The organism is Stenotrophomonas sp. Sm6012 (assembly GCF_030985895.1).
GTDB classification, from domain to species: Bacteria; Pseudomonadota; Gammaproteobacteria; order Xanthomonadales; family Xanthomonadaceae; genus Stenotrophomonas; species Stenotrophomonas forensis.
In genome coordinates this window covers 1-44,894 of record NZ_JAPTFX010000017.1, presented here as the reverse complement: position 1 = coordinate 44,894, position 44,894 = coordinate 1, and the positions used below count along the sequence as shown (strand labels likewise).

At 67.1% G+C, this 44,894-nt stretch carries 34 protein-coding genes; 13 read left to right on the top strand and 21 right to left on the bottom strand.

The features are described from left to right. Positions 1–79 precede the first annotated feature (79 nt). The 4 genes from O0J73_RS05335 to O0J73_RS05320 all read right to left on the bottom strand — a co-directional run bounded on the left by O0J73_RS05335 (position 80) and on the right by O0J73_RS05320 (position 4,600). Entirely contained in the window at positions 80–820 is a 741-nt protein-coding gene (locus O0J73_RS05335) for an MgtC/SapB family protein (protein WP_049457082.1), read from the bottom strand. Positions 821–850: 30 nt separating this feature from the next. Beyond that, the gene (gene mgtA, locus O0J73_RS05330; protein ID WP_308308174.1) at positions 851–3,610 is read right to left on the bottom strand and encodes a magnesium-translocating P-type ATPase; all 2,760 of its coding nucleotides are present in this window, start codon (positions 3,608–3,610) and stop codon (positions 851–853) included. A gap of 63 nt (positions 3,611–3,673) precedes the next feature. Next, the gene (locus O0J73_RS05325) at positions 3,674–3,973 is read right to left on the bottom strand and encodes a hypothetical protein (RefSeq protein ID WP_006447714.1); all 300 of its coding nucleotides are present in this window, start codon (positions 3,971–3,973) and stop codon (positions 3,674–3,676) included. A gap of 321 nt (positions 3,974–4,294) precedes the next feature. After that, positions 4,295–4,600: a hypothetical protein gene (locus O0J73_RS05320; RefSeq protein WP_197563224.1), complete on the bottom strand. Its 306-nt coding sequence runs from the start codon at positions 4,598–4,600 to the stop codon at positions 4,295–4,297. 248 nt (positions 4,601–4,848) lie between these two features. Here O0J73_RS05320 and O0J73_RS05315 point away from each other — a divergent pair, with 248 nt between their 5' ends. Genes O0J73_RS05315 through O0J73_RS05300 form a run of 4 tightly spaced genes read left to right on the top strand, consistent with a single transcriptional unit; the run spans position 4,849 to position 11,181 of the window. Then, on the top strand, positions 4,849–6,027 hold the full coding sequence (locus tag O0J73_RS05315) for an efflux RND transporter periplasmic adaptor subunit (RefSeq protein ID WP_308308173.1): 1,179 nt from the start codon (positions 4,849–4,851) through the stop codon (positions 6,025–6,027). Beyond that, entirely contained in the window at positions 6,024–9,137 is a 3,114-nt protein-coding gene (locus O0J73_RS05310) for a multidrug efflux RND transporter permease subunit (protein ID WP_308308172.1), read from the top strand. Before O0J73_RS05315 ends, O0J73_RS05310 begins: the two co-directional genes overlap by 4 nt. Continuing rightward, positions 9,134–9,823, top strand: a complete 690-nt coding sequence (locus O0J73_RS05305) for a heavy metal response regulator transcription factor (RefSeq protein WP_014037326.1) — start codon at positions 9,134–9,136, stop codon at positions 9,821–9,823. Before O0J73_RS05310 ends, O0J73_RS05305 begins: the two co-directional genes overlap by 4 nt. Continuing rightward, entirely contained in the window at positions 9,820–11,181 is a 1,362-nt protein-coding gene (locus O0J73_RS05300; RefSeq protein WP_006447642.1) for a heavy metal sensor histidine kinase, read from the top strand. The genes O0J73_RS05305 and O0J73_RS05300 overlap by 4 nt, the downstream gene beginning before the upstream one ends. 9 nt (positions 11,182–11,190) lie before the next feature. Here the strand turns inward: O0J73_RS05300 and pip are convergent, their stop codons facing one another. Beyond that, complete coding sequence (gene pip, locus O0J73_RS05295) at positions 11,191–12,150, bottom strand: prolyl aminopeptidase (protein ID WP_308308171.1); 960 nt, start codon at positions 12,148–12,150, stop codon at positions 11,191–11,193. A gap of 133 nt (positions 12,151–12,283) precedes the next feature. Here pip and O0J73_RS05290 point away from each other — a divergent pair, with 133 nt between their 5' ends. Beyond that, positions 12,284–15,694, top strand: coding sequence for an ATP-binding protein (locus O0J73_RS05290; RefSeq protein ID WP_308308170.1), 3,411 nt, complete (start codon positions 12,284–12,286; stop codon positions 15,692–15,694). Positions 15,695–15,799: 105 nt separating this feature from the next. On the opposite strand, the gene O0J73_RS05285 is transcribed toward O0J73_RS05290, so the two are convergent. Continuing rightward, positions 15,800–17,935 (bottom strand): TonB-dependent siderophore receptor, encoded by a 2,136-nt coding sequence (locus tag O0J73_RS05285; RefSeq protein ID WP_308308175.1) that lies wholly within the window; start codon positions 17,933–17,935, stop codon positions 15,800–15,802. A 303-nt stretch (positions 17,936–18,238) separates the two neighbouring features. Between O0J73_RS05285 and O0J73_RS05280 the strand changes: the two genes are divergently transcribed. Beyond that, positions 18,239–18,823 carry a TetR/AcrR family transcriptional regulator gene (locus O0J73_RS05280; RefSeq protein ID WP_308308169.1) on the top strand — a complete coding sequence of 195 codons (585 nt, stop codon included), beginning with the start codon at positions 18,239–18,241 and terminating at the stop codon, positions 18,821–18,823. A gap of 53 nt (positions 18,824–18,876) precedes the next feature. Next, on the top strand, positions 18,877–19,989 hold the full coding sequence (locus tag O0J73_RS05275; protein WP_308308168.1) for a crosslink repair DNA glycosylase YcaQ family protein: 1,113 nt from the start codon (positions 18,877–18,879) through the stop codon (positions 19,987–19,989). Between the two features lie 68 nt (positions 19,990–20,057). Here the strand turns inward: O0J73_RS05275 and O0J73_RS05270 are convergent, their stop codons facing one another. From O0J73_RS05270 to O0J73_RS05250, 5 genes are all read right to left on the bottom strand, one after another. Beyond that, positions 20,058–20,336 carry a DUF3325 domain-containing protein gene (locus tag O0J73_RS05270; protein ID WP_053449847.1) on the bottom strand — a complete coding sequence of 93 codons (279 nt, stop codon included), beginning with the start codon at positions 20,334–20,336 and terminating at the stop codon, positions 20,058–20,060. Then, entirely contained in the window at positions 20,333–21,943 is a 1,611-nt protein-coding gene (locus tag O0J73_RS05265; RefSeq protein WP_308308167.1) for a PepSY-associated TM helix domain-containing protein, read from the bottom strand. Before O0J73_RS05265 ends, O0J73_RS05270 begins: the two co-directional genes overlap by 4 nt. Next, positions 21,940–22,239, bottom strand: a complete 300-nt coding sequence (locus O0J73_RS05260; protein ID WP_308308166.1) for a DUF3649 domain-containing protein — start codon at positions 22,237–22,239, stop codon at positions 21,940–21,942. The genes O0J73_RS05265 and O0J73_RS05260 overlap by 4 nt, the downstream gene beginning before the upstream one ends. A 52-nt stretch (positions 22,240–22,291) precedes the next feature. Continuing rightward, complete coding sequence (locus O0J73_RS05255; RefSeq protein ID WP_308308165.1) at positions 22,292–24,469, bottom strand: TonB-dependent siderophore receptor; 2,178 nt, start codon at positions 24,467–24,469, stop codon at positions 22,292–22,294. 195 nt (positions 24,470–24,664) lie between these two features. Continuing rightward, positions 24,665–25,501, bottom strand: a complete 837-nt coding sequence (locus tag O0J73_RS05250) for a siderophore-interacting protein (protein ID WP_308308164.1) — start codon at positions 25,499–25,501, stop codon at positions 24,665–24,667. 169 nt (positions 25,502–25,670) lie between these two features. On the opposite strand from O0J73_RS05250, the gene O0J73_RS05245 reads away from it, so the two are divergent. After that, positions 25,671–26,285, top strand: a complete 615-nt coding sequence (locus tag O0J73_RS05245) for a hypothetical protein (RefSeq protein ID WP_006447341.1) — start codon at positions 25,671–25,673, stop codon at positions 26,283–26,285. A gap of 20 nt (positions 26,286–26,305) precedes the next feature. Here the strand turns inward: O0J73_RS05245 and O0J73_RS05240 are convergent, their stop codons facing one another. From O0J73_RS05240 to O0J73_RS05230, 3 genes are all read right to left on the bottom strand, one after another. Further along, entirely contained in the window at positions 26,306–27,226 is a 921-nt protein-coding gene (locus tag O0J73_RS05240; RefSeq protein WP_197563156.1) for an ABC transporter six-transmembrane domain-containing protein, read from the bottom strand. Between the two features lie 184 nt (positions 27,227–27,410). Further along, positions 27,411–28,487: an ATP-binding protein gene (locus O0J73_RS05235; RefSeq protein ID WP_308308163.1), complete on the bottom strand. Its 1,077-nt coding sequence runs from the start codon at positions 28,485–28,487 to the stop codon at positions 27,411–27,413. A 3-nt stretch (positions 28,488–28,490) separates the two neighbouring features. Then, complete coding sequence (locus O0J73_RS05230) at positions 28,491–29,207, bottom strand: response regulator (RefSeq protein ID WP_308308162.1); 717 nt, start codon at positions 29,205–29,207, stop codon at positions 28,491–28,493. 254 nt (positions 29,208–29,461) lie between these two features. Between O0J73_RS05230 and O0J73_RS05225 the strand changes: the two genes are divergently transcribed. Both O0J73_RS05225 and O0J73_RS05220 read left to right on the top strand, forming a co-directional pair. After that, complete coding sequence (locus O0J73_RS05225) at positions 29,462–30,643, top strand: efflux RND transporter periplasmic adaptor subunit (RefSeq protein ID WP_308308161.1); 1,182 nt, start codon at positions 29,462–29,464, stop codon at positions 30,641–30,643. 2 nt (positions 30,644–30,645) lie between these two features. Next, a complete protein-coding gene (locus O0J73_RS05220) occupies positions 30,646–32,589 on the top strand; it encodes a MacB family efflux pump subunit (RefSeq protein ID WP_308308160.1) in 1,944 nt (647 codons plus the stop codon). Positions 32,590–32,637: 48 nt separating this feature from the next. Here the strand turns inward: O0J73_RS05220 and O0J73_RS05215 are convergent, their stop codons facing one another. The 6 genes from O0J73_RS05215 to O0J73_RS05190 all read right to left on the bottom strand — a co-directional run bounded on the left by O0J73_RS05215 (position 32,638) and on the right by O0J73_RS05190 (position 39,575). Continuing rightward, complete coding sequence (locus O0J73_RS05215) at positions 32,638–33,039, bottom strand: hypothetical protein (RefSeq protein WP_308308159.1); 402 nt, start codon at positions 33,037–33,039, stop codon at positions 32,638–32,640. A gap of 405 nt (positions 33,040–33,444) precedes the next feature. Further along, positions 33,445–35,154: a diguanylate cyclase gene (locus O0J73_RS05210; RefSeq protein WP_345784121.1), complete on the bottom strand. Its 1,710-nt coding sequence runs from the start codon at positions 35,152–35,154 to the stop codon at positions 33,445–33,447. Positions 35,155–35,269: 115 nt separating this feature from the next. Next, complete coding sequence (locus O0J73_RS05205) at positions 35,270–35,896, bottom strand: DNA-3-methyladenine glycosylase (protein ID WP_049457113.1); 627 nt, start codon at positions 35,894–35,896, stop codon at positions 35,270–35,272. A gap of 71 nt (positions 35,897–35,967) precedes the next feature. Further along, the gene (locus O0J73_RS05200; protein ID WP_006447143.1) at positions 35,968–36,927 is read right to left on the bottom strand and encodes a cation diffusion facilitator family transporter; all 960 of its coding nucleotides are present in this window, start codon (positions 36,925–36,927) and stop codon (positions 35,968–35,970) included. Between the two features lie 73 nt (positions 36,928–37,000). Then, the gene (locus tag O0J73_RS05195) at positions 37,001–37,612 is read right to left on the bottom strand and encodes an AprI/Inh family metalloprotease inhibitor (RefSeq protein WP_308308157.1); all 612 of its coding nucleotides are present in this window, start codon (positions 37,610–37,612) and stop codon (positions 37,001–37,003) included. Between the two features lie 163 nt (positions 37,613–37,775). Continuing rightward, positions 37,776–39,575, bottom strand: a complete 1,800-nt coding sequence (locus tag O0J73_RS05190; RefSeq protein WP_197563142.1) for a DUF262 domain-containing protein — start codon at positions 39,573–39,575, stop codon at positions 37,776–37,778. Positions 39,576–39,732: 157 nt separating this feature from the next. On the opposite strand from O0J73_RS05190, the gene O0J73_RS05185 reads away from it, so the two are divergent. Further along, a complete protein-coding gene (locus O0J73_RS05185; protein ID WP_308308156.1) occupies positions 39,733–40,878 on the top strand; it encodes a hypothetical protein in 1,146 nt (381 codons plus the stop codon). A 13-nt stretch (positions 40,879–40,891) separates the two neighbouring features. Here O0J73_RS05185 and O0J73_RS05180 read toward each other — a convergent pair whose 3' ends face one another. Then, on the bottom strand, positions 40,892–41,536 hold the full coding sequence (locus O0J73_RS05180) for a TetR/AcrR family transcriptional regulator (RefSeq protein WP_053449836.1): 645 nt from the start codon (positions 41,534–41,536) through the stop codon (positions 40,892–40,894). A 123-nt stretch (positions 41,537–41,659) separates the two neighbouring features. Between O0J73_RS05180 and O0J73_RS05175 the strand changes: the two genes are divergently transcribed. Continuing rightward, positions 41,660–43,954 (top strand): TonB-dependent receptor, encoded by a 2,295-nt coding sequence (locus tag O0J73_RS05175; RefSeq protein ID WP_308308155.1) that lies wholly within the window; start codon positions 41,660–41,662, stop codon positions 43,952–43,954. A gap of 17 nt (positions 43,955–43,971) precedes the next feature. Further along, entirely contained in the window at positions 43,972–44,868 is an 897-nt protein-coding gene (locus O0J73_RS05170) for a tyrosine-protein phosphatase (RefSeq protein ID WP_308308154.1), read from the top strand. Positions 44,869–44,894 lie beyond the last annotated feature (26 nt).

Sequence of the window (44,894 nt, the reverse complement as noted above, 5' to 3'; positions counted from 1 at the left end):
GTGCCGACCAAGGTCGGCACCCACCAGGGCGGTGAACGGTGTTGCCAGCGTCCATGAGGTTGCCGGCCAGCGGCCGGCACTACTCCTCCAGGCTGGCGTTCCAGAACCCCTGCAGTACACCAGGCGTGGTCGCCAGCGTTGCCAGCACGGCATCCAGTTCACCGGCATCGACCGTAGTGGCATACAGCACTGCTTCGATCTCCACATCGCGCTCGCCAAACGGCCGCTGGTCCACCGCGCGTACCGGGTACTGCGCCTGCTCCAGCAGCAGCAACAGCTGGTCGAGCACGTCGGCCTGCTGCTCGCGCTGGCAGACCACGTTGATTGCATAGGTCGCCTCGCTGAAGGCTTCCGGCAGCGGCTGCCGCTGGATGCGGTTCACCACTGGCCGCAACAGCGTGTTGGCGGCCAGCACGAAGATCGCGGCCATCACTGCTTCCGGCAGCAGCTTGATGCCGGCGCACGCGCCCACCGCCGCCGAGCCCCACAGGGTGGCGGCGGTGTTCAGGCCGGATACCTGCGCGCCGTCCTTCATGATCGCGCCGGCACCGAGGAAGCCGACGCCGGAAATCACATAGGCCACCACATGCAGCGGCGACGGCGGCCCGCCGTACAGGTCATGGAAGCGCACGGCCAGGTCGACGAACACCGCCGCGCCTACCGCCACCAGCGTGTTGGTACGCAGCCCTGCGGTGCGCTGGCGCAGTTGCCGTTCCAGGCCGATGGCCGTTCCCAGTACGAAGGCCACCGTCAGGCTGATCAGCGAGCTCAGGGTGGCGCCGGCGTTGAACGCCGGCAGGTTCGGGTTGATGTCGAGCATCCAGTTCTCCCTGGACAAGGCGACCGGCGCTTACTGCCAGCCGTAGCGACGGATGTAGAACTTCTTCAGTGCGGTGGTCAGCACGGCATAGCCGAACAGGATCGCCACCAGGAACGGCCAGTAGCCGGCCGGCAGGGCCTGCAGCTTGAAGTAGCCGGCCAGCGGGCTCATCGGCAGGGCCACGCCGATGGCCATGATCAGGCCGGTCATCAGCAGCAGCGGCGGCGCGGCGATGCTCTGCAGGAACGGCACCTTCGGCGTGCGGATCATGTGCACGATCAGGGTCTGGGTCAGCAGGCCGACCACGAACCAGCCGGACTGGAACAGGCTCTGGTCGGCCACGGTGCGCGCGTCGAACACGTACCACATCAGGGCGAAGCAGGTCAGGTCGAAGATCGAGCTGATCGGCCCGAAGAACACCATGAAGCGGCCGATGTCCGCCGGGTTCCACTTCAGCGGCTTGCGTACCAGTTCCTCGTCCACGTTGTCGAACGGAATGGCGATCTGCGAGATGTCGTACAGCAGGTTCTGCACCAGCAGCTGCAGCGGCAGCATCGGCAGGAACGGCAGGAAGGCCGACGCCACCAGCACCGAAAACACGTTGCCGAAGTTGGAACTGGCGGTCATGCGGATGTACTTGAGCATGTTGTTGAAGGTGCGCCGGCCCTGGATGACGCCTTCCTCCAGCACCATCAGGTTCTTCTCCAGCAGGATGATGTCGGCGGCCTCCTTGGCGATGTCCACCGCGCTGTCCACGCTGATGCCGATGTCGGCCGCACGCAGCGCGGGCGCGTCGTTGATGCCGTCGCCGAGGAAGCCGACCACCTTGCCCTGTGCGCGCAGCTCGCGCACCAGGCGCTCCTTGTGCAGCGGCGTCAGCCGGGCGAACACGCGATGGTGGTGCAGGGCCCGCGACAGCGCGCCGTCATCCATGCGCTCGATCTGCGGGCCGGTCAGGATCGTGTCCGCGTCCAGCCCGACCTGGGCGCAGACGCGGGCGGTGACCAGTTCGTTGTCGCCGGTGAATACCTTCACCTCCACGCCATGCGCGGCCAGCGCCTGCAGTGCCTGCGCGGCGGACTCCTTCGGCGGGTCGAGGAAGGCCACGTAGCCGACCAGGGTCAGGTCGCACTCATCGGCCTGCGAGTACGCGGTCTGGCTGGCTGCGGTTTCCTTCATTGCCACCGCCACCACGCGCAGGCCCTGTTCGTTCAGTTCCTCGGTGGTCTGCCGCACGCGTGCCAGGCGGCGCTCGTCCAACGGCATGTCGTGGCCGTTCTCGCGCACGGTGCTGCATACCGCCAGCATCTCTTCCACTGCGCCCTTGCAGATCAGCTCGTGATGATCCTCGCGCTCGGACACCACCACCGACATGCGGCGCCGCTCGAAGTCGAACGGGATTTCGTCCACCTTGTGGTAGTCCTGCGACAGCCGCAGCGAGCTCTGCAGCTCCACGTGCTCCAGCACCGCGCGGTCGAGCAGGTTGATCAGCCCGGTCTGGAAATGGCTGTTGAGGTAGGCGAAGGCCAGCACGTCCTCCGAATCGTGACCGAACACGTCGGTATGGCGTTCCAGTGCGATCTTGTCCTGGGTGAGGGTGCCGGTCTTGTCGGTGCACAGCACCTCCATCGCGCCGAAGTTCTGGATCGCATCCAGGCGCTTGACGATCACCTTGCGCCGCGACAGCAGCACCGCACCCTTGGCCAGCGTGGAGGTAACGATCATCGGCAGCATTTCCGGGGTCAGCCCCACTGCCACCGACAGTGCGAACAGGAACGCCTCGGTCCAGTCGCCCTTGGTCCAGCCGTTGATCAACAACACGAACGGCACCATCACCAGCGCGAAGCGGATCAGCAGCCAGCTGACGCTGTTGACGCCGGCCTGGAATGCGGTGGGCGCACGGTCGGTGGCGGTGCTGCGCTGGGCCAGGGTGCCGAAGTAGGTGCGGTTGCCGGTGGCCAGTACGATGGCGGTGGCGGTGCCGGACACCACGTTGGTGCCCATGAACAGCAGGTTGTGCTGCTCCAGAAGGCCGGCCAGGCCATCGCCCGGGTACGCGAACTTCTCCACCGGCAGCGATTCACCGGTCATCGCCGCCTGCGCCACGAACAGATCCTTGGCGGTCAGCACGCGGCAGTCCGCCGGAATCATGTCGCCGGCTGACAGTACGATGTGGTCGCCGGGCACCAGCTCACGGATCGGCAGGTCCAGCAGGCGCGCCGGGCGGCGGCTGTGCAGGTGTGCACCGAAGTACTGGTCGGCCACGTCGGCGGCCTCGGTACCCGGATTGCGGCGCAGCACCCGCGCCGTGTTGCCGACCAGGGCCTTCAGGCGTTCGGCCGCACGGTTGGAGCGGCCCTCCTGCACGAAGCGGATCAGCGTGGACAGCAGCACCATCGCGCCGATCACGATGGTCGCCTTGAGGTCCTCGGTCAGCCAGGACACCGCCGCCAGCACGGTCAGCAGCAGGTTGAACGGATTGCGGTAGCACTGCCACAGGTGGCGCCACCACGGCAGCGGCTTTTCGTGATCAACCTCGTTGGGGCCGAGCGTGGCCAGTCGCTCCCCGGCTTCGTGCGGGCTGAGGCCATCGGCATGCGAATCCAGCGTGGCCAGCAGCTCGGCTTCCGGCTGCTGGGCCAGGGTGACCAGGCCAGTGGTAAGCGCGAACGGCGCCGCTTCGGCACTGCCCGGGCTGAAGCCGGCCTCGGGCATCGCACGGCGGCGGAACAGGTTGCCTGCGCGACGGCTGCGCAGGAAGGCGTTGAACCAGGCGTTGAGCAGGCTCATGGGACTCTCCTCGAATGTCAGAGCCGGCCGGGGCCGGAACACGAACGGAACGGATGGAACTGGTCAGGCGTGGCGCATCGCCAGCACTGCCGGCGACCACGGCTGCATGTGCAGGCGCTGGCTGCCGCCGATGCACAGCGGCTTCATCGCATCGCGCAGGGGGTAGGGCAGGTGGCGCAGCACGTTGATGCGCTCGCTGATCGGCAGCAGCGACAGCGCGTCGGCCACCACGCGTGGCGAGCCGAGCGACAACGAACGGGCGAACATGACCGGGCCGTGCTGCAGCAGCTGGCTGCGCAGGGCGGCAACATCGCGCTCACCGATCAGGCGGCGCAGGGTGATGTAGAGGATCTTGTAGGACATGGGGGCGATCTCCAGGCAGGCGGCACCTGGCGATCCCCCGTCACTCAGGCAGGCAGGGACCGGCGGGCAGGCGCCAGGAACAGGCAACAGGCAGGCATCCGGGGCGCGTCGCGCCCGGCAGGGTCGGGGTCCATCTGCGTCTCCATGAGGGGAGGGTGCCGGCCAGGCTTGCCCTGGCCAGTGGCGCTATTGTCCGCCCCTGAATGGGGCAGTCCTAGAGGCTCGTGGGTTAGCCCGGCTATACCTTGGTATAGCCGTGGGCGGGAGAGCGGGCGCGGCCAACACGGCCAGGCGCGCGCACAGGCGCGCCGGCGCCGGGAATCAATGCGCGGCCGCAGGCGCGGTCTGCTTGCAGACGTCGTATTCGCCGCGGCTCAGTTTCTGGTCGCGGTCGGTATCGCAGGTGTGCAGGCGCTCGGCCCAGTCCGGTGCGACCGCATCCACTTCGGCCAGGGTGACGATGCCGTCCTTGTCCTTGTCGAGGGATTCATAGGCGGGCAGCAGCTTCACTTCGGTGACGTCTTCGGCGGCAGTGGCCTTGCTGGCCTCCTGCGGTTTGGAGCAGGCGCCCAGCAGCAGGGTGCTGGCAATCACGAGGGCAGCGGGGAGGAAGCGGAAACCGGTCATGGCGTACTCCTGAGGGTGTGGGATCGCCAGCGTGGCGCTCATGGCCGGATCATCGGCACCGCTCCGTAAGGGAGGCGCGAAGAAGGCCGGTGGTCGCGCACGTGGGTGGGCCATCGTTCACGCGACGCGCGATGGCCGTGCAGCTGACGGAATTGTCAGGCGGGCGACAGGCAGGCGCCGGAGGCCACCGGTAAGGATGGCATCAGGCCCGCGCAGCCCCCGCGCCGGCACCGGTATGGACTCCCCGCATGCGAATTCCCTTCCTGTCCGCGCAAATGCGTCGCCGCCACCTTGCACTGGGTGCGCTGTTGCTGGTGGTGCTGTCGCTGGTGATGCTGTTCCATGGCGTGTCGCGGGGTGACGCGCAGCCGGCCAGCACCCCGCCACCGGTGCCGGTGGTCACCGGCCGCGTCGAGCAGCGCGACGTGGCGCACTGGCGCAGCGGCGTAGGCACGGTGCAGTCGCTGCAGAGCGCGGTGCTGCGGCCCCAGGTCGATGGCGTGCTTACCGAGGTGCTGTTCGAGGAAGGCCAGAAGGTGCGCAAGGGACAGCTGCTGGCACGCATCGATGATCGCGCGATCCGCGCCGATCTGGGTGGCGCGCAGGCCGCAGTGGTGCGGGACCGCGCCACGCTGGATGCCGCGCGCTCGGACCTGGCCCGCCTGCAGCACCTGTCCAGCGACCAGCTGGTCTCCCGGCAGATGCTTGAACAGCAGGCCGCGACGGTACAGCAGCTGCAGGCGACCGGGCACGGCAACCAGGCGGCGGTGGACGCCGCACAGGTGCAGCTGTCGTACACCCGCATCCTGGCGCCGATGGACGGCCGCATCGGCCTGCGCCAGGTCGATCCAGGCAATCTGGTGCGGGCCACCGACACGCAGGGACTGGTCACCGTGCAGCAGACCGACCCGATCTCGGTGGTGTTCGCGCTGCCACAGGATGCGTTGCCGCAGCTGCGGCAGGCATTGGCCTCTGGTGAAGTGGCGGTACAGGCGCTCGACCGCGACGGCGGCCAGCTGCTGGCCGAAGGCCGCCTGCAGGTGATCGACAACCAGGTGGAGGAAACCTCCGGTACCGTGCGCCTGCGTGCGCGTTTCGGCAATGCCGATGACCGGTTGTGGCCCGGCCAGCTGGTCAGCGTGCGTGTGCGCACCGGCCAAAGCACCGGCGCCCTGGTGGTGCCTGCGGCAGCCATCCAGCGCGGCGTGGACGGCAGCTTCGTCTATCGCGTGCTCGGCGACGGCAGCGTGGAAGTCCTGCCGGTCAGCGTCGGCGAGGCCGAGAACGGGCAGGTGGCGGTGCAGGGCGAACTGCGCGTGGGCGATGTGATCGTGCGCGATGGCCAGTCGCGCCTGCGCCCGGGTGTGATCGTCGCTGAAGCCGCCGCACCGGGCGTACCGGCTGCCAAGGGCGGGGCCGCCCCATGAGTGCGCGTGTCTCGCTGTCCAGCTGGTTTGTCAGGCACCCGGTGGCGACCACGCTGCTCACCCTGGCGGTGGTGCTGCTCGGCGTGGCTGCACTGCCACGGCTGCCGGTGGCGCCGCTGCCGGAGGCCGAATTCCCGACCATCCGGGTCAATGCCAGTCTGCCCGGGGCCAGTGCCGACACCATGGCGTCGGCGGTTGCCACGCCGCTGGAAACGCAGCTGACCGGCGTGCCAGGCATCATCGAGATGACCTCCACCAGTGCGCTGGGCAGCACCTCGATCACGCTGCAGTTCGATCTGGAGAAGGACATCGATACCGCCGCACAGGAAGTGCAGGCGGCGATCAATGCCGCCGCCGGGCGCCTGCCCAGCGATCTGCCGAACCTGCCGACCTGGCGCAAGGTCAATCCGGCCGACAGCCCGATCCTGGTGCTCAGCGTGGTGTCGGCGCAGATGTCGATGACCGAGCTGAGCGATCTGGCCGAAAGCCGGCTGGCGCGCTCGATCAGCCAGATCAGTGGCGTGTCCGAGGTCAACATCGTCGGCCAGCAGCGCCCGGCCATCCGCATCCAGGCCCAGCCGGAGCGGCTGGCGGCGATGGGCATGACCCTGTCCGACCTGCGCGGGGTGGCCCAGAACGCCAGCCTCAACCAGGCCAAGGGTGCGCTGATGGGCGAGCAGCGTACATCCACCTTTGAAGCCAACGACCAGTTGTTCGATGCGCAGGACTACCGGCAGCTGGTGGTGGCCTACCGCGCGGGCTCGCCGGTGACCCTGGGCGACGTCGCGCAGGTGGTCGACGGTGCCGAGAACGCCTACGTGCAGGCATGGCCGAACGGGCAGCCGGGCGTGGGCCTGATCATCAGCCGGCAGCCGGGCGCCAACATCGTGCGCACCACTGACGCAGTGCTGGCCGCACTGCCGGAGCTGCGTGCGAACCTGCCGGCCAGCGTCGATGTGGACGTGCTCAACGACCGCACGCGCACCATCCGCGCCTCGCTGCACGAAGTGGAAGTGACCCTGGTGCTGACCATCGTGCTGGTGGTGCTGGTGATGGGCCTGTTCCTGCGCCAGCTGTCGGCCACGCTCATCGTCGGCGCGGTGCTGGTGGTGGCGCTGGTGGCCACCTTCGCCGCCATGTATGTGGCCGGCTTCAGCCTCAACAACCTCACCCTGGTGGCACTGGTGGTGGCGGTCGGCTTCGTGGTGGACGATGCCATCGTGGTGGTGGAGAACATCCATCGTCATCGGGAGGCCGGATTGGGACCGATCGAGGCCGCCCTGAAAGGAGCCGAGGAGATTGGTTTCACCGTGGTCTCGATCAGCCTGTCATTGATCGCAGCGTTCATCCCGCTGCTGTTCATGGGCGGCGTGGTCGGGCGCCTGTTCGCCGAGTTCGCGCTGACCATCACCGTGGCTATCCTGATCTCCATCGTGGCCTCGCTGACACTGGCACCGATGATGGCCGCGCACCTGATGAAGCGCATGCCGGCGCACCGGGACAGCCAGGACACACTGGCCGGGCGCCTGCTGGCCGGCTACGACCGCAGCCTGCAATGGGCGCTGGGCCATCCGCGGCTGATACTGCTCGGCTTCGGCACCACCGTGGCGGTGGCCGTGGCGTCGTACGTGATGATTCCCAAGGGCTTCTTCCCGCTGCAGGACACCGCGTTCGTCATTGCCACCACCGAAGCGGCGCAGGACATCGGCTTCGAGGACATGGCGGCCAAGCACCAGCAGCTGGCCAAGATCGCCGCCGAAGACCCGGCGCTGCTGGCCTACAACCATGCGGTGGGCGCGACCGGTGGCAGCCAGACCCTGTCCAACGGACGCTTCTGGTTCATCCTCAAGGACCGTGGCGACCGCGACGTGGACGTGCACGCCTTCATCGACCGCCTGCGCGCGAAGATGGCCAGCGTGCCCGGCATCACCGTGTACATGCGCGCCGCGCAGGACATCAACCTCGGTGCCGGGCCGTCGCGCACCCAGTACCAGTACGCCCTGCGCGGGCAGGACAGCCGCGAACTGTCGCGCTGGGCCGAACAGCTGACCACGCGCCTGCGCGGCCTGCCCCAGCTGCGCGACGTGTCCAACGACCAGCAGGTCGGCGCCAGTGTCACCCGGCTGCAGATCGACCGCACCGCCGCAGCGCGCTTCGGCCTGACCGCCAACGATATCGACCAGGTCCTCTACGACGCCTTCGGCCAGCGCCAGATCAACGAATTCCAGACCGACACCAACCAGTACCGGGTGATCCTGGAAATCGCACCGGGCCTGCTCGGCCAGGTCGATGCGCTGTCCTACTTCCACCTGCGCTCGCCGCTGACCGGGCAGATGGTGCCGTTGTCGGCGGTGGCGCAGGTGCAGCCGCCGGGCAACGGCCCGCTGTCGATCAGCCACAATGGCATGCTGCCGGCGGTGAACCTGTCGTTCAACCTGGCGCCGGGGATCTCGCTGGGCGAGGCGGTCACCCTGGTCGGGCAGGCACAGGCGCAGATCGGCATGCCTGCCAGCATCAGCGGCCGATTCCAGGGCACCGCACAAGCGTTCCAGGAGTCGCTGGCCAGCCAGCTGATGCTGATCCTGGCCGCATTGCTGGCGGTCTACATCATCCTCGGCGTGCTTTACGAGAGCTTCGTGCACCCGCTCACCATCCTGTCCACCCTGCCTTCGGCCGGTATCGGTGCGGTGCTGATGCTGTGGCTGTGGGGCCTGGACTTCTCGATCATGGCGCTGATCGGCATCGTGCTGCTGATCGGCATCGTCAAGAAGAACGGCATCCTGATGGTCGACTTCGCCCTCGATGCGCAACGCAATCGTGGATTGGCACCCATGCAGGCGATCCACGAAGCCTGCCTGACCCGTTTCCGACCGATCATGATGACCACGCTGGCGGCACTGCTCGGAGCCATCCCGCTGATGATCGGCTTCGGTACCGGCTCGGAACTGCGCCAGCCGCTGGGCGTGGCGGTGGTGGGTGGCCTGCTGATCAGCCAGGTGCTGACCCTGTACAGTACCCCGGTGATCTACCTGGCCCTGGACCGGCTGTTCCTGCAGCGCCGACGTGAGCGCAGGGCAGCGGCAGGCGCCGCGCTGACGGAGCCCGGATGAAACTGCTGATCGTCGAGGATGAGAGCAAGACCGCCCACTACCTGCGCACCGGCCTGGGCGAGCAGGGGTGGGCGGTGGACCTGGCCGCCGACGGCGTGACCGGCCTGCACCTGGCCCGCGAATTCGACTACGACGTGATCGTGCTGGACGTGATGCTGCCAGGCATGGACGGCTTCAACGTGCTGCGCGAACTGCGTCGCAGCAAGCAGACCCCGGTGATCATGCTGACCGCGCGTGACCGCGTGGATGATCGCGTGCATGGGCTGGGGCAGGGCGCCGACGACTATCTGGTCAAGCCGTTCTCGTTCATCGAACTGCTGGCGCGGCTGCAGGCGCTGGTGCGGCGCGGACGCCAGCAGGAGCCGACCGAACTCCAGGTGGGCGACCTGCAGGTCAACCTGCTGGCCCGGCGTGCCTATCGTGACGGCGCGCGACTGGACCTGACCGGCAAGGAATTCGCGCTTCTGGCGTTGCTGGCGCAGCGACGCGGCCAGATCCTGTCCAAGACGGTGATCGCCGCCCAGGTCTGGGACATCAACTTCGACAGCAATACCAACGTGGTGGAAGTGGCGATCAAGCGGCTGCGCAGCAAGCTCGATGGCCCATACCCCAGCAAGCTGCTGCACACCGTGCGCGGCATGGGCTACGTGCTGGAAGTGCGTGACGACGAGGACGACGGTCGATGAGGATGTCGATTGCGCAGCGCCTGTCGGCGATGTTCGCGTTGGCCGCGCTGCTGGTGTTCACCCTGCTGGGCATCGGCGTGTACGGCGTGCTGGAGCGGCAGGTGGTGCGCTACCAGCATGCCGAGCTGCAGACCAAGCTGCATGCGGTCAGCGGCAGCGTGGCGATGTGCGATACCCGTGAACGCTGGAGCAAGGTGCGCGACAAGGTCGGCAACCTGATCTCCGGCGACCGCGACACGCTGGTCTGGGCCTGGAGTGACGATCCGACCTTCCGCATCGGGGCGGAGCGTCCTTCGGTGCGGCCACCGGCCAAGGGCGATGCGGGGATGGGGACGCTGCAGCGGGCAGGCGGGCATCCATTGCGCACCCTGTACGAGCACGTGCCCGGCAAGGGGGTGCGGCCGGCGGTGGACCTGTGGATCGGCATCGATTCGGAGCCGTACACCCACGCTTTGCAGCGCTTTGCGTGGGCGCTGTGGATCGCCGGCGCGCTGGGCGTGCTGCTGGTGGCCGGGCTTGGCTACTGGATCGCGCGCCTGGGGCTGGCACCGCTGCGCGCGCTTTCGAACGAGGCGCGCTCGCTCAGTCCACAGCGGCTGTCGCAACGCCTTGCGGCTGATGGCCTGCCGGCGGAACTGGGCCATCTGACCGGCGCCTTCAATGGTGCGCTGGACCGGCTGGAAGCAGCCTACACCCGCCTGGACGGCTTCAATGCCGACGTTGCCCACGAGCTGCGCACGCCGCTGGCCAACCTGATGGGCCAGACCCAGGTGGCGCTGTCACGGCCACGCGACAACGCCGAGCTGCAGGAGGTGATGCAGTCCAACCTGGAAGAACTGGAACGGCTGCGTGCCATCGTCAACGACATGTTGTTCCTGTCGCGTGCCGGGCAGGGTGACATCGCCATGGAGACCCGTCAGGTTGCGCTGGCCGAGGAAGTGGCGGCCGCAGGCGACTTCCTCGAGCTGTTGTTCGAGGATGCCGGGTTGACCCTGCACATCGAGGGCGACGCCACCGCCCGCATCGACCCGTCGCTGTTCCGGCGCGCATTGACCAACCTGCTGCACAACGCCGTGCAGCATGCGCGGCCCGGAAGCGAGGTGCGCGTGCAGCTGCAGGCCGAAGGCGAGGGCGCGCGCATCGCGGTAATGAACGAGGGCGCCGGCATCGCTGCCGAGCACCTGCCGTTGCTGTTCGAGCGCTTCTACCGCGTGGACCAGGCCCGTGAGTACCGGGGCGAACGCCACCACGGCCTCGGCCTGTCGATCGTCAAGGCCATCGCCATGCTGCATGGCGGCGACGTGTTCGTGGCCAGCCGCAATGGGCTGACCACGGTGGGGTTCACGGTGATGTGCTGAGGCTGTGGCTCAGCTGCGCTGGCCGTACTGGTCGGCAAACGCATCGGTGGCCCGCACCAGCGCGTCGACCGTGGCCGGCTCGTTCGCACTGTGGCCCGAGGTCACCATTTCCAGGCGTGCTTCCGGCCATGCCTTGGCCAGGTCCCAGGCGCTGCGCGGTGGGCAGATGATGTCGTAGCGGCCCTGTACGATCACGCCGGGCAGATGGCGGATGCGGTCGATATCGCGAAGCAGCTGGTTGGCTTCAAGGAAGATGCCGTTACGGAAGTAGTGCGCCTCGATACGCGCCTTCGCCAGCGTGTCCAGCGGGTCATCGGTGGATACGGCATCCACATCGTGCTGCAGGGTAGCGGCGTTGTCCTCCCAACCCAGCCAGGCCTGTGCCGCTTCGATGCGGGTGGCCTCATCGGCGCTGTCCAGGCGCGTCCAGTAGGCCGCGATCATGTCGGCGCGCTCGCCCTCTGGAATATAGGCCTCGTAGCGGTCCCAGCGTTCGGGGAAGATCCATCGCGCACCGCCGCTGGCCTCTGCGAACCAGCGGTTTTCGATCTCGCGGCCGAGGAACACGCCGCGCACGATCAGGCCGGTCGCACGCGCGGGATGCGCCTGCGCATAGGCCAGCGACAGCGTCGAGCCCCACGAGCCGCCGTAGACCAGCCAGCGTTCGATGCCCAGATGCTCACGCACCTTCTCGATGTCGGCCACCAGCGCCTGCGTGGTGTTGTCGCGCAGCTCGCCGAACGGCGTGGAGCGCCCGCTGCCACGCTGGTCGATCAGCACGATGCGGTAGCGCGCCGGGTCGAAGAAGCGGCGATGGGTAGGCGAAATGCCGGCGCCCGGTCCGCCATGCAGGTACACCACCGGTATTCCGTCTGGCGTGCCGCACTCCTCGATGTGCAGGGTGTGCAGATCGCTCACCGCAAGGGTGAACTCGCGGTAGGGCTCGATGGCCGGGTACAGGGTACGCATGACGGGTGTCTCACAAACAGGGCCTGCAAGCATACCTCCCGCCGTGGCAGCTGGCGTTGGCCCCAGCCTGCCTTGCAGGCGCCGGGTGGGCCGATAGGATAAATTGTAGGCCACTCACCTGGGGATCACGGTCATGGCGGGCTCAGACGTAGTGCATGGCCCCGCCAGGCAGGCGGCGGCTGCGCGCCTGGACGACCTGCGCCAGCTGCGCCGCCGATTGCTGTACGGGGGCGGCGCGCTGATCTGCGCACTGGTAGTGCTGACCGCCCTGGTCAGTGCCATCGCCGATGTCGAGGAGTTCCACGCGCGGGAGAGGCATTCCTTCAACGAGGCGCGTGCCGCCGCCGAATACTACCTGCTGCAGCGTGATCGCGCCTATGCCACCTCCATCAACGGTAATGATGTGCTGTGGCGTGACCAGCGGGCCGGACTGGCCGCTTCCGGTGCCGCACTGGCCGCCCGCTTCCACGCGCAGGGCGAGGAAGTGCTGGTTCGCGCCGAAGGACGTACTGCGGTGCCCTGGCTGGTGCTGGGGCTGAAGGACAAGCCGCTGCCGGAACAGGAACTGGCCGCGTACCTGGGCATGGTGGACATCTATTCGGCCTACACCGCCGATTCGATCACTTCACAGAATGCTCCCGGGCCATTGCTGGTCTATGCCTACGAGCCGCAGGGACGGCTGCTGGCGGTGTCCAACATCGGCGGTGAATCCCAGTTGCTGCGCGCACTGGGTGTAACGACCCGCCAGCAGGCCTTTGCGCGGCTGCTGGGTGAGGAAGCGCGGTTCCGCCAGGCAACCGTGCGTCCCGGGCCCATCCGTGAAGCCGCGCGCGAGGGGCGCCTGATGTCGCGCTATGGCATCAATCCGTTCACCGGTCAGCCGTCGCTGATCGGCATGGTCACCCTGGCCGAAGGCACCACTCCGTACTTCCGGCGCGTGGTGTTTGAATCTGTGGGCAACATCAAGGCTCAGCTGGAAACGCGCGAGCAGGGTCGCTACCTGGTCAGCACGGCAGAGCGGCAGGTGGTGCTCAGTGCCGGTGGCCTGTCCAACCGGGAGCAGGATCTGTTGATGAGGCTCGCGCCAAGCGACACGGCGCGCGCAGGGGGACAGCCGCCGCGCCGGTACAGCCAGGGGTCGTTCGTACTGGCCAGCGGGCTGCCAGGCGTCGAGTGGACCCTGAGCCATGTGTACGGCTGGTCCGATATCTGGCGCAGCCAGGGCGCCTACCTGCTGGCCCGTGCGCTCAGTGCGCTGCTGATCATCAGTCTGCTGTGGTGGCTGCTGCGGCGCATCGACCGGCGTGTGTTCACCCCGGCGCTGGCCGATGCTTCGCGGGTGTACGAGAGTGAGGCGCTGAGCCGGGTCATCATCGGGACGGCACCGGTCGGGCTGGTCCTGCTGGCCAGGGACAGCGGTGAGCCGCTGTTGCAGAACGACGCTGCGCGTCAATTGGTTGAGACCGTACGCACGGCCGGCGAAGTCGCGTCGCCGCCACTGTACCTGCGCCTTGCCGAAGTGGGCCGCAATGCCAGCATTGATGAAGTGCTGGAACTGCAGTGGGCTCCCGCCGAATCGGGCACCGCCACCCAGCTTCAGATCAGCATGGCGCAGGCCATCTATTACGAGCAGCCGGTGTGGGTCTGCGCCCTGCGCGATGTCACCGCCCAGGTAGAGCTGGAAGACAACCTGCGCCGCGCTCGTGAGGATTCCGAGGCGGCACGCCAGTCCGCCGAAGCGGCCAACCGGGCGAAGTCCGCCTTCGTGGCCACCATGAGCCACGAGATCCGCACGCCGCTCAATGGCGTGCTGGGCCATCTGGAACTGCTGGCCCGTTCGCCGCTGCAGCCAGGCCAGCGCAAGCGGTTGGACCGCATCCGGTTCTCGGCCGACGCGCTGATGCGCATCATCAGTGACGTGCTGGACTTCTCCAAGATCGAGGCGGGCCAGTTGGATGTGGAGCGTGTGCCGTTCGCGCTGCGCCCGCTGATCGAAGGCGTGGCGCTGCTGTTCGCGCCCGACGCGCTGCGCAAGGGCGTTCGCCTGTACTTCACCGTGGACGCGGCGGCCGACCAGCTGTGCGTGGGCGATGCACACCGCATCCGCCAGATCCTCACCAACCTAGTGGGCAACGCGGTCAAGTTCACCGAGTCCGGGCGCATCCTGTTGCGGGCGGAGATGCCGAGTGGGGCAGAGCATGGTGCGCAACTGCGCGTGCAGGTCATCGACTCCGGCATCGGCATGAGCCCGGAACAGACCGCGCAACTGTTCCAGCCGTTCCAGCAGGCCGACGCGAGTGTTTCGCGCCGCTACGGCGGCAGTGGGCTTGGTCTGGCGCTGTGCCAGCAGATCGCCCAGGCCATGGGCGGGCAGGTGTCGGTGGAAAGCACCGAAGGGGTTGGCAGCAGCTTCACCCTGCGGCTGCCAATGCAGGTGCAGGCATTGCAGCCACCGCCCACGCAGCCGCTGCTTGGCCGGCGGGTGACGGTGCTGTCGAGCACGCCCGAATGGCGCGCCGAGATGGAGCGCCTGCTGGTCGCCTGGGGGGCGAGCGCCACGGTGCTAGATCGGCCACAGAATGACGACGAGGGCGGCGACGCGTTGCTGATCGTGGGCGACCACCGCGCATGGAGCATTGACGAGGAACAGCAGTTGATGCGGGGCTACGCGCGCACCGTGCATGCCCATGCGCAGGGCCCGCTCAGCGTGGAAACCCGCGGCGACCGCATCGAAGTCAGCAGCTACGCCAGCGAGGCCGTGCTTGAGGCGCTGGCACCCGGCGAAAGCGCGGGTGGCCACGTGGCGGTTGTGAAGCCTGTGCTGGCGACGGCCGCCCGCGGGCGCGTACTGCTGGTGGAGGACAACGCGGTGAACCGCGAGCTGATCCAGCAGCAGCTGGAGGAAATCGGTTTCGCCGTGGACGCTGTCGGCAATGGTGCGGAGGCGTTGGAACTGTGGAAGGACGGTCACTACCGTGCGGTGCTGACCGACATCAATATGCCGGTGATGGATGGCTATGCTCTGGCTCGTGACCTGCGTCGGCGCGGCCAGTCGCTGCCGATCCTGGCGATCACCGCCACGGCGCTGGCCAGTGAACGTGAGCGCTGCCTTGCTGCTGGCATCGATGACCTGTTGTTGAAGCCTTTCAACCTGGCCCGGCTTGAGGCGGCCCTGGCCCGCACCAACGGCCCAGCGGGCCACGCACGCGGCCAGCAGCGGAAGGCGGCGCCCGCTGCGGTGCCGGTGCCTCGCGACATTCCCGCAGGCATCCGCCGGATTTTTGTTGATACTGGCGACCAGGATCTTCAGGCCATCCTCGATGCACGCGCCAACGGGGACACTGCAGCGATTCTGGAGCGTGTGCACGGATTCAAGGGGGCATTGCAGATGATGGGCGAGCAGGCGCTGGCCGAGCAGTGCGGCGAGATCGAGAGTGTGTTGCGCCAAGGTGCGAGCGCCAGCGATGGGGCGTTGGATGCACTACAGCTGGCTCTCAGCGCCCGCCTGGAGGACTATCGCCGCGATCTGGACGCATCCTTGTAAGATGCAGCGGTGAGGGCATGGCGTATTGATGCCGGTGGCCAGTCACGAATCGGAGCCGAGCATGGCTCGGCTCCACGGTAGATCCACGCCATGCGTGGATGCCTTTCAGAAATCCATCGTCGCCGATAGCAACACGGTCCGCGGCGCGCCCAGCGCCAGGCTCGACAACAACGGCATGCCCCAGTACGCCTTGTTGGTCACGTTGTTCACGCTGGCCCGCAACGCCAGCGGGCGGCCGGCCAGCGTGGTGCTGTAGCGCGCACCCACGTCGAACAAGGTACGTCCGGGAACCGACAGGCGGTTGTCGGCACTGATGTACTGCTTCGACATCGCCGTGGCGTTGCCGGTCAGGGTCAAGCCCTCCAACGCCGGCACATCCCATTCCACCCCCAGCTTGGCCTGGCGCTGTGCCACCGCCGTAGCGATGCGGCCTTCATTCACGCCGCCTGCGGTGCGGGTCAACTTGGGTTGCACGTAGGCCACGCCACCCATCAGGCGCACGCCATCCAGCGGTGCGCCAAAGAAGCCCCATTCCACGCCCCGGTTCCGCTGCTCGCCGCCGAACGAGAAGATGTTCGTGACCGGGTCGGTGTAGCTGCTTGGCCGCTTGATCTCATACACGGCGAAGGTGTGCGCGAAGCGGCCCAGGTCCAGCTTCAGGCCCAGCTCTTTCTGCTTGGTGCGGAACGGCGCGAACACATCGCCGGCATTGGCGGCGGTCATCGGCGCGGTGGCACCCTGGCTCAGGCCCTCGATGTAGTTGGTGTAGACCGAGACCGTGTCGGTGGCCTTCAGCAGCAGGGCGAACGCCGGGGTGGTGGCACTCTCGTCGTAGCGCGAGGTGCGCGCACCGGTGGTCACGCTGAAGGTTTCGCTCAGCACCTGCTGGCGGCGCACGCCCACGGTCAGCTGCACGCGGTCACCGGCGAAGGACAGCGTATCGGCGAAGCCGATGCTGTCCAGCTTCAGCTCGGTGTGCGAGATGTGCGGTGCCACGAACGGCGCCGCCGGGCCCCACACCGGGTGGTACAGGTTGGTGGTCCAGTCCCAGCCGGGCACGCTGCGGCGGCCATAGTCGTTCTGTGTGTGCTGGTAGTGGGTCACGTTGGCAGCCCACTGGTGGCCGACGCTGCCGGTGTGGAAGCGGCCACGCAGGCCGGCATCACCGGACTGCTTCTTGATGTCGAACGCGAGCTGGCCGATCACCGTGGTGAAGTCGCCGGCCGGGTTCAGCACCTGCGCGCTGATCGAACCGTTGTAGCGGTAGTCGGTCTTGCTGGTGCCATAGGCCAGGTAGGCCATCAGGTTGTCATTGATGTCCAGCTCGCCGCGCAGCATTGCGCCCTTGTCCCGGCTGTCGACGTAGGCCCAGTCCGGGTTGATCAGGGTATCGCCACGCGGCGGCCGCGGAATGGCCACGCCCGGCGCCAGGCCGACGCCACGGGCCGGGCCATCGACGCGGTCATCGGCGCTGTACAGATCGGCGGAAATGCGGGCGCGCTCGCCGTGCCAGTCCAGTGCCAGCGCCCCCAGCTGCACCTTCTTGCTCTGCTTGCCCATAGCGCCGTCGCCATCACGGTAGGCACCATTGAAGCGGATGCCGAACTGCTTGTCGGCACCCAGCCGGCGGCCGATATCCACGTGCGTGCCGAACTGCGCATCGGAAGCGAAGTTGGCGCTGACCCGCAGCAGCGGCTGCTCGCCCGCGCGCTTGGGCACCAGGTTGACGCTGCCGCCAACCGAGCCGCCCGGCGGCATGCCGTTGAGCAGTGCGGACGGGCCCTTCAGCACCTCGATGCGCTCGAACATCTCCGGCGAGGTGCGGTAGTACGGCGCCATGCCGCTGAGCCCGTTGAACGTGGTGTCGCTGGTGCTGGAGGCAAAGCCGCGTATCGAATAGTTCTCGCTCCACGAACCGGTCACGCCGTTGCTGAACACCGTGGGGTCGGTCGCAGCGATGACGTCGGTCAGGTCCTTGGCCTGGCGGTCGCGGATGAAGGCCTCGGTATAGCTGACGGTGCTGAACGGCGTGTCCATGAAGTCCTTGTCGCCGAGCAGGCCGACGCGGTTGCCGGAGGCGACCTGTCCGCCGGCATAGTCGCCGGTCACCCGGCGCTGTTCCTGCACCTGCACCGAGGGCAGGGTGGACGGCGCCGAGTCGGCCAGCGCAGCGAACGAGGCCAGCAGGCCCAGCGCCAGGGCCGACACGCGGTAGCGCCGGGCACCGCCCGGCGGATGCATCGGCACGCGGGGACCACCCACGGCCGGACGAAGGATCGAAGAGCGAACGAACTGCACGGTCATGCCAGATTCCTGTGAATCGCAGGTGCGAACGCGCCTGGCGCGCTGCCATCGGCAAGCACGGGGAGAGGGCGCGGCGCAGGGTTGTCGGCTGGGTGGGAACCTGGCGGGAAGTGAGCCACGGGCTCGATTTCGGTGCGCATCGTGGTTGCGAACCAGACGCATTCCGAATTAGTTGAGTAAATTAAACTAAATTACAGGGTGCGGACAAGAGGGTCCATTTGCTGGCACGCTCACTACGGTATGAACATGCACACCGAGATCCCGGCGCCGGCGCGTGGCCGCCCGCCCACCATCACCCCCGATCGCCTGGCCGACGTCGGCATCAAACTGGGCCTGCCGAACCTGACCATGGCCAACGTGGCCGCCGAACTGGCGGTCACCCAGGCCGCGCTCTACAAGCGTGTGGCCAATCTGGAGGCGCTGAAGCGGCTGGTAGCCGATACCGTGTTCCAGCGCTGGCAGATTCCGCGCGCCTCGGCCGACGCACCGGGTGGGCTGGAGGCCTATCTGATGGGTTTCGTGGCATCGCTGTGCGAAGTGGTGAAGGCCCACCCCGGGCTGCCGCCGTACCTGCTGCGCCGCGCGGTGGCGACCGCGCCGATGCTGGACAAGATCGCCTCGCACCAGGCGCATGTGGCCGAAGTGTTCGGCCTGCCGCTGGACAAGGCGCGCTGGCTGCTGGCCACGATTGCGTTCTACTGCATTGCAGGTGCCGACACGATCTACGCGATTGCCGATGACGAAGAGGGGCAGGTGATCACCGAGTTCAGGCAGGGGATGCGTGCGCTGGTGATCGGTTCGCTGGAGGTGCTGCAGCTTCGCTAGATCCACGCCATGCGTGGACGTCATTACACGGTTCGCCGCGGCCCCACCCACGCATGGCGTGGATCTACAATGCGACCATGCCTGCCACGCCCAGCCTCGATGATCTGCGCCGCTACGCGGTGGCGCGCACGTTGTTCAAACCCACCACGCTGCTGAGTGCGATCCGCCGCCTCGGCTTCGTGCAGGCCGACCCGATCCGTGCGCCGGCACGCGCGCAGGACCTGACCCTGCGCCATCGGGTGAAGGACTATCGCGCAGGGGATCTGGAGCGGCGCTATGCGCGCCTGCCGGTGGAGGAGGATTGCCTGGTGAACTATGGCTTCCTGCCGCGCGAGCACCTGGCGCTGATGCATCCACGGGTGTCCAAGCGCGCGTGGGACGCCGAAACCCAGCGCCGCGCGGCGGACGTGCTGGCCTTCGTGCGCGAGCGTGGCAGCGTGCACCCGCGTGAGGTCGATCAGGCCTTCGCGCACGGCCGGGTGACCAACTACTGGGGCGGCACCAGCAATGCCAGCACCCATCTGCTGGATGGCATGCACTACCGCGGCCTGCTGCGCGTGCAGCGGCGTGACAGCGGCACGCGCATCTATGCGGTGGCAGACCACACCGAAGCCGATGCCAGCGAACAGGCGAAGATCGAACGCGCCGCCGCCCTGATCGACCTGGTGGTGCGCAAGTACGCGCCGTTGCCCTCGGCCAGCCTGACCTACCTTGTGCGCCTGTTGGGATACGGCGCACCGCATCTGGCCGAGCAGACCCGCAAGGCATTGGCGCTGGCCAGGCAACACCTGGCCAGTTGCACGCTGGAAGGCACCACCTGGTACTGGCCGGCGGATGAGAACCCGCGCTCGCGCCGCCATGCGCCGGACGAACAGGTGCGCCTGCTGGCGCCGTTCGACCCGGTGGTCTGGGACCGCCGCCGCTTCGAGCTGCTGTGGCAGTGGGTCTACAAGTTCGAGGCGTATACGCCTGCGCCGAAGCGACAGTACGGCTATTACGCACTGCCGGTGCTGTGGCACGACCAGGTGGTGGGCTGGGCCAATCTCAGCGTGCGCGACGGCGAGTTGGCATCCAGCGTGGGCTATGCCGGCAGGTCGCTGGCCCGCGACAAGGTGTTTCGAGGTGCGCTGGACGACGAGCTGCAGCGCATGGCTGCATTCCTGTAGCGTCCGGGCATTCGTGCCCACCAAGGTGGGCACCTACCGAAGCAATTCCAAACTAGTCTGGTGGGCATCTACCGATACCGTCGTGCATGCGCCACCATCGCCAACACCACTACGCCGGCGGCCACGCTGGTGTGGCCGGATAGTGCGGCCAGACCAGATCCCACCCCCAGCCCGCGCATCGCGAATACGGTGCTGAACACCAGCAGCGCCCACCCCATGGCCCGCAGCTGCTGGGTCGCTTGCGCGCTCAGCACGCGGCGCACCACGTCCCGCTGATGGCGTTCCATTGACAGTGCAAGGCAGGCGAACGCCGCCACTGACAACACGAATAGAATGAGGTGGATCATGCGCCGGCCTCCGGTACCGCATTGCGTGACGCTGCAGACGGCCGTGCGCGCTTCGCCTTTGGCGCATGCCGCCAGGTGCGCCAAGCCAGCAATGAGTGCAGGGCGGCCAATGCCAGCAGGGTCAGGTCGGTCCCGGCAAACGCCCAATCGCCCATCGCCAGCGCGTGCCACAGTGGGTGCGAGGTGGTCATCGCAGTCAGTACTGGCAACAGCGCCAGCAGCAGTGCCGCCAGCAGGAACTGTTCGATCCACGCGCGCTTCGGTGTACGCAGCGTGGCGTGCACGAACATGGCCGCCCAGGCCAGGAAGAACAGATGCACCTCCCAGGCCGCGCGACTGTCCATGGTGACGGGCAGCAGGCGGTTGGCCCACAGGTAGGCGGCCATCGCCACCGACAGGCCGGCGACGGTGGCGATGTTGAGCCGCTCGACCAGGCGGAAACCGAAGTAGGGCCGTTGCGGATCGGGCAGCTGCGCGCGTCGCTTGACCGTCCACAGGACCAGCCCGGTGCCGACCATGGCGGTGCCGGCCAGGCTGACGATGAAGTACAGCCAGCGCAGGGCGGCATCGGCGAAGCGGCCCAGGTGCAGGCCATACAGCACGCCCTGGGTATCGGCGGCGACGCCTGAGTGTTCCTTGATCTGCAGCAGCTGCCCATCGCTGCCGTCGAACAGCAGGTAGTTCGGGGTGGTGGAAACACGGCTGGACTGCGCGCGCACCACGGCCACGCGTGCGTTCTCGTCGCCGGGATTCTGCACCTGCACGCTGCCTGCAGCGCCAGTGCCCCAGCGCTGCTCGGCCTGTTGCACCAGCGCACCGACGTGGGTGAGCGGAGCAGGGGGGCCTGCTGCCTTCTGCGGCGGCAGGAACAGGCGCATCTCGCTGATCACTTCGGCCTGCTGGCGTTTGTCCGGCAGTTTGGCCAGGCCCCACGGCATGTACAGCACCGCCAGCATCACCAGCCCGCTCCAGGTGATCATGAAATGGAAGGGCAGCCCGAGCACCGAGACCGCGGCGTGACCGTCCAGCCACGAGCGCTGGCCCTTGCCCCAGCGAAAGGTGAAGAAGTCGGCGAAGATCTTCTTGTGGGTGATCACGCCGCTGACGATGGCCACCAGCATGAACATCGCACACAGGCCAACGATCCAGCGGCCCCACATGGCCGGCATGTAGTGCAGGTTGAAGTGGAAGGCGTAGAAGAAGTCGCCGCCACCCGTATCGCGGGCCTGCAGCGGTGCACCGGTGCTGGCATCGAACAGGCCCGAGTCGAAACCGTGGCGGCCGCGTCCGCCCGGGCTGGCCCACATCGCCGACACCCATGGCATGCGCTGGCTGGGCAGGCTGAGGTTGATCTGGCTGGCTGCAGGCGTGTCGGCCATGATCGCGGTGACGGTACGCTGCGCGACCGCAGCCGCGTCCGGCAACGTAGACGGTGTGGCGATCTCCGGGCGGGTGTAGCGCGAGAGCTCGTCGCGGAAGTAGCTGGCGGTGCCGGTGAGGAACATCGCGTACAGGATCCAGCCGGCCAGCAGCCCCACCCAGATATGCAGGTCGGACATGGTCTGGCGGATACCGCGTGGCTTCGGGGAGCGATCGACCTGGCTCATGCCCCGCCTCCGTCGCCAACCGTTTGTGCGATCAACCACAGCGGCAACGCGGTCATGACCAGGCCCAGCCACGCACGCCATGCCGAGCGCACTGCGAATACCCAGGCCACGGCGCCGGCATACAGCAGGAAGCTGGCAAGCATGCCGCTGAACACGGCCTGGCGGCCATCGATGGGCAGCGCCAGTGCGGCGATGCTGCACAGCGCAGCCAAGGCATAGCCACCGAACAGCGCGGCGAGGATACGTGAGACCAGCGGCAGCCAGGCCAGCACGGAAGCGGTACGGGAAACGCTCACATCAGTTCTCCGGGGCGCCCTGCGCGATGGCGGGGCGCTCGTGTATCAGGCATCAGAAATCGACGGTGGCCGACAGCAGGGCGGTGCGCGGCGTGCCCAGCCCGGAGCCAAGGCTGCCGGCCCAGTACGCCTTGTTGGTGAGGTTCTGCACGGTGGCACGCAGCACCAGCGGGCGACCAGCGGCCTGCAGCGCGTAGCGGGCACCGAGGTCGAACACGGTGCGGCCCGCCACCCACTGGCTGTTGTCTGCGTTGATGTAGCCCTTGGACAGGCTGACTGCATTGCCGGTGAGGGTGAGGCCGGCCACGGCGGGCACATCCCATTCCACGCCCAGCTTGCCCTGCCACTGCGGGGTGGCGGTGGCCAGGCGGCCCTGGTTGATGCCGCCCTGGGTGCGGGTCAGCTTCGGCTGCAGCCAGCCGATGCCGCCGAGCACGCGCAGCTGTTCGGTGGCCTGGCCGAACACGGTCCATTCCACGCCACGGTTGCGTTGCTGGCCGCCGAACGAGAACACGTTGGTGGACGGGTCGGTGTAGGCGCCGGGCTTCTCGATCTCGTATACGCTCAGCACACTGGCCAGGCGACCGAAGTCAACCTTGGCGCCGACCTCGCGCTGGCGCGTCTTGTACGGCGGAAACACGTCGCCAGCGTTGGCGGCGGCGGCCGGGGCGGTGCTGCCTTGGCTCAGGCCTTCGATGTAATTGGCATACAGCGACAGGCGATCGCTGGCCTTGAACAGCAGCGCACCGGCTGGAGTGTTGGCACTGGCGTCATAGCGTGCGGTGCGCTTGCCGGTGCTGCCATCGAAGGTATCGCTGAGTACGGTCTGGTGACGGACGCCCAGGGTCAGCTGTACGCGATCATCGATGAAGGACAGCGTATCGGCGATACCCACGCTGGTGGTGCGCACTTCCGCGGTCTTCGGCAGCGACGCGTCACTGAAGCTTCGATCAATGGCCGGGCCCCACTGCGGGTTGTAGATGTTGGTCACCCAATCCCTGGCCAGCAGGTTGCGTTTGAAGCCGAATTTCTGGTCGTGCTGGTACCACGCCGCACTGATCGCCACCGCGTGATCGACAGCACCGGTGTGGAACTGTGCCGAGAGGCCGGCTTCGGCGGTGTCCTTGCTGTAGATGAAGCGCTGGTGCGCGAAGTTGTTGCGGAAGTCGCCGGCTGTGTTGGTGATCAGCGTGGTGGCGCTGGCGATGGAGTCGAAATCGGTGTGGCCGTGGCCGTAACTGGCGTGCGCCTGCAGGTGGTCGTTGATGTCGAACGACCAGCGCAGCGCGGCGGCCTGGTCCTTGACGGTACTGAAGGTCCAGTCCGGTGCGAACAGGGTGCTGGCCTTCGGCGGGCGGGGCACGGCCAGGCCGGGCGACAGCGACACGCCACGGTTGAGGCCATCCACATGGTCGCGGCTGCTGAACAGGTCCAGCGACACCTGCGAGCGCTCACCACGCCAGTCCAGGCCGAGCGAGGCCAGCTGCGTCTTGTGCTGCTGGTGGTCGGTGGCGGTGTCGCCGTCGCGGTGCACGGCATTGAGGCGCACGCCGAACTGCTTGCCCGCGCCGAAGCGGCGGCCGACATCCAGATGACCGCCCCACTTCGCGTCGCTGCCGTAGCTGGCAGTGAAGCGGGCCAACGGCGTGTCGCCAGCGCGCTTGGGCACCAGGTTCACCGCACCGCCCACCGAGCCGCCCGGCGGCATGCCGTTGAGCAGCGCGGAGGGGCCCTTCAGCACCTCGATGCTCTCGGCCAGTTCCGGGGTGACGCGGTAGTAGGGAATCAGCCCGTAGAGGCCACCGAATCCGATATCCGACGAGGCGACACCGAAACCGCGGATGTTGAAGTAGTCGGTGATGCCACCACTGGAGCCACTGCTGTAGACGCTGGGGTCGGTCAGCGCGATGACCCGTACCAGGTCCGGCGCCTGGATGTTGTCGATGAATTCGGCGGTGTAGCGGGTGGTGTTGAACGGCGTGTCCATGAAGTCGAGCTCGCCGAGCAGGCCGACGCGGCTGCCGCGCGTGAGCTGTCCACCCGCATAGGCATCGGTGGGTGCGGTCTTGTCGGCGCGCACGTTCACGGTGGGCAACTGGCGGGCGCCATCGGGTGCATCGTTGGCGTGGGCGGCGATGGCGATCAACAGGGGGGGCAGCAACGCTGCACGTGCGGCCACGGACAGCGCGGAGCGGCGTGGGAGAGGCAGGGTTCGCAGGGGGAGGGACATGGCGGTTCTCGTGTGGTGGGTCGTGCGATCGGCCAGCACGGCGCCGTCGGTGACCTGCAGGGGCAGGACGACGCGGGCTGTGGAATGGCTGGCAGAGGGCACGGCGCTGCCGCTGGGGCAGTGCTGCACGCGAGGTGCGTGGGCGATCTGTGGCTGGGTGGAACGAAGCGCGTGGCGCGGATGCTGTCGTGTGGATCAGATATCGTCGGCGAGGTCGTCGAGGTCCTGCAGGCCACCGCCGCGCGCCAGCACGCGCTCGTAGTTGCGGCGGCGACGCCGGTCGGTTTCGGTGGTGGTCTCGCCACGCTTCCAGTAGCCGGCAACGGCAACATCGGTGCGTGGCAGGCCGACCGTTTCGATGAAGTGGCGGCGCAGGGCGCGCATTTCCTCGCGCTCGCCGGCTGCCCAGACCGTGCTGCCAGGCTGCGGCTGCTGTTGGCGCGCGTGCTGCAGCAAGGGTGCGTCACCGGTGGCAAGGCGATGCACGCAGACACCGTCGGGGTGCGGCAGCTCGTCTACCGGGAAAGCATCCTCCGAGCTGACCCAGGCCTGCGCACGCTGACCGACAGGCCACTGCTGCAGCAGGGCAAACAGGGCTGGGATGGCGCTCTGGTCTGCGAACAGCAGCGCGCAGGCGCCTTCGCGCTGCGGCATCTGGAGATGGGGGCGCGGCCCGGTCAGATCGAAGGCATCACCGGGGCGCAGCGCACGTACCCACGCCAGCATCGGCCCCGGCGCCTCGTGCAGCACTACGTCCAGGGTGAACTGGCGAGTGGCGGCATCGACGCTGCGCACGGTATAGATCCGTGATACATCGCCGAACCCGGCGCCCAGCTGGATGCGCACCGCGGTGTTGGCACGCTGCCAAGGTGCAAGTTCTGCGTGTTCCGGTAGCTGGACCAGGAGGCGCAGCAGGCTGGCGCACGGCTGCACAACCGCGACCACCTGGACCTGCAGCGCCTGCAGGCCGCGATCATGGTCGGCGCTGCGCAGCGGCCCGGCCGGGGTGATTGAAGTGGGGGACGCGGACATCGACAACGATCCTGGGCACTGCAGATGCGAATTAGTTACATCATAGTAAACTAAATTGATCGCACCGCAACCCGGGCCTGTCCGAACGACACGCGACGCGTTGACCACTGCGTGGCGGCGGACCACCATGACAGCCCTTGCCCGCGCATCACGCAGGAACCGTTACCGCATGGCTGCACCAAAAAAGACCGCTGCCCGTGGACGACCGCCCAGCATCACCCGCGAGCGCATCGCCGACGCCGGCATTGCCATGACGCTGCCGGGACTGAGCTTCGTCGGCGTGGCGGCGGCACTCGGTGTCAGCCATATCGCGCTGTACAAGCATGTGGCGAATCTGGCGGCACTGCGCGAGCTGGTGGCCGAGGCGATCTTCGAGCGTTGGCAGGCACCGGCGCTGGATGCCGCTGGGCAGCGCAGCATCGTGGAGGATCTGCGTGCGTTTCAGCGCTCATTGCGGGCGCTGGTGGATGATAATCCGGGCCTGGCCGCGTTCCTGGTCAGCCACGGCGCGAAGACGCCGGAGATGCTGGCGCGTATCCAGCGCCACCATGCCGAATTCAGTCGCGTGCATGGCCTGCCGCTGGAACAGGCGGCATGGCTGCTGTCGACCGTGGCCTATCACGCCGTGGCGCTGGCCGACACCGTGTATTCCCGGCATGCGCTGGTGGATGCCACGCGTCGGACCTTGGATCGGAAGGCACAGCAGGCCGAGTTCGACCGCAGCATGGAAGCATTGATCATCGGAGCATTGGCAATGTGCGGGCGCACGGTGGCCTCTGGCTAACGCTCATTCCTGATGGGCAGCTACCGGTCAGGCTCCGCATCCTCCATGCCCGGGCTGACCCGGCGGCCGATGTCCTTCAGCCGCGCAAGCTGGTCTACCATCGACGGCGCATCATCCAGGCTGCCGACAAACGTCCACAGGTAGGTCATCACCGCATACACATGGCCCGGGGTCACCCCGTCGGTGGTGGCGAGGCGGCCGATGGTCAGCGCGAACAGCACCGCGGCCGCTGCACCGACCACCACGAAGGCGCCGGCTTCGCGGTCTGACAACAGGATGCGCAGCCGCGACAGCGTGGTGTAGTGACGGCGCAGCACCGAGGGGCTGACCCGGTCGACCAGGCGGATCTCATGTTCCAGCCGGTTGTTCAGGCGCCCATGCAGCTGCTCGTTGCGGCGCGCGAACGACGGCAGCAGTAACAGCGCGCCCAGCAGGGCGACCAGACTGGCGGCGCCGACCAGGGGTTCGATCGCCAGCAGCATCGCGGCCGCGCCGAACATCGACACCAGCGCAGTTGCGATGATCGGCACGTGCTTCTCGAAGAAGTCGACGAATTCGCGCGCCAGCACCACGCGTGCGGCGGAGGTGGAGGTCGCCTGGCCGAGACGCCGCTGCGCCTGCACCACATTCACTGCCAGGTCGGCATAGATGCGGGTGAAGGTGCGCGTATCCACCGCACGGCGGGCGGCACCGACCAGCCAGAACAACAGCACCACGCCGGCATAGGAGAGGGCGTGGCCGATGTCGCCGCGGATGATCGCGTCCACCGCGAAGCCGGCAAACAGGGGGTAGGCCAGCAGCAGCGCGTTCTCCAGCGCGACCAGCGAGAACGTACCGGTGAGCTGCCAGGGATAGGTGCGCAGGATCGCTTTCAGGGTGGCGGCCGCATTCTGCTGGCCGATGCTGCCGGCGGCAGCCGCCGGATCGTGGGGGTGTTTCATCGGGATGCCTGGAGGGGACGGAGACAGGACAGGGCAGGGGATGGATGCCTGCCATCTCCCCGGTCATGCCCAGTATCGGCAGCCGTTTGGAGCGGGCATGGAGAGACGATGGAGGTTGCGTGGAGAAAATCGCGGTGTTCAGCGGAGGGCGTGGTGCCCGCCAAGGTGGGCCGCTACCCGAGCTTCAGCGCCGCGCGTGCACCGGCCAGCGCAGTTCGAATGAACTACCGCCACGCTCGGTGGCGCGGCAGCGCGCCGTTCCGTGATGGGCCACGGCAATCGCGCGCACCACCGCCAGGCCCAGCCCGGAGCCACCGCTCTGCCGTGAACGTGAGACGTCGGTGCGCTGGAACGCTTCGAAGATGCTGTCGCGCAGTTCATCCGGAACACCAGGACCGCTGTCTTCCACGGCTACAGTGCAATGGCCTTCGGCCAGCGTGACGCGCACCCGCAGCGGGCAGGGAATGGCATGGCGGCGTGCGTTCTCCAGCAACGCCAGCACCGCCTGGCGGATGCGCGCCGGATCACAATCGGCCAGTGCCGGACGCGCCTCCAGTGTCACCGAGAAGCTGCTTTCGGTGAGTGCCTCGGACATGGCTTCGACCACCGCCGCCACCTGCACGCTGACATCGCTGCGTTGCAGCCGCAGGTCCAGGTGGCCGCTCTCGGCGAGGCTGACCACGCGCAGGTCCTCGATGATGCGGGTCAGGCCCTCGAGCTGGGTGAGCATGCTGTTGAACTGTTCCGGCCCCGGCTCGAACACGCCTTCGGCGATTCCCTGCAGGCGGCCGCGCAGGATGGTCATCGGCGTACGCAGTTCGTGGGCGATTGCCGCGTTCCAGAACACCCGGTTCTCGGACATGCGGCTGAGGCGCTCGGCCATCGAGTTGAAATCGCTGACCAGCGTGGCCGCTTCAGCCATGGTGGTATCACCGCCGCGTGCACGCGCGTCCAGATCGCCGCCGGCCACCCTTCGCAGGCTCTCGGCCACCGAGTTCAACGGGGTGATGATGCGCCGGGTCAGGCGCGAGGCGACCAGCGTAGCGAAGATGACGACCACGCTGGCGGTCAGGCCGATCCACAGCCATTCCAGGCCGGACGGCATGATGGTTTCCGGCTGGTCATACCAGCGCGGATAGAACACCTCCATCAGGTAATAGAACAGGTAGAAGCCGCTGATCGACAGCACCGTCGAGCACAGCGAGGCGACGGTGATGGACAGCGTGATCTGGCGTCCGATGCTCTTGCCTTTGGGGTTCATCATTCAGTCCAGGAAGCGGTAGCCGACGCCGCGGATGGTGGCGGGAATGCCGATCACGCCCACCTCCTCCAGCTTGCGCCGCAGTTTGCTGACATGGCTGTCGACGGTGCGTTCCTGGGTATCGCCCTCGGGCAGGCAGGCGTGCAGCAGGTCCACCCGCGCATGCACCTGCCGCGGTGCGCGGGCCATGTGCACCAGCAGGCGGAACTCGGTGAGGGTGAAGGCCATTGCATGCGCCTGGTCGCCGCTGCGCACGGTCACGTCGTGGCTGCGCAGGTCGATCTCGAACGGCCCCTGCCGGATCAGCCCATTGGGTTCTTCGGTCACCGTCCTGGCACTGCGGCGCAGCACGGCCTGGATGCGTGCCACGATCTCGGCCGGATTGAACGGCTTGGCCACGTAGTCGTCGGCGCCCACGCGCAGTCCGGTCAGCTTGTCCACGTCCTGGTCGAGTGCAGTGAGCATGATCACCGGGGTGTTGCCCCGCCGGCGCAGTTCGCTCAGCACCTGCCAGCCATCCAGGCGGGGCATCTGCACGTCCAGCAGCACCAGGTCCGGGCGCAGCTGGCGGTGGGCGGCGAGGGCGGCCTCGCCGTCGGCGGCACGGGCGCTGCGCAGGCCGGAGCGGTCCAGGTAGGCGCCCAGGATGTCGGCGATCTCGCCTTCATCCTCGGCAATCAGCACCAGCGGCGGCTGGCGGGTACGGGGAGCGTGTTTCATTGCGTGATGCGCAGCGTGCGGTGGCGGCCAGTCGGCGAGGCCGACGAGGTTAGCGGCCGTTGATGGAGACTCGGTCGAGATTGTGTCGAGATTTCATGGACACGCCCCGCCACGTTCAGTTGCGGGCCGCCTGCCTGAACGGTGGCGCCATCTCCACGCAATCTCCATGCTGGCTGCAGAAGACGTCCACACGTGGCCAGCAGACTGGGGGCTCAGCGGTCGCACCGGGCGACTGCGTGCAGCCGGGCGTTTCGATGAGCAACCGCAGGACCTGGATCAGTGTTGCCGCCGTGGCCGCGTTGGCTGCCGGCGCCGCCGCGTGGGTACTCGCCGAGGGCGACGAGACCGCGCTGATCACCGCGCCGGCCCGGGTGGCTGATCTGGAAAAGACCGTGCAGGCGGTGGGCCGGGTCAATCCCAAGGAGCTGGTGGCGGTAGGTGCGCAGGTGTCCGGGCAGGTCAAGCGCCTGCATGTGGTGCTGGGCCAGCGCGTGCAGGCCGGCGACCTGATCGCCGAGGTGGATTCGCAGCCACAGCGCATCGCGCTGCGCAGCGCCGAGGCCGCCACCAGCACGCTGCGTGCCCAGCACACCGCCAGCCAGGCCCGCTACGTGCAGGCCAGCCGAGTGTTCGAGCGGCAGTCGCAGCTGGTGGCGTCGCGGCTGGTCTCGCAGGAAGGTTTTGAAACCGCACGGGTGGCCCGCGATGCCGCCCGTGCCGACGTGGCCGCGCTGCAGGCGCAGATCGACCAGGCGCTGACCCAGGTGGAAACCGCGCGGATCAACCTGGGCTACACCCGCATCGTTTCGCCCACTGACGGCTACATCGTGGCGATTGTCACCAAGGCCGGGCAGACGCTGAACTCGATGCAGACCACGCCGACCATCGTGATGCTGGCGCAGATGGACACGATGACGGTGCGTGCCGAGATCGCCGAGGCCGATGTGGAACTGGTGGCGCCGGGGCAGCCGCTGTGGTTCTCGACACTGGGGCCGAGCGGACGCCGCTATGAATCCCACCTGCAGCAGCTGGAACCGGCGCCGTCCTCGATTGCCGAGGCGGCCACCGGCAGTGCGGGCGGCGCTGCACAGACGCCGAAGGCGGTGTACTACGCCGGCCTGTTCGATGTGGCCAACCCGGGCCTGGCGTTGAAGCCGTCGATGACGGTGAAGGTGACCCTGCAGCTGGCGCGGGTGGCCAACGCGTTGCAGGTGCCGCTGACGGCGCTGACCGAGTCGGACGATACACAGGGCCACCGCGCCACCGTGCAGGTGGTCGATGCCAAGGGGCGCGTGCACGAACGTGCGGTAACCACCGGCCTTCGTACCGCCACTGCCGTGCAGATCCTGACCGGCCTGCGCGAGGGCGAGAACGTGGTGGTCGGCCAGGCGCCCAGCGGCGCTGATGCCGAGCCGACCAGCCTGCTGGGAATGTGAGCATGGCCGACGCACTGCTGGAACTGCGCGCGGTGTCGCGCGCCTATCGCTCCGCCGCCGGTGAAGTGGTGGTGCTGAAGGACGTCTCGCTGCGCATCGATGCCGGCGAGTTCATTGCCATCATCGGCCCGTCGGGATCGGGAAAATCCACGCTGATGAACATCCTCGGCTGCCTCGACCGGCCGACCGAGGGCAGCTACCGGGTGAACGGCGAGGCCACCGAGCAGATGGCGCCGGATGCGCTGGCGCGGCTGCGCCGCGAGCATTTCGGTTTCATCTTCCAGCGCTACAACCTGATGGAGAACCTCAGCGCCACCGAGAACGTGGCGCTGCCGGCGGTGTATGCCGGCGTGGATGCCGACGCCCGTAATGCCCGCGCACGCACGCTGCTGGAAGCGCTGGGGCTGGGCGAGCGTACCGCGAACCGGCCGAGCCAGCTGTCCGGCGGCCAGCAGCAACGCGTGTCCATCGCGCGCTCGCTGATGAACGGCGGCGCCATCGTGCTGGCCGATGAGCCGACCGGCGCGCTGGACCATGCCAGTGGCCAGCAGGTGATGGCCGAGCTGAAGCGCCTGCATGCACAGGGCCATACGGTGATATTGGTGACGCACGACGCGGCGATTGCTGCCAATGCCGCGCGGGTGATCGAGATCGCCGATGGCCAGGTGGTGGCCGACCGGGGCGAACACCGGCCACAGGCCGCGCACTCCGCACGTGCATCCGAGCACAGAGCTGCGCCGATTGCCGAACGCCGCGCCCGGATCGATGCAGTGCGCGAAGCGGCGCGGATGGCCGTGCGTTCAATGCTTGCCCATCGCCTGCGCACGTTGCTGACCATGCTCGGCATCATCATCGGCGTTGCTGCGGTGGTGACCGTGGTGGCGCTGGGCAAGGGCGCGCAGGCCCAGGTCGAGTCGCAGATCAACGAGCTCGGCGCCAGCACGCTGGAGATCTACCCCGGCGCCGATTTCGGCGACCCGCGCTCGGCGGAGATCGAGACGTTGGTGGTGGGCGACGCCGACCATCTGGCCGCATTGAGTTACGTGGACAGTGTCAGCCCCAACCTGAGCGGATCGGTGGCGGCGTTGCAGGGCAGCCGTCGCGCCAATACCCAGGTGCTGGGCGTCGGCGCGGATCTGCCGCGCGTGCGCGGGCTGCGGCTGAAGGCCGGTCGCTTCTTCAGCGCTGACGAAGTGGACGCACATCGCGCCGTGGGCGTGGTCGACCAGAAGGCTGCGAAGGCATTGTTCGCCGGTAACCCGATCGGCAGCACGGTGCTGCTGGGCGGCATGCCGGTGGAGGTGATCGGTGTGGTGGGGGCGAATGCCTTTGCCGGCGGCGCAACGCCCACGGTCTACGTGCCGTACACCTCGGCCGCCTCGCGGCTGCTGGGCAGCCAACGCCTGGAGAGCATCACCGTGCGCGTGCGCGACAACGTACCGACCAACGCCGCAGAGGCATCGCTGGGGGCCGAGCTGCAACGCCTGCATGGGCGCCGCGACTTCTTCATCTACAACGCCGACCAGATCCGCAAGGCGGTGATGAAGTCCAGCCAGACCATGGCCGCGCTGGTGTCCGCCATCGCGGCGGTGGCGCTGGTGGTGGGCGGGGTGGGGGTGATGAACATCATGCTGGTGTCGGTGAAGGAACGTGTGCGCGAGATCGGCGTGCGGCTGGCGGTGGGCGCGCGCCAGGGCGACATCCTGCGCCAGTTCCTGATCGAGGCGGTGCTGATCTGCCTGTTCGGTGGCGTGCTGGGCGTGCTGTTCGCGTTCGCGGTGGGGGCGTTGTCCAGCCTGCTGTCGCTGGGCGTGCCGTTCCTGTTCACTGCGGGGCCGGTGCTGGCCGCCCTGGCGTGCTCGTCGGCGATCGGGCTCGGCTTCGGCTACTTTCCGGCGCGCAGCGCGGCGCAGCTGGACCCGATCCAGGCGCTGGCCGCGGAATGACGCGATGCGCGACTGTGGGTAGCGCCGGGCCGTGCCCGGCGCCATCGCTCAGGCCGCGTAGACCTGCGTGTCCACATATTCAGACAGGCCCCTGCACGCCAGCAGCAGGCCCTCGCGTACGTCGTTGCCCACCTGTTGCGCCTCTTCGCCATCCACGCGCACGCGCTCGCTGGCATGCAGCAGCTCCAGCAGCACGGTGAGCCCGGCGTTGGCGCGGTTGATGCGCGCCAGCGCCAGGCATTGCCCCGGTGCGCGCCCCTTGCGCTGCAATGGCTGGCCGTCGGCCGCTTCCACGTCGCGGATGCGTTGCAGGCAGCCCAGCAGGGTGATGCCGTTGGCGGCGGGGTTGGCAGCGAGGGTGGTTTCCAGCGGCTCGGCGAGGGTGTCGGGCAGTTGGCTGGCGACATCACCGAGGGTGGCGAACAGGTACGGGTAGCGGTCGGCGCTCATGGCGGTTTCCTTATGCGTTACGCGAAGGAGCCACCCTGCTTGACAGCAAGGGTGGCGGACGGTGCGTGGTTGCAATACCGGCGACTAACGTTGCCAAAGCTCCGGCGGGCACGAGGCCCCCACGTACCGCCCGCCATAGATGCGCGGACAGAGTGCCTGCCGGCGCCATCCAGAGGGAATGGACGACGCCGACAGGCAAGCGTAAACAACATTAGTCAAACGGGATTGCAAGCCCGTGCCACCCGTTGTCGGTGGCTCGATATGATTTGCATGCAGCGCCTTGGCTGCCAATGAGAATAGTTGGAAAGTTCGAAATTATTGGAATGTGGATGCACCCGCGCAGCGGATGATCGAGGCGTGCCAATCACGACATTGCGTGCGATGCCGCGTAAGGGATGTAGCCCGTCAGGACGCCGGCCGCGGATGCCTGCGCACGCGTGCGCGTTCGCGATACAACCGGCTGTCGGCACGCTGCAGGGTATCGCCCACCGATTCGCCGGGCGTGTGGTGCGTCGCACCGAGTGAGAACGGCGTCGGCGACTGCGCGGCATGTTGCAGATACCACTGTTCCAGCACCGCCAGCCGCCCCGTGTCCGGGGTGATCAACACCACCATGAACTCGTCGCCGCCCATCCGCACCACGTTCTCCGCCGTACCCAGCGGCGAGCGCAGGAAGGCGGCGAACTCCACCAGCACGGTATCGCCGCGCGCATGGCCCTGGGTGTCGTTGATCTGCTTGAAGTGATCGAGGTCGAACATCAGGCAGGCCCAGGGCTGGTCCGCCAGCTCGTCCAGGCGTGGCAGGAAGCGGCGGTTGTAGCTCTGGGTGAGCGGGTCCTTGAAGGACATCTCGCGCAGCTGCTGTTCCTGCATGCGCAGCGCGGTAACGTCCTGCGCATGGCCCAGCACGTAGGGTGGGCTGGCCTCGCTGTCGAGCACGTTGTGGTACGCCCAGAAGTGGCGGGTGCCATCGGCGGCGATCAGTTCGATCACGCCGGCATCGGTGTGGTTGACCGCGATGCGTGCAAGATACGCCTTGAACGCAGCGTGCTTCTCCGGCGGCATCAGGTCGCACAGGCTGCGCCCGATCATGTAGCTCTCATCGAAGCCCAGTGATTGCACCGCCGCCGGATTCACCGAGGTCAGCACGCCTTCCAGCGTGTGCGTGCAGATCAGCCCCAGGCTGTAGTGGAACAAACGCCGGTAGCGGGTTTCGCTGGCTTCCAGCGCATCCAGTGCGGCGCGCTCTTCGGTGATGTCCTGGATGGCCCCGACCAGCCGCGGGCGCCCATCCACCTGCTGCCGGCCGCCGACCACGCGCGTCCAGATGTCGCGGCCGTCGGCGGTGGTCATGGGTAGCTGCACTTCCCAGGAGGTGCCTTCGTCGATGCAGCGCTGCACGGCGGTGCGGATGATGTTGCGGCTGTCTTCGCGATAGAACGACAGCGCACTTTCCAGTGTGGGTTCAAAGGTGCTGCGCACGCCGTGGATCAGCTTGGTCTCGCGGGTCCAGCGCACCTCGTTGCTGGCCAGGTCCAGTTCCCAGCCGCCCACCCGCGCGGCGCGGTTGGTGCGTTCCAGGAAATCCTCGCTGCGCTTCAGTTCGCGGTGCAGGGCCTTGGCCTGGCCGACCTGCGCCATCAGCGTGCTGCGCTGTTCCAGCACCTGGGTGGTGACCCGGGCCAGGTGCACCATCAGTTCGCGTTGCGACGGCGACAGCACGCCGGGCATCGGGTCGAGCAGGCACAGCGTGCCGATACGCGCACCGTGCGCCGAGCCCAGCGAGATGCCGGCGTAGTGGCGGATGCGGGGGCCGCCGGTGACCAGCGGATTGCTGGCGAAGCGCGGGTCCTGGCGGGCGTCTGGAATCTCGAACAGCGCATCCTGCTGGATGGCGTGCGTGCAGAACGAGATTTCGCGGGCGGTCTCGCTGACCCCGTCCAGCCCGATGTTGGCCTTGAACCACTGGCGCTCGTCGGCCACCACCGAAATCAGCGCCATGGTCATGCCGGTGGCAGCACGTGCAGCGGCCACGATGGCGTCAAACACGGGTTCCGGCGGGGTGTCCAGCAGGTGCAGCCGGTCAAGTTCAAGCAGTCGTTCGGCTTCGTCCATGGCGCTTTTCAGGGCTGGGTGGCGAGGGCGGCTTCGGCGGCTGTCAGGCACTACGCTAGTGCGTAGCGCGTTATGTATCGCCATCACCGGGTGATGCCAACGTGAGGCAGCGCGGTCAGCGCTTGCGCGGCGAGCGGGGTGGACGCACTGAAACGTGACGGTGGTCGCGAACGTGCCAGCGCCACGGAAACTCCACGGCGCGCGTGATGCCGATGCGCGGGCCGACCACCGGGTCGAGCGGGGGTGCGGTGCCATCGCTGGCGATGACGATGCCCTGGTTGCCGGTCACCAGATCGGCACCGTCGAAGCGGCGGTCCAGCCCGAACGCCTGGGAGAGTTTGCCCGGGCCGCTGGCCAGATCGTGGTCGCGCCTGGCAGCCGGGCGCAATTCGCGCATGTACTCCAGCCCGGCCAGCGGCTCGGCGGCACGCAGCAGCACGGCCACCCCTTCGCCGATCTCGCCACACACCACATTGCTGCCCCAGTGCATGCCATAGGTGAAGTAGACGTACAGGTGCCCGGCTTCGCCGAACATGCTGGCGGTGCGCGGGGTCGGCCCACGGTAGGAATGCGCGGCCGGGTCCACGCTGCCGGCGTAGGCTTCGACCTCGACGATGCGGGCCGCGCGTCCATCGTCGCGCACCAGCAGCTTGTTGAGCAGCTCCGGCGCAACCTCGGTGGAGGGGCGCTGGTAGAAGCGGCGGGGGAGAATCTTCCAGTGCGGCGGCAATCCATCCAGCATGGCAGGGGCAGGTTCTGCGGGAACACTGGTCAGTGTGACCGCTGCCGGGTGAAGCCGCTACCGATGTCGGCTCACGGCTGATCGGAACGCGACGCCAACGCGGCGCGCCGGGCGGCGTAGACCTCCGGCGCCTGCGGCTTCACGAACAGGGCCACCAGCTCGGGGTACTCACGCTTCACTGCCGCCTCGATGCGGGTGATGCAGGCCTCGATCTGCGGGGTACGGCGGTCATCCTCGAACTCGGCGCTGAGCATCGCCACGACCTGCTGCGGGCCCATCTGCAGGGTGGTCACGCCGTTGGCGCTGCGCAGGTCAGGATCGGTTTCGGCCACGGCCAGGATGCGCTCGGCCACCGCTGGGTGCGCGGGCTCGCCCACCAGCAGTCCCTTGGTTTCCCGCGCCAGCAGGAAGGCCGTTACAGCCAGCACGGCGGCAATGCACAGCGAGGCCACGCCGTCGAGGATCGGCATGTCCAGCCACTGCGCGGCGAGCAGGCCGATCAGGGCGAAGCCGAGGCCGAGCAGGGCGGCGCTGTCTTCCAGCAGCACGGTGAAGGTGGACGGGTCCTTGCTGCGGCGGAAGGCTTCAAAATAGCCGAGCGTGCCCTTGGTGCGCCGGAACTCGCGCAGCGCCACCCACCACGAGGCGCCCTCGAACAGGAAGGAGATGCCCAGCACGCTGTAGCTCAGTGCGTGGTTGCTGGCGGGCTGTGGGTTGCGGATGTGCTGGATGCCTTCGTAGGCCGAAACGCCCGCGCCTGCTGCAAACACCAGCAGGGCGACGATGAAGCTCCAGAAGTAGAGTTCGCGCCCATAGCCGAAGGGATGCACCGGATCGGGGGCTTTGCCGGCACGCCGCAGGCCGTAGAGCAGCAGCAGTTCGTTGAGGGTGTCGACCAGCGAATGCACGCCCTCGCTGAGCATGGCCGAACTGCCGGAGATGCCTGCGGCGATGAACTTGGCCACGGCGATGGCCAGGTTGCCGGCGAGGGCCGCATAGATGACAAGACGGGAACCGGTGGGGGCGGACATCGCGCAGGCGGTAATGGGCGGAGCGGATCATCTTCCGCGCCCGCCCGTGCCCAAGGCGTGCAGGTACGAGGCGTCAGCGCCCGGCGGGGTTCAGATACAAGCGCGCGCCGTCGGATTCGCGCGACCCTGACCATCGACCACCACCGGAGAAGCTGAAGCGCCCGAACACGGTGTTGCTGGTGTCGGTCAGAAGCAGCTGGTCACCGGACAGCACCCAGCGATTGGCAGAGAAGAAGCCGTCCGGGCAGCCGGCGGGCACATAGGCGCCATAGCCACCGAACCATTCGCTGTTACGCAGTTCGATGGTGCAGGTACTGCCATTCTCCTCGCCCAGCGTCCAGCGTCCGAACAGGTCACTGTCGCGGATATCTCGACTGCGACGGCGGTCATGCCCCCGATCATCGTCACGGTCGTGGCGGCCAACGCCGACGTCTACATCAACCGCCTTGCTTTCACTGCGAATTTCGGACTGGGAGGTGTCGCGGGTGGTGGACTGTGTGGCCAAGGCCCCGATGTCGCCAGAGGTGGACACTTCGCTGTTCCGGGTCTGGGTGCTGCTGGATTGTGTGGTCTGTTCGGTGCGGGTGGCCTGTTCGCCGAAGCGGAACGACGCGTCCTGGGCCACGGCGGGCAGGGCCAGGCAGCACAGCGTGGACAGGCAGGTACGGGCAAGCAGAGCAGCCATTGCAGGAACCTCGGCAAGGTCGACCGGGCGAGTATCGTGCCGGCGAGGCGGGGGGGGGGGGGGGGGTGTGGGCGCCCCCCCCCCCCCCCCCCGCCGAGTCAGCATTGGCGGCGTGGGCCCGGGCAGGCGGACGGCCGGGGCGCCATCTACCCTCGGCCAGGCGTCAGACCTTCCACAGCACAACGGCGCGGCTTGCGAAGTGCTGGCAGCGCTCCTCCACCTGCTTGAACCTGAAATGCGGCAGTCCGGCAACATCCCGGGTCAACTGGATGTTGGAACTGGCGTATTCCTTCTTCTTGGACTGGAAGGGATTGTTCGACGCCACCACATTCAGCTCGTCCGCGATGAGCGTCATGTTGCCGATTCGATGCAGCATCCGGGAGTGCTTGGTTTTCCATCCATCGCCCAGATAACTCGGCCAATCGCCAAGTTCCTTCTTGGTGCTCGCCTTGTCTGCAGCCTTGGGAATGATGTGTTCGAGTTCGAGCTCATCCGGGTCGGCAAGGTAGTACTCGTTCTTGTGGCCGATCGCATCGTACTCGAGGACCTGCAGCGCATACCTGGCACGATTGATCACTGCCGGCACGAACGGGAAGGCGGCGAAGGCGGCGCTGAACTCGTCGTCGTCGGGCGTGTGCTCGCGCAGGATGCCTATGGCGGTCTTCTCGTAGTCGACGTCATCCAGGCCTGTCAGCATTGCGAAGATCGTCTCAAGTTCGTTGGAGCGCTTCTCGCAGATATGCCTGCGCATCATGAAGGACTCCAGCGTTCTGAGCAGCCGGATCCTGGCCTTCTCGTCGAGGCTGTCCCTGCCGAACATGTCCAGCAGCCAGGTGAATGCCTGGAACGCCTTGATATCCCAGAGATTGCCGATATGACGGTCCAGCTTTTCAAAGCCGGTCTCGCACCAGAGCAGCTTCGAATAGAGTTCGGCGGATTGCCGAAGGGCTTTCGCGAATGCGATCAGCTTGACCTTCCGGGCCTTGCCAGACTTGGGGCCCGCATCCGCTGTATCGTCCTCGTCCGACGCGACAAGGATTCCATCCTCCGTCTCGTCGTCGTCCTCTTCGTCCTTGATGACCGAAGAGAGAAACTCGGTCATGGATTCGGCCTCGACCACGCTGCGCAGGTAGTACCACTTGAAGTCGCCCACCAGCTTGGTCTTTGAGACCTTGCGATGGAGCTTTCCAGCCAGCCACTGGCGGAAGAAGTCGTCGCTGTCCAGCCCGTCGAGGGCCACAATCAGCTTCCGCCAGTCATCCTTCACCTTGTCCAGCGTGGCCTGCGAAAGCGATGAGGCGTGGCCGAGCAGGAAATTCTTGATGATGTCGGTTGGCTTCAGGCGCAGGCCGCGGTTGTTGATGGTCTCGAAGAGCTTGTAGGCATCCTTCGCCGCGCCCACATCCAGCCGGATGATGGAGGCGTTGTTGAGCAGCTTGTGGAAGAACTCGTTGAGCTCATCGGTCTTCAGCTGTTCGACCCAGGCAGTGAAGTTGAGATGGGCGCCCTTCAGCCGTTCGTTATCGACTTCGGACACATCCGTCGAATCCATGATGGCCGCGTAATCGGAGTGATCCAGGTCGCCAAGATGAAGCTTGGGCTGGGTCTTGCGATCGATGCCTCGACAATGCAGCAGCTTCTCAAGCTCCTGGGCGGCCTCCTTGTCACCGTCCTTTTCGTATCTGCGTGCAAGCACGCGCATCAGGATGGTGAGGGTGGTGACGCGCTGTTGGCCGTCCACCAGCTCAAGATGATTCACGCCGGGCTTGTGCGTATCCGACAACAGCAGCACAGTGCCCAGCAGGTGTGCATCAGCGGCGGGCAGCAGGCGGATATCGTCGAACAGTTCCCGTTGCTGGCGCTGCCCCCAGGCGTACCGACGCTGATAGGCCGGTATCAGGAACTGTTCGTTTCCCACCGAGAAGAACTGCTGAAGCGTGAGTGTTGTCGGGGTGATCTTCATGATCTAGATTCTCCAAGCCTTGATGCGGCCGTTTCATCGTAAGTGGGTTTGAAGCGGGCCTGCCTGGGCAGGGTGCGGGTTCTTATTATGCGTTCGCATGAGGCAGGCTCGTGTCAGGTTTTTCCCGACACAGGGCTGTCCTTGCAGGAGTCGACTGTTGCAGAAACGAGATAATCCCAATGCACTCTGGCCCGGTCTTTTCAAGGGCCGCCGATCTGCGTTGAACCCCTACGAGTTCGGTCCGCTGCAGCAACGTGATCGTGTGGCCGCCATCGCGACGCTTAAAGTGAGTGGTTGCGCACCACTGAGCGCGACGAGCGTGCTTCCCCCGGTTTTCCTGGTGGAGGGCAAAGCGCAGGATGGGATGGAGATCGTCAAGGCCGCATTCGCTGCCGTGCGCCAGGGTTTCGGGGGCGCGATCCATGCCTTCCGGCCCGGAAGACTATGCGGATTCGTGACGGATTCCCCGTACGCCAATGGCATGGCCTGGCCCATACATCCGGGTGAGCCCGTCTATGGCCTGTCAGTCACGGCAGGCAGCCTTCTGGAGACCGTTGTCGCAGCCTATCGGGTGCTGAGTGTTCCGGGGCTGGAGCCCGCGCTCCCCATGGAAGGCACGCTGGAGGCGACGATGGAGTGGCCGCGTTCCGAAACCTTTCGCATTCCCGCCAGCCAGCAGAGAAGGGATCGAGGCATCCGCTACGCGCATTGTGGATTCCTGGCGATCTTCATGCATGAGTTCGCGCATGTGGTGAGAGGCCATCTCGGGTACGAAACCGCCACTTGCGGCAGTCTCTACATGGATGAGCGTCCTCTGATGCCGGCGGCAGGCGATTCGAAGATGCGCCTGTACATGGAGTCGGACGCGGATGAAATGGCGGGACGGCTGCTGGCGACCTGGCTGCTGAGATCCCGGCCGGACGGCAGCCCGATGGACGAGGCGAAGAAGCTCTCGATCACCTTTGATTTCCTGGTGGGTACTACGCTTGCCTTCTCGGCGTTTCCCAGGGTGCAGAACGCCTATCACACCGGGACGCTGCGTGCCTGGGCGCTGATCGGCGCGATGATTCAGCATGCCGGGGTGGGCGGGGCGATGGCCGATCAGTGGATCGAGTCCAATATGCGCGAGGTCCTGCTGTGCATGCAGGCGGCGGGATATCCTGCGGAAAGCTACCTCTATTCCGCGGCGGAGGCGAGGGAGCTCATGACGTCCACGTGGAGCGGCATGCGTAAGCACCAGCGGGACTGGTTGCAGCGCGCTCCGTTCCAACAGGTGAAGCCGAGCGCCACGCGGTCCAAGTGACGTCGAGCGGCGCTCAGTCCGCCATCACCCGCCCGATGGCATCGGCCAGCAGGGCGCGCACGCGTGCCGGTGGCAGGTCCGGGTCGCGCACGGCGCGCATGGCCAGGCCTTCCACCAGCAGCCGCAGCAGCAGGGTGCGCCCGGCGATGGCTTCCTCGTCAATCGGCCGGCCCAGGCGCGCATCGTGCTGGCGCAGCCAGGCATGGATGGCAGCGCTGGTCTGCTTGTCGTGGGTGCGCAGTACCTGGGCCAGCATCGGGTCGCGGTGCGCTTCGGCGTTGATTTCCGCGTACAGCGCCACGCTGGCGATGGCGTTGCCGTGGATCGGCAGCACGGCGCCGCGCGCCCACTGCCGGTAGCACTCCAGCAGCCCATCGACCAGATCGGACGCCGCCGGCATTTCGCTGATCGAGGCCTGGTCGTGGCGCAGCTGGCGCTCGATCAGGGCCAGGATCAGGGTCCGCTTGTTGGCGAAATAGCGGTACATCAGCCCTTGGCTGATCTCGGCCTCGGCGGCGATATCGCCGATGGAACCGGCGTGGAAGCCGCGGGTGATGAAGCATTTCTGGGCGGCATCGAGGATGCGCCGGCGCTGGGCCTCGGCGTGTGCGGCGGCGGCGTCATCAACGGGTGGGGCTACGGCGGGCTTTGGCGTCATTGCGGAAGGTCAGGGCGTCCAGAGACGGGATAGTACGTCGCAAAAGGTGTGAATGAACGGTCATTCATTTGTAATTCCCGACTCCCAGACTGCGCCGGCCTTCTCCTTCCGCGAACGAGTCCGATGCGCTACGCCACGCTGCACCGCCCGCTGCTCACCCTCGCCATTGCCGCCGCGCTGCCGGCGATGGCCCATGCCGAAGACAGCCCCCATGCCGAAGCCGATGCCACTGCCTCCGCCGACGCGGCGCGAACCGTGGTGGCGCTTGACCAGGTGGTGGTGACCGCGCAGAAGCGCGCCACCAACCTGCAGGAGACCCCGATTTCAGTGTCGGTGGTCGATGCCGAGGCGTTGAAGGATCGCAGCGCGATCTCGCTGGGCAGCCTGTCCGATGGCTCGATTCCTTCGCTGCGGGTGACTCCGTTCGCGACCCGCAGTTCGGCGCTGAACATCGGCATCCGCGGCATCGGTGCGTCCGGCGATGCCAACCAGCCGGCGCGCGATGCCGGCGTCGGCATCTACGTCGACGGCGTGTTCATGGGCCGCGCGCAGGGCCTGGGCAGCATGCTCTACGACGTGGAGCGCATCGAAGTGCTGAAGGGCCCGCAGGGCACGTTGTTCGGCCGCAACACCGAAGGCGGTGCGGTCAGCATCGTGACCAAGGCGCCGACCGGTGAATTCGGCGGCAGCGTCAGTGCAGGCGTGTCCAACTACAGCGGCTACAACAGCGCGCTGCACCTGGACCTGCCCAAGGTGGGTGATGTCAGCTTCAAGATCGACGCGGTGCAGGCCAAGCGTGGCGGCACCACCGACAACCCGATGCGCGGCGAGCGCGACTTCAACAGCTACGACAAGCGTGGCGCACGCCTCAGTGCGCTGTGGCAGCCGCGCGATGATGTCTCGCTGCTGTATGCGTTCGACCGTTCCTACGATGCGACCACGCCTTATCACACGCAGGTATTGGTGCCCGGTGCCTACCTCAGCCCGCTGCAGAAGGCCGGGGCCAGCCTCGACCGCCGCGACAGCGCCATCCTGGGCGGCCCGCAGGAAGACAACATCGGCCGCACCAGTGGCCATCTGCTGAACCTGTCGTGGACCTTGAACGAGAACCTGGAACTGAAGTCGATCAGTTCCTATCGCGAACTGACCCAAGGCCAGTTCGACATGGGCCTGGTCGATGCGATCTCGGCCTACGGTGGCGCGGGTACGCCGTTCGGCCGCTACAGCCTGGCCCAGGTCTACCAGCACCAATACAGCCAGGAGTTCCAGCTGATCGGCAACACCGCGCAGGTGCAGTTCCTCGGCGGCGCGTTCTACTACCACGAGACCGCGGGCGACAATGCACAGACGCCCAACATGCTGGTGTGGGGGCCGGGCGGCAACAGCTACACGCTGAACCCGGCCACCAACCCGCTGGATCTTTCACGGGTGCGCATCGACCGCGCCAGCAAGGCCTGGACTGACAGCCTGGGCGTGTTCGGCCAGGCCACGTGGACCCCAGAGGCGATGCCGGGCCTGCACCTGACCGCCGGTGGCCGCTACACCCGCGATGACAAGAAGGGCAGCCTGTACATCGTCAACGGTGCGGCGACGAATCTCGCCTTCAAGGACCGCTGGAGCCGCTTCGACCCGATGGTCAACATCGCCTACGACCTGGGCGAGCACGCGATGGTCTACGCCAGGTACAGCACTGGCTTCAAGGCCGGTGGCGCCAACTCGCGGTCGACCAACTACACCGCGTTCGGCCCGGAAGAGGTGACCGCCTATGAGCTGGGCTTCAAATCGCAGTTCTGGGACAACCGTGCGCGGTTGAACCTGGCGGTGTTCGATTCGACCATCGCGCACAAGCAGATGGACTTCTCGCTGCCGTTCGACCCGAACAGCGGCGAAACCCGCACCACCATGGTCACCACCAACGCACTGAGTGATGGGAAGTCGCGCGGCGCGGAGCTGGAGTTCAACGTGATGCCGGTGGACAACCTCACCCTCGGCCTCAACTACGCCTACACCAAGATTGACGCACAGACCGCCACGGACCCGTTCGGTGCGGGTGTGCAGGTGACCGTGCAACCGCTGCTGGCGCCGAAGAATGCGGGCAGCCTGTCGGCCGACTACCTGGTGCCGTTCGCCAACTTCTCGGCGCTGAAGTTCCATGTGGACGGCAACTGGTCCCATGGCTATTACACCAGCGAGTACGACCAGATGCTCACTGACAGTTCATTCGTGGTGAATGCACGCGTGGCGCTGGTGGATGTGCCGGTGAACAGCACCGGCACCACGATGTCGTTCTCGCTGTGGGCGCGCAACCTGCTGGACGAACAGCACCTGTTCTACAAGCTCAACAGCCCGGCGCTGGGCCAGACCGGCATCTTCAACGACCCCCGCACCTTCGGCCTGGATGTGGCCGTCAACTTCTGATTCGAACGGAGACTCCCATGAAGCACCGCTCTACCGAACTTGCCCTGGCCGTGATGCTCAGCCTGCCGCTGGCGGCCACCGCCGTGGCCGCAGATGCACCGCAGGCCGTTGCCGCGAAGCCGGCTGCTGCCGCCAATGTGAAGCCGGTGGCTGCCGATGCGCAGCGCTTGCTTCCGCTGCAGGGGGCGTGGAACGTGCGCACCTTCGCTGGCCTGCAGGGCCGTCATGGCCCGATTCCGGCCGCTGCGTTCGTGCGTACCGCCGATCTCGGCCGGCTGACCGACGCCGATCGCGATGCACTGGCCGCTGCTGGCGTGAAGCTGGACATCGACCTGCGTACCGCCGACGAGCAGGCGCAGTCGCCGGACCTGCTGGCCAAGGATGATCGCTTCGACTATCAGCGCATCTCGCTGATGGGCACCGAGAAGATGGACCTGCAGAAGATGATGACCCGCTTCCCGGATTCACTGGGCGAAGCCTATGTGCAGTGGCTGGGCCACAGCCAGCCGCAGTTCAAGCAGGTGTTCCAGCGCATCGCCGCGCAGCAGGACGGCGCGGTGCTGTTCCATTGCACGGCGGGCAAGGACCGCACCGGCATCATCGCCGGCCTGCTGCTGGACCTGGCCGGGGTGCCGAAGGCCGAGATCGTGCACAACTACGCGATCTCCGCGCACTACCTGGAAGGGCAGCCGAAGGACAGCGCGATGAACGCGCAGATCATGGCGCTGATCAAGCAGAACCCGGAGATCGGCCGCAAGATGGCCGGCATGTCCGGTACCGCACCGGACAACATGGAGCAGTTCCTGGCCGCGCTGCACAGCCAGTACGGCGGTGCCGAAGGCTACCTGAAGTCGATCGGGGTGAGCGAGCAGGAGATCCAGCAGCTGAAGGTGCGGCTGGGGCAGGCGGGCTGAGAATCGTGCCGGCCGCACCTTCAGCT

Bases quoted from the DNA above. Each gene is read 5' to 3' on its own strand.
- O0J73_RS05335 (WP_049457082.1), bottom strand. From the start codon at position 820: ATGCTCGACATCAACCCGAACCTGCCGGCGTTCAACGCCGGCGCCACC.
- mgtA (WP_308308174.1), bottom strand. From the start codon at position 3,610: ATGAGCCTGCTCAACGCCTGGTTCAACGCCTTCCTGCGCAGCCGTCGC.
- O0J73_RS05325 (WP_006447714.1), bottom strand. From the start codon at position 3,973: ATGTCCTACAAGATCCTCTACATCACCCTGCGCCGCCTGATCGGTGAG.
- O0J73_RS05320 (WP_197563224.1), bottom strand. From the start codon at position 4,600: ATGACCGGTTTCCGCTTCCTCCCCGCTGCCCTCGTGATTGCCAGCACC.
- O0J73_RS05315 (WP_308308173.1), top strand. From the start codon at position 4,849: ATGCGAATTCCCTTCCTGTCCGCGCAAATGCGTCGCCGCCACCTTGCA.
- O0J73_RS05310 (WP_308308172.1), top strand. From the start codon at position 6,024: ATGAGTGCGCGTGTCTCGCTGTCCAGCTGGTTTGTCAGGCACCCGGTG.
- O0J73_RS05305 (WP_014037326.1), top strand. From the start codon at position 9,134: ATGAAACTGCTGATCGTCGAGGATGAGAGCAAGACCGCCCACTACCTG.
- O0J73_RS05300 (WP_006447642.1), top strand. From the start codon at position 9,820: ATGAGGATGTCGATTGCGCAGCGCCTGTCGGCGATGTTCGCGTTGGCC.
- pip (WP_308308171.1), bottom strand. From the start codon at position 12,150: ATGCGTACCCTGTACCCGGCCATCGAGCCCTACCGCGAGTTCACCCTT.
- O0J73_RS05290 (WP_308308170.1), top strand. From the start codon at position 12,284: ATGGCGGGCTCAGACGTAGTGCATGGCCCCGCCAGGCAGGCGGCGGCT.
- O0J73_RS05285 (WP_308308175.1), bottom strand. From the start codon at position 17,935: ATGCATCCGCCGGGCGGTGCCCGGCGCTACCGCGTGTCGGCCCTGGCG.
- O0J73_RS05280 (WP_308308169.1), top strand. From the start codon at position 18,239: ATGAACATGCACACCGAGATCCCGGCGCCGGCGCGTGGCCGCCCGCCC.
- O0J73_RS05275 (WP_308308168.1), top strand. From the start codon at position 18,877: ATGGCGTGGATCTACAATGCGACCATGCCTGCCACGCCCAGCCTCGAT.
- O0J73_RS05270 (WP_053449847.1), bottom strand. From the start codon at position 20,336: ATGATCCACCTCATTCTATTCGTGTTGTCAGTGGCGGCGTTCGCCTGC.
- O0J73_RS05265 (WP_308308167.1), bottom strand. From the start codon at position 21,943: ATGAGCCAGGTCGATCGCTCCCCGAAGCCACGCGGTATCCGCCAGACC.
- O0J73_RS05255 (WP_308308165.1), bottom strand. From the start codon at position 24,469: ATGTCCCTCCCCCTGCGAACCCTGCCTCTCCCACGCCGCTCCGCGCTG.
- O0J73_RS05250 (WP_308308164.1), bottom strand. From the start codon at position 25,501: ATGTCCGCGTCCCCCACTTCAATCACCCCGGCCGGGCCGCTGCGCAGC.
- O0J73_RS05245 (WP_006447341.1), top strand. From the start codon at position 25,671: ATGGCTGCACCAAAAAAGACCGCTGCCCGTGGACGACCGCCCAGCATC.
- O0J73_RS05240 (WP_197563156.1), bottom strand. From the start codon at position 27,226: ATGAAACACCCCCACGATCCGGCGGCTGCCGCCGGCAGCATCGGCCAG.
- O0J73_RS05235 (WP_308308163.1), bottom strand. From the start codon at position 28,487: ATGAACCCCAAAGGCAAGAGCATCGGACGCCAGATCACGCTGTCCATC.
- O0J73_RS05230 (WP_308308162.1), bottom strand. From the start codon at position 29,207: ATGAAACACGCTCCCCGTACCCGCCAGCCGCCGCTGGTGCTGATTGCC.
- O0J73_RS05225 (WP_308308161.1), top strand. From the start codon at position 29,462: ATGAGCAACCGCAGGACCTGGATCAGTGTTGCCGCCGTGGCCGCGTTG.
- O0J73_RS05220 (WP_308308160.1), top strand. From the start codon at position 30,646: ATGGCCGACGCACTGCTGGAACTGCGCGCGGTGTCGCGCGCCTATCGC.
- O0J73_RS05215 (WP_308308159.1), bottom strand. From the start codon at position 33,039: ATGAGCGCCGACCGCTACCCGTACCTGTTCGCCACCCTCGGTGATGTC.
- O0J73_RS05210 (WP_345784121.1), bottom strand. From the start codon at position 35,154: ATGGACGAAGCCGAACGACTGCTTGAACTTGACCGGCTGCACCTGCTG.
- O0J73_RS05205 (WP_049457113.1), bottom strand. From the start codon at position 35,896: ATGCTGGATGGATTGCCGCCGCACTGGAAGATTCTCCCCCGCCGCTTC.
- O0J73_RS05200 (WP_006447143.1), bottom strand. From the start codon at position 36,927: ATGTCCGCCCCCACCGGTTCCCGTCTTGTCATCTATGCGGCCCTCGCC.
- O0J73_RS05195 (WP_308308157.1), bottom strand. From the start codon at position 37,612: ATGGCTGCTCTGCTTGCCCGTACCTGCCTGTCCACGCTGTGCTGCCTG.
- O0J73_RS05190 (WP_197563142.1), bottom strand. From the start codon at position 39,575: ATGAAGATCACCCCGACAACACTCACGCTTCAGCAGTTCTTCTCGGTG.
- O0J73_RS05180 (WP_053449836.1), bottom strand. From the start codon at position 41,536: ATGACGCCAAAGCCCGCCGTAGCCCCACCCGTTGATGACGCCGCCGCC.
- O0J73_RS05175 (WP_308308155.1), top strand. From the start codon at position 41,660: ATGCGCTACGCCACGCTGCACCGCCCGCTGCTCACCCTCGCCATTGCC.
- O0J73_RS05170 (WP_308308154.1), top strand. From the start codon at position 43,972: ATGAAGCACCGCTCTACCGAACTTGCCCTGGCCGTGATGCTCAGCCTG.